Source organism: Olavius algarvensis spirochete endosymbiont, from assembly GCA_900608495.1.
Taxonomy (GTDB): Bacteria; Spirochaetota; Spirochaetia; order DSM-2461; family DSM-2461; genus UBA2779.
On the sequence record UWYT01000188.1, the window covers coordinates 1 to 56,924 of the forward strand.

Genomic DNA, 56,924 nt, shown 5'->3' on the forward strand with positions numbered 1-56,924 from the left:
TAGGTTATATTCTCCTAGGTACTGGGTTGATTTAATATCTCACAGCCCCGCGCGGCTTGCGCAAAGTTTTTTTAGCTGAAAAGCGAAGAACTTGCTTGACATATTGAGCGACTTGGAAAAATAATATGAGGTGACCTTCCAGGTTATATCCTATTCTATTCTAGGTTATATCCTCCTAGGTACTGGGTTGATTTACAGCCCCGCGCGGTTCGCGTGGGGCTGTTTTAGCTGAAAAGCGGGAAACTTGCTTGACATATTGAGCGACTTGGAAATAAGGTGGAGTATGAAAGCATTGTCGATGCTGCTGCTCCTGGCATCCTGCGTCTCAAAGCCTCTAGTGTCGACTGGGCCATCATTCGTACTTGAGTCCGCCGATTTGACAATCCGACTAGTTCCTCTTAGTCGCGAAGAACTAAAAGTGCACTACGGAACAAACACCGATAGCATAAGAAATCCATTTATCGACTTTCCCGCCCAGTTTCTAAAAAAACGCATTGTGGTTTTTCAAACCGAGATAAGCACTGTCGAGTCTGAGGTGTTATTTCAGTTAGATAAAATTCACCTGGAGATTGGAGGAACAAAGAATTCCGCCGCCAGTCTCGAACTCCTAATGAATTACTGGAGGGGTTATGCAAGCCAGGAAGAGGCGGTGCTCATGCAGTCCCTGATGCGTAAGACGATGCTGGACAGAAAATTCAACGTGACCCCCGATAAGCCTGCAAAGGGATATCTGGTGTTCGCCCATTCTTTCCCCAAGGAGGGAGGCGAGGCTGTGATTTCTTTCAATGTCAGCACGCCCGCTGGGGATCATGGTTTATTGGAGCAGGAGATGGAGTTCACTGAAACGGGAACTGAAGCGAAAAATACTGATAGAAGGGGTATATTTGACGAGGATTCCTAGTTCTTTTTTTCTCGCTTCCTCCAGTTCCTTCTGAAAGATCGACTCATTCGTCCGGAGCCCATCATTATGGCAATAGGGCGAAGGCTTTCAATGTGCGAAAGAGATATTTTTAACGTTACCGCCAGAGGGACAGCCAGGAACATCCCGGCAAACCCCCAAATCCATCCCCAAATAATCAGTGAAATCAATATCACCAGGGGGCTCAAATCCAATTGATGCCCCTGGAGTTGAGGATCGATTAATGAGCCTATCACAATTTGAATTGCCGGCATCGTAATCCACACAGCTATAATTCGATTCCAGTCCGGATAGAACTGCACAAAGCCCAGAGTCATGGTGATAACCAAAACAAAGAGGCTTCCCAAACTGGGGATGTAGTTTAGCAGGAAGGCCATCAAACCCCAAAATTGCGCCAAATCCTGTCCAATAATGCTAAGACTCAACCACACCAGCAGACCGGTAACCGCGCTTAGCATGGTTTTCAAAATGAGATATCGGGCCACCTGATTCGATGAATCCGAAACAGTCCTGGCGACTTTGACGTTCACATGATGCGGGAAGGCCCGTTTCAGTTTTCGCCATGAGAGAGGCGTCTCAATTTGCATGAGTAATATGAAGATGAGCGCCAGTCCCAGGGAAGTTCCGAAGTTGACGAAGGAGTCCGTTGTCTGAATTATGAGATCGAGTAGATTTCGCGTCCATCCCATTGTGGGGAAAAGCTCCTCGGGAATTTTGAAACGAGCCCATATCTCGCGAAGGATTTGAGAAAAACGAGACTGATAGGTTTCAAAAATGGATACAAAATCGTATAGGCTTGAATAGAATATTTTCCCGACCCCGTAGAGTACAATGAACACTACGGACATCACCAGGATAATCCCAATGAACCTTGGAACCTTCAGTTTTGTGAGTCGATTTACCAGTGGTGTTGACATCAGGGAAACAAGGGCGGCAAAGGCCAGAGGTATGAAGACTCTTTGCAGGAAATGCAGGACCGTACCCAGGGCAATCAGAGTGAGAATACCCAGAAAGCTTGTCTGTATATTGCGGGATTCCATACCTGTATTCTACAGCAAATTATGTGGGGGATATAGTTGCCTCAGGGCGACTTAACTGCATGAATAGATTAGGATACTCGTAAGATGTCGGCTAGCGCTCAGTTCTTGTGCTCATATTCAAGCTACGCGTCCCTGCCATTCGATGACGGCCTCGAAGTGGCCTTTGCCGGCCGGTCGAATGCGGGTAAATCCTCGGTTCTCAATGCTCTATGTGGCCGCAAAGCTCTCGCCAGGATATCCTCCGCTCCCGGCAAAACCAGGCATATCAATATTTTTGGAGTTGATAGACAAAGAAAACTGGTAGACTTACCTGGTTACGGATATGCGAAGGCGAGCGAGAGTGAGCAGCGGCGATGGAGAAGAGAAATCACCCGCTATGTTACAGAGCGGAAGTGCCTTCTGGGACTGGTTATTGTAATGGATGTCCGTCGTCCATTGAGGGAAACCGACAGGACAATGCTGGCTCTCTGCCGCGCTTCAAAACGAAGGGTGCACGTTTTGCTGAATAAGTCCGACAAACTCAATCCCAGCCAGCGATATGCGAGTCTGGAGAAGGCGAGAGAAAACCTCAGCTCCCTATATCCCGACGCCAGTTGCAATTACTTCTCGGCTCTCAAGAGAGAGGGCCTGGCGGAACTGCAGAGAGTGCTAAGTGCCTGGTTCAAAGTAAACAGTTCGGATTTCCGGGCTCTTCCGCCTCTTAAGTAAAAATTCTATCATGGCCCCATGAGGATGATTCTCATGGGAGGGATAAAACACTGTGGGAAAACAACTTTGGGAAGTATCATCGCAGCCAGGCTCAATTACGATTTTTTCGATCTCGATGAGCTTATAATGAAGGAGGGAATGGGCGTATGGGGCTCAGTTCGGGAAGCTATGCAAAATCTCGGTGGAGATGGATTTAGGAAGTTGGAAACAATGGCAATTGCGTTCTTCATCGAAGGAATCATTCCCGGCCTATTTGGGAGTGGAGTGGTTCTTTCCCTTGGCGGAGGCTTCATAGAGAATACAGAGGCAATGGCATACCTTGGCGATAGGGGAACGAGGATATATCTTCTGGCCGCTCGTGAATTGCTTTACCGGCGCATCGAGTTGTCGGGAAAACCCGCTTTCCTGTCGGAGGAAAACCCCTACGAAGATTTTATTGAGCTCTATGCTCGGCGAGATAGCCTATACAGGAAGTTTGCGGATTTGATACATGAAGTGGATGAATCGCCCGCAGAGCTTAACGCGCAACGATTGCTGCTTGCATTGGAGGGGCATTATGCCGGGAAATAGCCTTGGCCATTATCTTGTAATAAGTACTTTCGGCGAATCTCACGGTGTTGGCATCGGCGTTACGGTGGATGGACTTCCTCCAGGGCTGGAAATAAGTGAAAAAACTGTTCAAAAACAATTGGACCGCCGCAGGCCCGGACAGTCGGATATCACAACGCCGAGGAAGGAAGCTGACGAGGTAAGAATACTCTCCGGTGTTTTTGAGGGTAAGACCACCGGAACACCGCTGGCCATGCTGCTTCATAACAGTGATGCACGTTCGTCGGACTACGACAAAATTGTGAAAAAATTTCGCCCCGGTCATGCGGATTATACTTATTTCAAGAGATATGGTTTTAGAGACTGGCGCGGTAGCGGCAGGGCGTCCGGACGCGAAACCGCGGCTCGAGTAGCTGCCGGCGCTGTCGCACGGCGATGGCTGAGTGAACAAGGAGTCTCGATTTTAGGCTTTGTGAAAAGCGCTGCCGGCATTGATTGCGAGATATTTGACATGGATTATATCGAAAAAAACCCCATGAGGGCCCCCGATTATATCGCGGCCCAGAAAATGGAAGCAAGAATTAGGGAGCTAATTGAAATTGGCGACAGCGCCGGCGGTGTAATAGAATGCCGCATCAACGGTGTACCGCCTGGTTTGGGGAATCCCGTCTTCGATAAGCTGGAAGCCAATCTGGGCAAGGCCATACTTTCGATTGGCGCGGTGCGCGGTTTCGAAATTGGCGTTGGATTTCGCGCCGCCAATATGAGGGGCAGTGAGCACAACGATCAGATGGATTCCAACGGATTTAGAAGCAACAACGCCGGTGGAATAATTGGCGGCATAAGCACTGGTCAGGAAATAGTTTTTCGAGCCGCCGTTAAGCCCGCAAGCTCAATCAGCCTTCCTCAAACAACCAGGGATATGGACGGCGAAACCGTCGATATAAACATTGAAGGCCGCCATGATCCAACCATTTGTCCCAGAATAGTTCCGGTTATTGAAGCCATGGCAGCCATCACCCTTATGGATCAATGGCTGGGATACCGCGCTCTTCGCGGGCTGGACCCGCCAAAGCATCTCTGAAGGAGATTTTCGGGATTTTGCGGCAAGGAGTAAGGATCGCCTGGGCGACCCCCCACATGCCTAAGCCGACTCTTCCATTTCCGAAAATTCAGATTTTTCCGCGCCACAAAGAGGACAAACCCAATCTTCCGGCAAATCTTCAAAAGCGGTTCCGGCGGGGACCTCGTTATCTTCATCGCCTTCGGCTGGATCGTAGATATAGCCACAAACATCACATACGTACTTTTTCATAAATCACCTCTGTTAGTGCTTACTGGAGCTAAGTATTCTACTCCCTTCTTCTGGAAGCTTCCTTATCCAATTGATATAGTCCCATTTCATAACCACCCACCATTTTCAGCTTGTCGATCATGCTTTGTGCGGACGTTTCCTCTTCAATTTGTTCTGTGACATACCAACTGAGAAAAATTTCCGTGGCGATATCATCTTCCTTGCGGGATTTGCGAACTAAATCGTGAATGCACTTGGTAATATACTTCTCGTGCGCTAAAGCAGCCATGAACGCCTCTAGCGGAGTTTCCCAAGCAGCCTGGGGCTCAGACAGCGCGGCGTAAAAAACACGCTCATCGTTTTCATCGAGATAGTGATGAATTTTTTGAGCATGAGTACGCTCCTCAGTGGCTTGCGCGGTCATCCAGTTTGCAAGGCCTGGGAGATTTTTCGAATAGAAATCGGCAGCCATGGATTCATATAGATATGCCGAGCCCAACTCCTCATTGAACTGCTTATTCAAGGCCTCTGCCATTGATTTTGAAATTGCCATTTATTCTCCTCTCCACAGGCCATGGATGTTGCAGTATTCGCGGGCCGCTACTTTTTTGGGGTTTTCGATCGAGCAGGAGAAATATGCCTTTGGTTCATCGCTGCTTCCTAACTCCCGAAGCATTCTCTGGCCGTCTACCACTAGCTCAATCCACTGAATCCAGTGATTCTCCAGCATGGGATGAGGAATACTGCCCACCTTAACTTCGAAGCCACCGTCTATCTTTTTTATAATTGGAACATGCTTTTCCTTCGATGAATCTGCCGTCTGCTCCGGCATGTGAATCATATTTTTTCCACAGCAGAGCAAATCTTCGCTGCCAGCATCCATCAGCATCACGATGCAGGCACAATCCTCACATTTATATACCTCGTATTTTTTGGCCATATACACTCCTTAGATTAAATTTCATTTCATAGAATAGTTGGCGAAGCCTAACAAATCAAGACCGTCTGGCCTAGTGGACATGTTCGATATCCATACGGATATTCTACCAGTTTTCTCCAAGTATTTCAAAATATGCCCGAGGATGCGCACATGCGGGACATTTTGCAGGTGGTTCCAAGCCCTCATAGAGGTAGCCACAGTTGATGCAGCGCCAAACAACTTTCGTATTCCTTTTGAAAACCATCCCGGTATCCACATTCTTCTTCAATGCGAGATATCTTTTTTCGTGTTGTTTCTCCGCAACAGCGATGGCTTCGAAAATATAGGCGATTTCACTAAATCCCTCTTCCCGGGCGATTTGTGCAAATCCGGGATACATGGTGGTCCATTCGTAATTCTCTCCATTGGCACCACTCTGCAAATTTTCGCTCGTGGAACCGATTACGCCAAAGGGGAATTCGGCGTCAGCATTAATAAACGAAGACCCTCCACTCATATACCGAAAAATGCGTTTCCCATGTTCTCTTTCCTGATTTGAGGTTTCTTCAAAAATCAGGGCAATTTGAATTAAACCCTCTTCTCGGGCCTTCCCGGCCGCGTATGTGTATCGATTACGAGCCTGCGATTCGCCAGCAAATGCAGTCATCAAATTTTTCTGTGTCTTAGTACCTTCAAGTCCTTTCATGCTATTCACCCCTTGTATCGAAGTTTATCTGGAGGTAACCCCCCCGTATATTATAAGGGGGGCCCCAAGATTTTTCAAGGGAAGTTTGCAAGTAAACACTGATAATACAAAGAATTAGTTTCCCTTCACTAACTTAAGAGGGTTTGTTTTAGTTAGATGCCTTTAGTATACGTAGTTGTCTTTAAGTAGTTGTAAGACGGTCAATCCGCCAAGATTGCAAATCTAGAGCTCAATAAGGGAGCTATTTCTGATATAAGGGCCTTGGCTGATATCTGGTGTGCAGCAAATCGTAGCTTCTGCGCGATAGCGGCTCGCCCAGGAAATCCTTGTAAATTCGTATGATGTCAGGATTTTGATGAGAGCAACGCACCACGCTTTTTTCATCATCACTATAAATCCCCGTGATTCGTTTCTGACGTACTTCCTCATCCGTGTTGTAAGGCTGACCACCGCCGCCGATGCAACCACCCTTGCACGCCATCACTTCGATGAAGTGATATGGGGATTCTCGGCCTTCCATGCGGGCCAGGCGAACCTCGGACATTATTTGACGAACTTTGGACATGCCATGGGCAACGGCGACTTTCAGTTTTGCATCGCCAAGGAGTATTTCGCCCACTCGAACGCCTTCCATTCCTCGTACTGCCTGAATGTTGACGTTATCAAGATTTTTACCTGTTATCAGATGGTGAGCCGTCCTGAGAGCGGCTTCCATTACACCTCCCGTAACGCCGAAAATAGTGCCGGCGCCTGAGTAGTCCCCGATGGGACTGTCGACAATCCCATCCTTGATGTTCAGGAAGTCGATACCGGCGCGCTTTATAAGTCTGGCAAGTTCGCGGGTTGTAAGCACCAGGTCGACATCGTTGTAACCGGAAGCATGCATGTTGTCATCGCGGTTTATCTCATATTTCTTCGTGGTGCAGGGCATGATTGCAACCGAGTAGATATTCTTGGGGGCTAGCTTAACCCTCTTGGCGTAATATGTTTTTGTGACCGCGCCTTGCATCATCATAGGGCTCTTCGCCGTAGAGAAATGTGGAATCATATCGTCGAAATACTTTTCCATATAATCGGTCCAGGCAGGGCAACAGGAAGTTATCTGCGGTAGATTGTCACCCCTGGTAAGCCGATTAACGAATTCCAAACTCTCTTCCATTATTGTTAAATCGGCTGCAAAATTAGTATTGAACACAGCATCGGCGCCAAGCATCCGAAGAGCTGTATAGATTTGCTGAGACATGAGGGTGCCTGGTTCCAGGCCAAAGGCTTCGCCGATAGCCACTCGAATGGCCGGTGCCACCTGAACTGCTACATGCTTTGTCTCATCGCGGACGGCCGACAGGAACTTGTCGGTTTCATCCTTCTCATAGATGGCACCTACAGGGCAGTGAGCCGAACACTGACCACACTTTATGCATGGGCTTTCGTTTAGCAGAACACCGCCTGCAGGTTGGATTACCGTATCATATCCACGGTTGATAAACTCCAGTGCCCAAACATCCTGCAATTGCTGACACACCAGAGCGCATCTCCCGCAATTGATACACTTGCGAGGATCCAGTACGATCGATGGGGTGGAATCATCCTTGGGAAGGTCTTTCAATTGCCTGGTAAACGGCGCTTCGCGTATACAGAAATCCTCGGAAATATCCTGGAATTCGCATGAGCCATTGCGAGCGCAGATGAGGCACTCATTTGGGTGATTGGACTGCATCAGCTCAATTACCGTTTTTCTCACTTCCATTAGTTCAGGGTCGTGAGTTATGTAATTCTGACCTTCCACGACCGCAGTAGTACAAGAGCGCACCATTTTTGGCGAGTTTTCCACTTTGACAACACAGAGTCCACAAGCGGCCCAGGGCTCTATATCCGGATGATAACAAAGGGTAGGGATATTAATCTGGAGGGATTTCGCCGCCTTGAGAATGGTGGTTCCGGGCTCAGCTTCGTGAGGTTGACCGTTTATTTTGAACTTTAACATATTGCCTCTCTCCTGAATCAGGCCACAATTACAGCGTCAAATTTGCAGACATCATGACAGATTCCGCATTTGATGCATCTATTTTGATCGATTACATGCAGCTTCTTGCGTTCACCGGTTATGCATGGCACCGGGCACTGCTTTGCGCAGAGCATACAACCAACACATTTCTCAGCATCAATCGTGTAGCTTACCAAGTTCTTACACCTGGCGGCCCTGCACTTACCCTCGTTTATATGTTCCAGATACTCTTTTTCGAAATATCGCAATGTTGACAGAACGGGGTTTGCTGATGTCTGACCCAAGCCACAAAGCGATGCCATCTTAGTGGCATGTCCAATATTCTGCAGTTTCTGGACATCGTCTGGAATCCCATTGCCTTTGGTAATTTGGTCCAGTATTTGATGCATTCGCTTTGTGCCGATACGGCATGGGGAACATTTACCACAGGATTCGTCTACGCAGAATTCCATATAGAATTTAGTTACATCTACGATGCAATCGCCCTCATCCATAACAATCATTCCACCAGAACCCATCATCGATCCAATGGCTGTCAGTGAATCGAAATCTATGGGAGTATCCAGAAAATCTTTGGTTATTACACCCCCGGAAGGGCCCCCGGTTTGGACGGCTTTGAATTCTTTTCCATCACGAATTCCACCGCCTATATCGTAGATTATTTCCCTTAGAGTGGTTCCCATCGGCACTTCCACCAGGCCGGAATTCTCAATTCGGCCTGTTAATGCGAAAACCTTTGTGCCCGGGGATTTTTCTGTGCCTATGGATTTAAACCAGGCACCGCCTTTTTCGATAATGCATGGAATATTTGCCAGGGTTTCGACATTGTTGATAACTGTCGGCTTGTCAAAAAGCCCATGTGTTGCCGGAAATGGCGGTTTGGGTGTTGGCATGCCCCGATTTCCCTCAGTTGAAGCTAAAAGTGCTGTTTCTTCTCCACAGACAAACGCGCCGGCCCCAAGTCGAATCTCAATATCGAAATCAAACCCGCTCTCCAAGATATCCTTTCCCAGAAGTCCCATTTCCCGCGCCTGACTCAGTGCAATTCCCAGCCTTTCAATGGCAAGCGGGTATTCTGCTCGAACATAAATTACGCCCTGATTCGAAGCGACGGTTTTTGCGGCAATAGCCATTGCCTCGATGATGGAATGAGGATCTCCCTCCAGAGCAGATCTATCCATATACGCACCCGGATCGCCCTCGTCTCCATTGCAAATAACATATTTTTCATCGCCTTCAGCATCTGCCGATAATTTCCACTTCAGCCAAATTGGAAATCCGGCACCTCCTCTGCCTCTTAGGCCGGAAATTTTGAGTTCCTCCAGCACCTCTTCCGGGCGCATTTCAAATAACACCTTTTTCAAGGCGACATAGCCTTGCCGGGCAATGTATTCCTTGATATCCTCGGGATTGATTACGCCACAGTTACGCAGTACCACGCGAAATTGCTTCAACTTAGCTTCGTTTAAATAGTCCTCCCCTTCGCAGAGGATGTCCTTGGCGGGATAGTCATATACGTGATTGCCTACCAGTCTGTGCCCAATCAGGTGCTCTTCGACTATTTTCTTGGCGATAGGGATATCCACCCTGCCGTAGAGGGTGTTTGGCATATCTTTCATTCGAATCTCGACAGTTGGTTCTGCATAGCAGAGACCCATACATCCAGTCTGTTTAATCGCGACGTTGGGCAACTTCAGCATATGGATTTCATCAAGAAACGTTTTGAGAATTCTTTTTGCGCCTGCAGCAATACCGCAGGTTCCCATGCTGACAACTACATGTATACCCTTGGATTCGCGGCGTCCTATTGCCTGTTCCGAGCGTAATTTCTGGAATGCGTCCAAGGTTATTTTTGCCATTTTCTACTCCTCAACAACGCCAATCCAGGCGCGCTTAACTCCAAAGATTGCGTGTATCAGCAATGCAGGCAGCTTATTCATGTGTAGTGAGATATCACTCCCTGCAGCTTCTCCGTTGTCAGTTTCCCATAAACCTCATCTTCGGCCATGAGCACCGGTGCAAGTCCACAGCAGCCAACACAACGGACGGTTTCAATCGAAAACTTGCCATCCGCGGTTGTTCCACCGGCACGAACATCCAAAAGGTTTTCCAGCTTACTGATAAGTTCGTTGGCACCTTTCATATAGCAAGCGGTTCCAGTGCAGACATGGAGATTGATTTCCCCCGGTTTCTCCAGCTTGAAGAAGTGATAAAAGGTTATTATTCCGTAAATTTTTGCAAGTGGAATATCGAGAACTCTGGCCACTTCAAAGGCAACCTCGCGAGGGACGTACCGATACTCCTGCTGAACCCTGTGAAGAATCATAATCAGATTGCCAGGGCGCTCTTGCCACTTCTCGATGAACGCTTTTAGATTGTCACTTAAAGCTACTTTCCTGGTAACTATCCCTTTGCCTGCAACCATACAACCTCCCAGCAATGCGATAAAATTTAAGTATGGAGGCAGTTTGCATATTTATCAACACCTTATCAGTAAATATAGCGGATTTTAAGTAAAAAATCGCCTATATTGACATTTATTATCCCACTTGGCACAATAAGTTGCTATGAATAAGAATTTCATCTTCCGGCTTATAAAATACAAGAGAGTTCTCAGCCAGCTTCGGACACTTGGACTCGAAAGGGTTTTCTCCAACAATCTTGGTGATGCAACAGGAGTCGCTGCAACGCTGGTCAGGAAGGACTTGGCCCGCATTGGAATGCATGGCAACCGGCGTGGGGGTTACAACATCGTGGTAATGCTGGAACTTGTAAATGCGAACTTAGGCGGAACAGAATCCCGGGAGGCAATAGTTGTTGGCTGTGGCAATCTGGGCCGCGCTTTGTTGAATAACGAATCATTTCACAGAGACGGGATTGAGCTTATTTCGGGATTTGATATAAATCCGCCCGCTGCCCATATCGGAGGCATTCCAGTTTATTCCATGGAAAAGCTTCATGAGATAATCCAAACTAAGCATGTCAAGATTGCGCTTCTAACTGTGCCCTCCAGCGCTGCTGCGGAAGTGCGTGACAGACTGCTGGCAAATGGCATTCGTGGGATATTGAACTTCACTTCCACGGAACTCTCCAGCACAGACAACTGCATAATCAAGAATGTGAATATCAGTTTGGAGCTGGAAAGTTTATTCTTCTCAGTTCATGTCCAGGCAGTGCAACATGGAATGGAATCGTCCCAGAAGCCAGATACGAGGATTCTACGTGAAGAGCCAAATCCCTAACCGGGCGGTCATCTATGCGTTCAGTCTCAGCACCGTTTACTGCTCTACTTCACCATCTGAACTACCAGATTATGCAAATTCCGGAAGAGCACAACGAAGACAAAGCACCTTGCTCGAATTATTTACCTGATAGTCCCTGCCCTATTTAGGATTCGACATCTCCTCAAATAGGTTAAGCTGGCGTATGAATCGGATGAGTCTCTGTGAGGATATGCAACTCAAATTGATAGACAATGCAGGAAAGAAATTGGATAATTGTATTTACTTCTGGTGTAGATGCTATACTGATGTTTGAAAATCGGCGCCTGAATGCGTCTTTTTAGGAGTGTATATGAAAGTTTTGATTCGATTCGGATTGCTGATGGCTATGATGGCTATGATGTCGTTGGGTTTCTCAAGTTGTGCATCCAAAGTGGACAAAACGTCCGAAGGTCCGGTTAAGAGCACCGATTATCCTGATTTCTTCTTGAATCCACCCACTCTGGAGGATCAGTTCGTAGGACTTGGCATGGCAAAGCTGGAGGACGAAAATTTATCTCGAACCACGGCGCTTGCTAGAGCGAGAGCGGATATTGCGACTCAGATTTCGGTTAGTGTCGAGACGATGCTCACGGATTATGCACAAGAAGCTGGCTCGGATGGCAACGTGCAAACCCTTTCGTTTGTTGAACGAGTATCAAAGGAAGTTGCCAGTATTGAGCTCAAAGAGTCAGTTACCAAGAGTAACTATCCTGCGAAGGATGGCACTTGGTTCGTGATGGTATACTATCCCAAGGCCGCGCTGTTGGAAACCGTTGGGGATATATTCGCTAGAAACGAGGATGCTGCCTTCGCTGAGTTTAAGGCGCAGCAGGCGCTTGATCGCCTAAATGCCGAGGTTGAGAATAACCCACCGGTATCGGCTGGCGCCAACTCACCTGTAAATCAATAACCCTCCATCCGGGTGACCGGGCAACGGTTTCCCGGAACTACAGCTACCCGGGTTCTGTTCGATAAGTAGCTTAGCTTCAGGTATCAGGCCGAAGATTTAGACTCCGATTGGCTAAGGAAAGTATGCTTGCCGGGTGTCCATGCTTTGGGAATACAGAATGTTAGACTGAAGGAACGTTTAACCCTATGAAATATCGAATAATGCTCTTGGTGTTGGTACTCGTAATTTCGCGTCTGTATGCTCAATCGGCAACGGGAACAATTAGCTATCTTGAGGGCGAAGTGGCAATTGCGCAAAATGGCACGTATTTAAGTCCTGAGGATGTGACTATCGGTTTGAAAGTGGGCGCCTTTGACACTGTTGAAACTGGTGCAGATGGGTATGTCGAACTTCAAATGAACACACCGGCTTCCGGTTCCCGAGTGAGAGTGAGACCATCCTCAACATTCTATTTCGAGAATACCCCAATAACACCCAGGGCCTCAAATATGATACTTCAACTACTGCGGGGTTCGTTAGTCCTAAAGGTAGGGAAGCTTTTAAGATTGGATTCCTACACCGTCCAAACCGACTATGCGGGCATGACGGTGAGGGGAACCGATTTCAGCGTGGATATATCGCAAGATAGATCGATACTCGTTTCGGTTTCAGAGGGTTCCATTAGGAGTGAGGTGTTCGGTAGATCCGTACTTGTTGAACCTGGTTTCGTCGCGCTTGTGGATCAGAACGCCAGGTTGTCCATTAAGGCCGTGGATAGCGACGATTTGGCATTGTATCGTCAATTCTGGTACAGAGAGAGATTGGAAGCTCTGAAAATTAATGCAAGTTTATCCATTCAGCACTATTCGAGTTTATGGGATCGGCAATTGCCTCGTTTGCGACGTGCAATGACAAGCCTTGAATCCAATATCGAAGTATTCCAACGCTGGGCGGATTTAGCCGATTCGCCGGAGGCGGTCCTGCCGCCTACATCCGAAATCATAAGGGATAAAATAGCCCTAAGTAAGGCAATGCTGGCCCTTGGAACCGTACTGCCAGTTGCCGAACGCGCCTACTATACTCTGTTGGGTCTCGAGGATATCTATGAACAGGGTTACGCACAGGGACAATTCAGTGCAGGACAATACCGTAACGCGGCGGATTTCTACGATTCTTTTCAGGAATATGAAGTGGAGATGCGAAGTATTCTAACTAGGGCTAGATGGATGAGAGAGATTTACGAAGTATTAAGCTCCGCAGAAACCGTTTTTTCAAATTCAAGTATACCCGGTGCCCACCCAACTCTCCAATGAATACTTTGGCCCAAGCGCCGCTTCCCAGCATATCAGCTGTAATTCCAGTTCGACCCGCTCCCTATTCGTCTCGTTCGCAACTAGGTGGTTCTTGAGTTTCCAATCCGATTCGAACCCCCCGAAACATTGAATCTAAAACGAATTATATCACCGTCTCGAACAGTATATTTCCTACCCTCCGTCCTAATACGACCGGCTGATTTCAAAGCTGCCTCGTTTCCGAAGTCAAACAGATCATCACAGTGGTACACGTTCGCCTTAATAAAACCTCTTTCAAAATCGCTGTGAACAAGTCCGGCGCACTGGAGAGCGGTTGCACCCCTTGGGAAAGTCCAAGCTCTGTTTTCTTTCCTGCTCAAGGTAAAAAAAGTGCAAAGATCGAGCGTCAGATATGCACTGCGTATTAACTGCGACAATCCGGATTCACTAAGGCCCAATTCGGATATGAATGCACTGCGCTCTTTGGCATTTTTCAAAGCGGCAATCTCGGATTCCAATTTGCCGCATAGGATAACAACTTCGGAACCTTCGGATTCAGCTATGGCACAAACCGGGTAAACCCAATCTGTTTTTCCCTCAACATCGTTCTCACCCACGTTACATATATAAATCTGCTTCTTCGCGGTGATCAAAAAAAGATCCTTGAGACGCACGATATCATCGGCATCAAGTTTCATCGATCGAACAGACTTCCCATCACCCAGGCGAAGAGCAATTTTTTTTAATAAATTTTGCATCGCGATCGCTTCGTCACGTACTCTGATGTTCATCGTTTTAACCAGGCGCGCATTTTTCTCCAGGCGTTTCTCAACACTTTGCAAATCCGCCAGGGCAAGTTCAGTGTTGATGGTTTCAATGTCCGATTTCGGATCGACTCCACCGGAAACATGCACCACATTGTCGTCTTTGAAGCAACGAACTACATGAGCAATTATTCCCACGTTGCGGATATATGACAGAAACTGATTTCCCAGGCCCTCACCTTTAGAGGCTCCCCTGACAAGCCCCGCAATATCCACAAATTCAGTAAATGCCGGAACCATCCTGTCAGCGGCAACAATCTGGTGAATCCTATCGAGCCTGATATCTGGCACCTGCACCATTCCCACATTCGGATTGATGGTGCAGAAAGGATAGTTGGTAGTTTCCGCGGGAACAGCCGTGAGAGCCGAGAAAATAGTTGATTTTCCCACATTGGGCAATCCGACAATTCCGCAATTCACGAACGGTATCATAACAATCTGATGGGTTGACGCCAAGCTACTACCCTCATACAGTTGCTCAATGTCCAGCCTTATCCAAACCATATCCGCGTTGTCAATCGCCATCCTGATTTTGAATCTTGGCTGTTGCAGACATCTGGACATGAAGCTCCTAACCGACCGCAAGGAACTGGCATTAGCCGTCGAAGCATATGATTTCGAAAACGATAGGGTTAGCATAACCCTGAGTTACACCGAAAACATAAGCGCCGAGAAAATCCAGTTTGAAAAACCCGATGTGGTTATCGGCAAAAATCTATCGTCGATGGATATTGTGAACCTTCTGCGTCGAATGAAAAATGCCTATCCGGTGTACGAAACTTTGCGAGGCCCCAGAGATAAAAAGGACAGAGAATACTTCATTCCCTTATCCTTTGAGCTCCCCTTAATCATGGGGAAGGTGGAGGCAATGTCAAAACTGCCCGATCCGGTTTTCGTCAAGGCCGATGAATTACGTGAAGCATCCCGAACCTTCTCCGTATTGAACCAAGATGGCCGACTTGTCCGTTTAGCGTTTTCGCCAAGCTGGAACCGGGATTTTTACCTGGATATTCTGGCGACAAAAAATTCCGAACCTTTCTCGGTCGACATGGAAAGCATAGACGAGGAATCAATGAACCAAACCATCACAGATATTCGCGATTGGATAATCGAAGAAATCGGGGGCATTGAATCCAACATGCAATTCAGCCAAAGATATCGCTATATCCCCGATGAGATTTTGATACTTAATGAACGCATACTATTTGCCCGCACAGATTTTGGATATTGGAATTCGTTGCCTGATGTAGTTACCCGGCAATTGGATGTTCGCTATTTTGGAGGCCCGCGATTGATACCGATAACATCCGTGGTACGAGCCGGTATTCCCAAACGGGCGAAGCTGGTAAAGGCCGCGGAGGATTTTATAGATTGGTTAATGCTTCCAGATACTCAGTCCAAGCTCATAAAGGATTGGGAAAATGCCGGCATCACAGTTTTTGGCTTCCTCGGCGGTCTTTCTTCCCTTCAAGAAGTTAATCAAACAGTTATAACTCAACATTTCCCACGCATAAAAACTCCTGAAAGCCGGTTTCTCCAAGCCCCTCAATACCTGCCGATAAGGTGGACCGGAATCCGCAGCTTGATTATTCCCTGGTTTGAAACAGCCATAGCGTCTCATCAAACTAATCATTCTTTCTTCGAGGTTTACCAGAAGTGGGAGTTATCATCATTTTCCGAATCTGAATGATATATGTTTGACAAGATGTAACATGTAAGCTATGCTATTATGTGTTATCAGGAACCGTGTCGAGGAGGTGGGCAAAGTGGCAAAAGTACTGCTGAAGGATATCATTAAAATCTATGATGGCGATGTTAAGGCAGTTGACAGGGCAAACATAGAAATTCAAGACAAGGAATTCATGGTTCTGGTTGGGCCATCGGGATGCGGGAAAACGACAGTACTCCGAATGATTGCCGGGTTGGAGGAGATTTCCAGCGGCGATCTTTTCATTGATAGCAAGCGAGTGAATGATGAAGCTCCCAAGGATAGAGATATAGCGATGGTTTTTCAGAACTATGCTCTTTATCCTCATATGAGTGTTTACGGGAATATGCAATTCGGACTTCGAATTCGAAATTTCCCTAAAGAAGAAATTCACGCTCGAGTAAAGGAGGCCGCACAAATACTCGATATTGAAGAGTTGCTGGATAGAAAACCCAAAGCCCTTTCCGGCGGTCAGCGGCAGCGAGTGGCTGTTGGACGTGCTATAGTTAGGAAACCAAAAGTATTCCTGTTTGACGAACCTCTCTCCAACTTGGATGCCAAGTTGCGAGTGCAAATGCGTGCCGAAATTTCTTCTTTGCATAGTCGTCTTCAGGCTACCATGATTTATGTCACTCACGATCAAACTGAGGCTATGACCATGGGCGATAGAATTGTTGTTATGAGAAGTGGGATAATCCAGCAAATAGGAACCCCATTGAAGCTGTATAACACCCCGATCAATCGCTTTGTAGCCGGTTTTATCGGCTCTCCACCTATGAATATTTCCCCCGCGGGGGTATCGGAACAAGATGGCAAAATAGTTGTAAAAGAAGAGGGAATGACAGTAGTCATACCAGAATCGCGGGAGGAAGTCTTACGGCCCTACTTAGGTGGAAAAGTGCTGATGGGTGTTCGGTCAGAGGACTTGAAATTCACCAATGAACCGAAGGAGAGCAATCTCAACGCGAAAGTAATCGTTGTTGAACCTCTTGGAAATGAAACACACCTGTATCTCGAAACCAAAGACTCTCAATTGATTGCGAGAACCGATTCCGAGCATGGATTTAGAGTTGGTGAGAGAGTCGATTTCACACCGGAGGTGAAGAAGATTCAGTTTTTCGATATCGAAACCGAGCGATCGCTGCTTTACAGCGAATAAGCAATGACTCAACTCTGTTGGGAATGGACGAAACAGAAGATAGACTGCTGAGAATTTTTCCGGTTTGACGTTCATGCAACTGCATGTTAAACTTTGAGCTTGTAGGAGGTTTGGATATGAGAAAATCCCACCAGATGGGCTTGTTGTTTGTGGCAACTTCAATCATAGCTTTGCTCGGCCTTGTCAGCTGCGAAACCCGCCCCCCGGAGCCGAAAGAGGAAGTGGTTGTCGAGGAACCGGCAGATGTTCAGGAACCGCAGGAACCGCAGGAACCGATAGAAGTCGTCGAAGAGCCTGTCAAACCCTTGTCAGATGAAGAAATTAAAGCCGCAATGGCCGCGGTTCAGCGGGCGAATTTAATTGGTGCCAGCAGATATCTTCCCACGGACTATCAAAGCCTGGTCGACAAACTCAATTCAACCATCAATCTCGGCGATTCCGATCCCGATACGGCTAGGATACAACTTCAGAACCTTATCGACGAGGCAGATTCCCTATACGATAGGACTATAATCGTAAGACGAGACGAATACGCCGCGAAGTATTTCCGAGCCGATGCCGCCCTTTTGAATATAGAAGCTGAGAAGTTTGCTCCGGCTGAATACTTGAATACCCAGAAACTGGCCTTGGAAACCACCGAACACTACAAGGCGGGGGATACCACTTCTGCGATAGCAAAGGCGGATGAAACCATTTCTGCGCAAGCCCGCCTATACTATAACCTGGCTGAAAACATTCGATACATTGATATCCTAAAACGGGATACGAAAAATTATTTAAGCGATGCGGAAGATAACGAAGCGTTCGTTTATGCCCCCGAGGAGTTGGATGAAGCCAATCGGCTCTATGAAAGGGGCCTGAATATGTACGACAATTACAGTATCGAGGCTTCGGCAGCTATTTTAACCGAAGCGAAACAGCAATCTGTAATCGCAGCACGAATTAGTGCAATAAAGAGGGAACAATCCGAAACTGATTCACTGTTAACCCTAGTGCAGGGACGCATTGAGACTGCCTCCACACGCAGTGCAATGGATTCCGAGGGCAATGTAATTGAACCTAGTCCCTGGGAAGGTAACGCTTACATAGACGCAAATCCTCTGGTAGACCTATCCCAAAATGTAGAACCGGTGGACATAGAAGAGGCAATGCTTCGCGATTTGGACGAACCTCTAAGGAACGAACTCGACGGTGTTCCGGAGGATATATTGATAGAAGAAGAAGGTACCCAGGTAAATGCCGATGAACAGACTGCGGATTATCTTGCATTGGCCAAAAAACTTTGGGAGCAGGGTGTAATAGCTAGAAACAAGGGCGAATTTGATATAGCCAAAGATTATTTCGAGCAGGCCAATGCGTATGTCAATATTTTCGAATCCAACCTGGTATCAAGAACTTATACAGTAGTTTATCGTGAAGTTGCTACTGATTGCCTCTGGAGAATTGCCGAGAGAGTTGAGATTTTCGATAATCCCTTTATGTGGCCAAAAATTTGGAGGGCTAATCGTAAAATTATTCAAAATCCAGATTTAGTATACCCGGGACAAGTTCTAATAATACCGCCGCGATAGAATCCGTCCCGACATCATTCCTGATGTCGGGGCTGTGGGAAGAACAATGCCCAACTCATTTCTCATAAGAACGATGATAAATAGGCCGAGAACTTCTTATTGAAATCAACTCGTATGAGTTCAATCATATCTCTATAAGCTCCAGATTCAGCAGCGGTAGCACTAATTCCCGAAGAACGATTCTGTTTTGATAGTGCAACAACGGAATAACCATCCATATCGATTAGGGCAATATTAATTGTCCAATTCAGGTTTACGTACTTGTTCTGAAGCTCTAGTGGCTCGATTTCCACGGCAGCCGCTAAGAACATATCCCCTGAACTGGAGCTTACAAACCCCCTTTCAGTGATCCAGTTTTCGAGAGCATTGGCAATCCTTCCATCAGTATCCCCGGCGACTTCCACAAGAATCTTCAATTCTATCGCCTGGTCTGCCCTAATCGCCTGGATCTCACTTCTGCTATATGGAGTTCCCAACATCTGAGCCATTGGCATGTTGATTATCTCCAGCTGTTCAAACAGTATTTGATTGACTCCCGCATACACTAGTGCAGAGTCCAGAAAAGCATACCTCCGCAATGGTTCGTGCTGGCCCTCGGCCCTGTCTAGGAGTTCGGCTATCCTATAGTTGTTTCTTTCGATTCGCTTTCGATACAGGTTTCCCGTTTCGAGTCTATTCAGATAGGCAATCGTATAGACACGCCCAGCTTGATCAATCCAGGATTCACCATATTTAAGATTTACAAAGGTTTCATCGGCTTCTTGTCCAATTTCCTGATCGAAATCAGTTTGGCTAAGCAATTCCAACAATTCCCCCTTATTTCCCGTAATTTCCGTGTAGCGTGTACGAATTACGTTGTCTACCTCCACCTTCAGGCGAAATATCTGCGCTATTGCTCCAGCGGCATTTGCCCTCGCTGCACTTAAGCTGTCTCCTTCACCAAGTTCCGCCAAGTACTTTTCTGCGGGATAAACCGCATCCTTATCGCTTAACCACAAGGGGGAGATATCTGTTCCAGATGCCGATGGACGTATCGCGCAAGTAATCAACAATGCAGAAAATCCACTTAGTACAGCCAACTCCTTTGCAACTCTTCCGCCACCTCTCATACATTCTCCTTCTTCATTGTAACCAATAGCTTTCGATGAAATTCAATTCATCCGAACGAAAATCTCGCACACCATGATTGATTTCTTTGAGCAAGCGGTTCGAATTCCAGTATTCAATGGTAACATGGTAGCTGCCTGGAGTAAGCATAAGCTCTGCAATGTGAGCCGAGGCCGGGAAAAACTGGGATACTCTCAAATCGGCATTTTCCGAAGCGTCAACCGCAATATCAGCAACCAGATTTATGAGGAAACCGGCAATTGAGCCGCCTGTGTTGTCTGTTTCGTTCAGTTCTCTATTTACCATCTCCTTGCCCATTTCTTTGGCAACCGTCTTCAGAGTAGCTCGAATGATAGTTTTACCAACTCTCAATGGTTGTTTAAGCCTAAATGTCTCTTCCGATAACTTCTCCATGCTTTCCAGCAGTTCGAGTTCTGCGTATTCAACTCCATCCAGTTTGACAATAATTCTGTCCACGGTAGAGGAACGTTTGCTTAGCCGTGGGAATTGGATTTTGAAGTGAATGCCTTCCTTTATTCCGGGTATGGCAAGGAAATTGAAACCAATCAATTCTGTCACATATTTTTCACTCTGACCGGTTATCGCCAAATAAACCATGTCTTTTCCGGTTCGGATACGCAGAGTGTCAGCCAGTTTCGCAGGGGATAATCCCGAAAACGAAAGAAAATTGACAATGGCCTTTTCCCCAACCGGTGATTCGATGGTTGGCAACGTGGGTTTTGGAAAGTCATATAACTGTTTTTGAGTTTCCCAAGCCTCATCTATAAATACTTTCTCTATCCTGGCATCGTCCAAAAAGCCTTCCGCGCGATACAGCAGCAGTCCTATATATCTTGCAAGAGCATCGTTGTGCAATCGAGATTTTCTGAATTCAATGCTACCTTTGGCATCTTCGGAATTATTGTACGCTTCGGTGGATTTCCTGTATTTATCTTCCAGGAGATTCAGTTTTATTTGGACTCTACGAATTTCAACCAACGCGGCTTCCGTAAGCCCCAGTGCAATATAATTCAAGGCCTTAAAAACGTTCAGGTAGATATCTTCATAATCTTCTCCGGGATAATCGAGCACATTGTCATTCAATAGCCCTGAGGCAATACCCTTTGATAGACTCACCGTATAAAGCTCTTCAATTGTGTCTTCGGCGTTTGTAAGCAATTCGTTGCTTAATTCATATTCGCCAGACCAATGATACAGCATGCCTAAGTCCAGATAGTAGAGAACTCTGTCTTTTTCCCGGTATGTGCTCTCTTTCGCTTCCTGTATTATCAGGCTGGCCTGTTTATATTTTCCACTACGAACCAGTGGAATCGATACTGCGTACTGCTTCTGTTGAGTTTTCAGGCTTGCACACGAAAGAATTGCCGTGGTACTAACCAGCACTACAGCCCCGATGATCTCCTTTCTCATCGACAATCCCTCTACCAACCCAACTTCTTCTGTTCAACAAGTTTTTTTATTTTTTTGGTTCCAAGCCAGGTTTTCTGATTGTTCTCTAGATTCACTAATTCCATATCCACCTTGTACAAAGTTGCACGCTTACCAGATATTGCATCAGTCTGAGTGACAATCACACCCTGCATGATAAAATCGGCGCCTGTTTCCGCCGCCAAGGCCGCGGCAGTTTCAGTTGTGGAGTGTGATTGCTGATCCTCCCGTTCTTCTCGAATTTCCTCCCTTGCTGTGCCTCCAGCTACAAATTCAACTTGTCCGCTGTTTATAAGTTCCCGTTCAATATCCTTGATAAAGGTGATAGAATCGATATGCTCAGAGGATCTGTTGGCTATTTTACCTACAATTATCACAGGGTTTCTCCCCCTCTCCGATTTGAAGTTTTCAAGCCAAACATGGGAGAGCATGCTGGAAACCATGGCTTCTGCAGTGAGTCTCGAATCAGTGTCATTCCAGCGTCCGCTCAAGTCTGTTATTTCATCCGACGACGTGCGAGTAACTTCAGTACCTGCACATCCAATAATCAGCAATTCCACTGCTACGAGAAATGGTTTAAATTTCATTTGTACGCCTCCACAGCTTACAATTCTATTCGAAAAGATTTAGTTTTTCTACTCTTTCCCCGACCATGTCGCTATTGTGGTTCGAGTAAGACTCTTGAACAAGATTTGCACATCATCCATCATTCTCGGAGTTTGTGGAGGATAGAATGAAAGCACCTTTTGGGGTTGCCATCGTCGGATGTGGCACGGTTGGAAACGCGGTAGCGAAGCTGTTGCTGTCTCAATCGAGTATGCTTTTTGAAAGAACGGGGCAACAAATTTCCCTAAGGGCCCTGGTTGATATCGATTTTGATAGAGCAAGAGCGGCGGGTTTGGACGAGGGCCTCTTCAGGGAAAATTTCACCGCTGTTCTTGCCGATGAAAGGATACATCTAATCATCGAAACTGTCGGTGGCCTTTCCATAGCCCGGACAATAATCGAGAAGTCACTCAAGGCTGGCAAACATGTTGTAAGCGCCAATAAGGCATTGTTGGCTAATTATGGCACCGAAATATTTGAACTAGCTAGAAAAAATGGAGTCTGCATCGGATTCGAGGCCAGTTGCGCCGGCGGTATTCCAATAGTGAGAGCATTGGTGGATGGATTGCTGGCAAATAGTAATGAAGCTATTTATGGAGTTGTAAATGGAACAGCCAATTTCATACTCACGGAGATGGTTCGGAATGCCAAATCTTATGGCGATGCCTTGAAACAGGCACAGGCAGATGGTATCGCCGAAGCCGATTCCAACCTTGACGTTAATGGCATGGATTCGGCTCATAAGCTTACGCTCCTTGGTTCACTTGCCTTTGGAGCGAGGATATCCCTTGATGAAATACCAGTAGAAGGTATAGATTCTTTGAATAGTTTCGATGTTTCGGCCGGGTTGGAATTAGGATATGTGCCTAAACTGCTTGCAATAGGTTGTCAAACAAAAAAGGGGCTGGAGTTAGCAGTTAGACCCGCATTTCTCGCCGAAACTCATCCGCTTGCCAGGGTTTCAGGCGTTTTCAACGCTATTAGCGTTTATGGCAGCGATGTTGGCCACACCATGTATTATGGGCGGGGCGCGGGAGGCAGGGCAACCGCATCAGCAGTGGTATCGGATGTTATATCGATTGCCTTGGGCACCTGGCAGGTACTTTTTTCAAAACTCAGTATTTGGCCCGATCGTGGCAGAAAAATCCAAATCGCGGATTTTGGAGAATCCACTCATAGGCAGTATCTGCGCTTCCTGGTAAAGGATAGGAGCGGTGTGGTGGCGAAAATAACTGCCGTCTTGGCAAGCAGGAATATCAGTATAAAGGTTTTTGTGCTGCGAGAGGATCGTCACCCCTCGAATCTTGTACCAATAGTAATCACCACTTACGAGGCTAGGGAAAAGGATATCAGCGAGGCCATGAAATCCATAATTGCCATGCCGCCGGTTGATAAGGATGCCGCTCGAATTCCAATTATTGACGAGCAAATGGAATCGAATTGATACTTGCCACTTCTTGAATTGGAGCAAGGATATGATGGATTTCAACAAGGATAAATTCAAAGAACGTGTGATGTATTGGATTGACAGGGGTACGGGCGATGGTATTGAAGGCGCCACTGATCGCCAAACTTATGAAGCCGTATCTCGAGCTCTGATGGATTTAATCTGGAACAATTGGCGAGATTGCGAAAGAGATATCAAAGCTGAGAAACTGAAGCGTGCCTACTATTTTTCTGTCGAGTATCTTATGGGCAGGGCCCTGGGAAATAACATAATGAATCTTGGATTACGTCCCCAGGTTTTCGAAGTGCTGGATAAAATGGGATTGAATCTAAACGCTGCCGAGGACACCGAGCCTGATGCCGCGCTTGGAAATGGCGGCTTGGGTAGACTGGCCGCTTGTTTCATCGAATCTCTTGCCACCTTGAATCTGCCGGCCCGAGGTTATGGCATACGTTATAGGTATGGTATGTTTCGCCAGAAAATTGTTAACGGCCAACAGGTGGAGGTGCCAGATGACTGGATTGCAAGCGGCGATCCCTGGTCGATTCGTCGTAATAATCGAACGGTTGTAGTTAAATTCGGGGGACGAGTAATAACCGAACAAGCGCCTGGGGGCAAACTCGTTTACAAGACTGTCGATACTGAAGAAATTCGTGCAGTTCCATTCGATATGCCGATTATTGGCTGGGATACCAATACAGTAAACACACTGAGGCTATGGGAAGCCGAGAGCGTTAATGGATTCAATCTCCAGTTTTTCAACAATATGGAGTATCTCCGTGCGGTAGAATCCCAAAACCGCGCTCATGACCTTTCACGCGTTCTTTATCCGAACGACAATGGTCCCTTTGGCAAAGCTCTTCGCCTTCGGCAGCAGTACTTTTTCAGCTCTGCATCCCTACAAGACATTATACGTGAGTATAAGCGAGTTAACGGTGGCAGTCTTTCCGATCTGCCGGAAATGGCGGTTATTCAACTTAACGATACCCACCCCGTCATTGCAATTCCCGAATTGATGCGAATTCTTATGGATGAGGAGAATTTGGGTTGGAATGAGTCGGCTGAAGTCACAAAGAAAACATTCGCATACACTAATCATACGGTTCTAACCGAGGCGCTGGAGAAATGGCCTATAGATCTTTTTCGCGCTGAATTTCCAAGACTCTTTCAAATCGTTGATGAAATAAATCGCAGATTCATGATAGAATTGTCCAAACGATTTCCCTTGGACAAGCAACGTCACCATAGGATGTCGATAATTGCCGATGGCATGATTAATATGGCCTGGCTGGCAATGGCGATGTCCTTTTCAGTGAACGGAGTTGCGTCTCTGCACACGGAATTACTGAAGAAAGATGTGCTGGGGGATTGGTATGCGATCTGGCCGCACAAATTCAACAATAAAACCAATGGTGTGACTCAAAGGCGTTGGTTAAGGAAGTCCAATCCAGCTCTTGCCAGCCTCCTCGACGAGGTTATTGGTTCCGAGTGGACTAAAAATCTATCATTGATAGTCGGCCTTAGAGATAGGGTTGACGACAAGAACTTACTGAACCGGATTGGCGAGATTAAGGCCGAAAACAAGAAAAACCTTGCAAACACAACCTTCAGATTAACTGGGATAGCAGTAGATCCGGATAGCTTGTTCGATATTCAAATAAAAAGGCTACATGAATATAAACGGCAAATACTGAATCTGATATCTGTTATTCACGATTGGCTAGCTGTTAAAAACAACCCCAACCTCGATTTCCCTCCTCGCACAATCTTCTTTGGCGCCAAAGCTGCCTCCGGATATCGCCGTGCAAAACAGATTATTCATTTAATCCATGCAGTGGCGGAGAAAATTAATCAAGATGGGGCGGGTAGTCTGAAAGTGGTTTTCATTCCGGATTACAAGGTTAGTGTAGCTGAAATACTATTCCCGGCCGCGGAGATATCTCAGCAGATTTCCACAGCTGGAAAAGAGGCTTCGGGTACCGGCAATATGAAGTTTATGATGAATGGGGCGATAACGCTCGGTACAATGGATGGGGCAAATATCGAGATAGTCGATGAAGCGGGTGTGGAGAATGCTTTCATTTTCGGCTTAAACTCTGAAGAGGTAAAGGAACTAAGAGATAACGGTTTGTATAACCCGGGGGCAATCCTCGATGATAATCCGGAGTTAAGGGAAACGCTCAATACCCTGGTAAATGGCACTTTTGGCTTCTCAGATGATTTCAAAGAGCTCTACAATTCACTGGTATATGGCGTGGAGGGCAAGGTGCCTGATGAATATTTTGTTATTCAAGACTTCAAGTCTTATTCTGAGGCAAGACAACTTGCGGGTGAAACTTGGAAGCACAAAGAACAGTGGAATCGAATTGCTTTGCTGAACATTGCTGGCAGCGGGAAGTTTAGCGCCGATAGAACAGTTCAAGAATATGCATCCGAAATTTGGCGAATCAGGCCACGATTCCAGAGTGCGAACAATCTGCGCAAGTCCGAAAAACTGTGTTCGATATAGAATCAGCAGGCAAAAACGAAGACTTTTTTTTACATTGTAGAATTTATGCATCAATAATATTCAATCGTTTGTCGATACACTCACTAAACAAATCACAGCGGAAAGAAGGAAGGCCCCCATGTTTCAAGCTGTTTCAACGAAACCGAAAGGTAAAATTTACTGTGCAAACTGTATTAATTGCAAATTGTTTCGTACTTTCACAGAAGAGGGTAAGTACGTTCTTCGAGTGAGGTGTGCAGCTGGCCACTGGCGTAAGAAGCTAGGCGGTGAAAAATTGTACAAGTATTTTACCGTAGCCAGACGTGCCCTGGATGAATGCAGTTCTTACTCCGAAATGGGTGAATCCAGGCCATTCATGAAAGACCTCCGAAGGAATTTGCCCGTCAAAGACGAAACCTTTGACGTATCCGACCAGATTGCTTGATTCATGTCCAACTAAAGGTTAGGATGTTTGCAGGAGATGTGTGATTGTCTAAATTACGCTGGTACCCGTTCATATGTATACTGGCGCTGTTCTCCTGCGCTGGCAGAATCAAGCAAATTGATCCTGAATGGACCGAGGAAATGTTCTTCAGACAAGCCCGGCTGGCAATGGATGAGTATCGTTATAAAAGGGCCCTGTATTACTACGGAGTTTTTCTTGTACGTTATCCTGAAAACTATCAGCTGGCGATTGTCGCCGAGTATGAGAGGGCGTTTATAAGTTACAAAATGGGTAACTACGCGATTGCCAGTGACCTTTATAATGAAATCATTCGGAAATACGATGAAAGCCCATACGCAATGCTCTATCATCCCAAATTCAGACGACTGTGTGAAATTGGGCTAAAGAACATCGAGAAAAAAAAGTTTGTAAATCTGCGCTTGTTCTGGAGAGCAAGAGAGAAAGCCTGGGCAGAACAGAATGGAGAAAGTATCACCGATACCGAAACTTGATGAGGTAAGCACCATCAATAGGTGATTGTGGACAGCCCGGATGGATTCGAATCCAGGGCAGAGTCTTCTCTGCCTGCAAGTCCTTAACCCTTAACCCCACCCTCGGATAATCCACCTGTCAGGTTTTTTTGTATGGCCATGAATAGAATAATCACGGGGGTAGCGGTGAGCATTGATCCAGCCATAATGCGATCCCAGATAGCATTTTTCGAATAAAAGAGAGCGCGAAGCCCCATGGGCAGTGTGTAAAGCTGATCGTAGCTCTTCAGAAATACAGATGCGAAAAGGTATTCGTTCCATGCTATCATAAAGGCGTAAATAAATACCGTAACAATGGCCGACCAGGAAAGAGGAATTACTATGCGCCAGATTATTTTGTGTCTAGCCAGCCCGTCAATGAGAGCTGCTTCCTCAATTGAATATGGTATGCTTCGAAAGAAATTTCCCAACAAGTAGAGAGAAACCGGGAGAGTTTGAACCAGGTAGATTATTAGAAGAGCCAGGAAGGTTCCCACCGGTGTTGCCAAGAGTCCCATTGCCACCGCAATACGATATAGAGGAATCAAAAGCAAAATGCCTCCAATCATATACACAAAAAGCACTCCCCTCTGGATAAGCCCACGCCCCCGATATCGAAGTCTACTGAAAGAATAGGCGCCCATTATGGCCAGAACAACCGATAGCAAGGCGCCTGTTGTGGAAAGCGCAAGAGAATTTCTGAAATATTTTAGAAAAGGGAAAACATCGCCCGTCTCCTTATATTTGGCTAGAATCTCATCACGCTGTGCCTTTGTAAGGTCTGATTCATCAAGCAGATTTTTTACGGATTCGGGAACACTTTTTTCTTCCTGCCCGATATTGAGCAGTTCTTTGTACGCTTCGAGATTAATCTGTGTTGGTATCAGGGAAGGATTGCCCCAATCCCATTGGTATTTCAAAGACGTCGACAGCGCCTGAATAAACGGAAAAACGCTGAAAAGTACAATAAGCAAAATGAGAAACGCAAATCCAATTTTTCGAGAGACTCCGCCAGACTTTACCATTTGAGAACCTTTTTCAGGTAAATCAAAATGAAAACCAACAACAAGGCGAATTGGATGATAACGAGCGCTGAACCCTGGCCCAAATCGATTATTCCCACGAAGGCCTTGAAGTAGGTATATATCGACAGCACCTTAAGATTGTCGGTGAGTAGATAGATGTCTTCGAATTTGTTGAAGTTCCAAATTACCCGAAGCAATACTATAGATCCGAGAATGAAATACAATTCCGGCAAGGTTATATACCGAAACTGCTGCCAGCGACTTGCACCGTCAACCTCTGCGGCTTCGTAGAGATTGTTGTCTATCGCCTGGAGTCTTGAAAGTATCATCAGGTAGGTGAAGGGAAAGTATTTCCAAATACTGAAAACAATGGCAATCCATAGCGCAGTATCCGGATTCCCGATGAGGTTGAATCGTTGGCTGAAAATGCCAAGCTTTTCAACGGTTAAATCCATGAAAATGCCGTTCACCGGATCGAAGATAAACTTCCAAGCATATACCACGGAAAAAACCGGAGCCACATACGGAAGGAGTATCAAGCTGCGTATAAATCCTCGAAGCGGGAATTGCCTGTTCATTGCCAGGGCAACTCCCAATCCAACCAAGGCTGTTCCCAACGTAGTTGCAACAACATAAACGAATGTGATGAGAGCTGCCTTCCAAAAATTGATATCGCTAACAACGTTTCGATAGTTCTCCAAGCCAATGAAAGTATCCTTCTCTACAAGTGACACCTTGAACAAACTCGAGATTACATTGGAAACTATCGGATAGAGAATCAGGCTGAGAATTATCACGGTGGAAGGGAGGATTAGCATCCATCCCAAAGTTGATTCACGCTGTTTAAGGCTTTTTCCCATTGCAATGGGGCCACCCTCCCGGGATGGCCCGTTTCCCCCCTTACATCAGTTTGCGTATTTCCGCTTCTGCCCTCTCAAGCGCTGAATCAATGCTTTCGCCTTCCTGGATGATTCGATACATCATCTGAGGGATTATCTGCTTGGAAAAGACAGTACTTGCCGCCTCAATTCTTTTGCCGTCGACAATGCTAAAGGTTTCAATGCTGTCTAGTCCCTCAATGATTTCCGCCATCTTGTCAGGGCCATATCTTTCGAAGATGTTACTGGGATCCTGCTGGAAATTTGGATTTGTCGAGATTTCTCTCAGCACAGGATTCTTACCCCCTGGCGCCATATGAAGAAAGCTGATATACGCATCAGGAGTGAATAAATACTCAGCAAAACGCATGGCAGCCGCTGTTCGTTCGTCGTCCTCAGTGTTCGGGAATAACAAGGATACTATTGTTCCGTATCCCGCATCCCTGGTCTTGGTAATAGCCGGTACCATCCCCGTGTTGCTTACAAGGTTTGGATCGAAGCTTGATCCTGCCAATTCCTCGAAATTCTCGCTGGTAAGAGAAGCAGCGGCGACCTCTGCCAGAGCTAAATCATCCATGATATAGGTTGAATAGAAGAACATTGCCAATTTGTTCTGGAAGTAGTAGTCCCGAGCGCGCCAATTCTGGGGGCCGGGGGGAGTGTATTTAGCCAATTCAGCATAGAATTCAATCGCTTCTCTCATTTCCGGGGAATTCAATGTAAGATTTCCATCTCCATCGAAAAGCCAGGCATCGTTGGATCGGGCAAACTGAGTAAACACTTGCTCAGTAAATGCTTCAGCAGAAGTACCTATCAGAATCCCATATTGGTTTTCCTCGGGTTTGTTGAAATACTTAGCTGCTTTCAGGATATCGTCCCATGTTTTGGGTGGATTCAATCCGGCCTCTTCGAACCAGTCGGCACGATACCAGATGCCCTGAACCCAACCATGAAAAGGTACGGCATAGTAGGCATCATCCGATGGCATTTGGTTCAGGCGGAGAACTCCGCTGTAAAACCTGTCTTTGCCAATATTGCTTATCATACTGGTGGCTGCTTCGGTATTCAGCAAACCTTGCGTACCGAAAGCCACCGCATTCTCTGTCGCCACCTGCACTAAATCCGGAAGAGTGTCAGACGCTGCGGCCGCATTGAATTGCGTAGCCAAATCATTTTCCTCAATCGCTATTACATTGATTTCGAATTTGAAGTCCGGATTGGTCGCCTTAAACGTATCGACCAGAAGATTTATTCTGGCTAGACGATCAGATTGCGTTTCCGTTGTCCAAAATTCCAACTCCTTTTCTCCATTGGCGAAGGCAACACCCATAATCGCCATCGTCATGAAAACTCCAATTAAAAACTGCTTCATGGAAGCACCTCCTTATTTTAGGGAAAGTGTAGCAGAGGGAAACCTGATTGTCTACCAAAGAAAGAAAAGGAATTTTTTCGAATTTCAGAGTCTCATTATCATGGTTTTGTGGGGAAATACGAGTTAAGCGATTGGAAATTATATAGCGTGTTGGGATATACTCAGAGTAATCACAGCTTAGATATAAAACAAGGCTGAACCCGACGATGCAAATCCGGATATAATGCGAAGTGAGGATATGAGAAATATCATTACAAGAACAATGAAAACCCCATACGGAGAACTGCTGGTAGGCAGCATTGATGAGAAAATCTGCCTTTGTGACTGGAGATATCGCAAAATGCGGCAAAGCATCGACAAGAGGATTCAAAGTGGATTTTCAGCCATCTACAAAGAGGGCGATTCACCTATACTTGACGAAGCAGAAGAGCAATTTACCGAATACTTCGATGAACAGAGGAAAGTGTTCGAACTCCCTCTAATTACCGCTGGAACAGATTTTCAGGAGAAGGTATGGAATGCCCTGAGGGAAATTCCTTATGGCAAGACGGAAACATATCTGGAACTCGCGGACAGAATTGGCCGTAAGGCCGCTGTTCGTGCTGTTGCCACAGCAAACGGCGCAAATGCCATAGCCATAATAATTCCCTGTCACCGAGTCATCGGAAGCAATAACAACCTTGGCGGATATGCGGGGGGGGCAAGCGTGAAAAAACGCCTTTTGCAGCTGGAATCAGATGGAGACATGGGGGCATCCACGCGGTGATAAGCAGGCTATGCTAATTGATGCAGAGGTGGCTTTTGATTAGGTTCAGGATGAAGGGAAATTCCCACAACAGCATCAATCCAATTCATTCTGCACTCAGGTGAATTCGACACTCATTCTTACAGTCTATCTCGGTTTTTTTGTATTGGACTTTCTGCTGGATTGGTTTCTGGACATATTGAACATCAATTTTGTCCTTAAAAATCGTGATTTGATGCCTGACAGTCTCGAAGCTCATATAGATAAGCCCACTTACGTGCGCAGCGTGAAGTATACTCTGCGAAAGGCTCGTTTTGGCCTTGTGCAATCGTTGGCGGGAAGGGCTTTCGTTCTCATCATCCTGTTCACGAGAATTTTTGGGACTTTGGATACCTTGCTGACCTCCATAAACCCAGGTACCTATTGGCAGGGGCTTATATTTCTTATTCTGGCCTCAATGATGTTTTGGATAGCCGCTCTGCCGGGCTCTCTGTACTCACAATTTGTTATAGAAGAAGAATTTGGTTTCAATACAACAAGCCTTCGCACTTTCTTCGGCGATATTGCCAAGCAGGTACCCATCGCCTTGTTGATCCTAATGGCACTCCTTGGCGGGCTTTACATTATCTTGGAGTTGGCAGGTGACTGGTGGTGGGTATGGGCCTGGAGTTTCTGGACGCTCTTTCAGCTATTGATGGCGGTTTTGTTTCCACTGATTATTGCACCTCTGTTCAATAAGTTCACCGCGCTTCCCGAGGGCACTTTGAAGAACCGGCTTCTGGCTCTCGCCGATCGTTGCAACTTCCTGAATCGAGGAATTTTCGTAATGGACGGGAGTCGTCGAAGCAGGCATTCAAACGCCTACTTCACCGGAATCGGGAAATCCCGTCGTATCGTATTGTTCGACACCTTGATAGAGTCGCTTCAGGAAGATGAGATTGAAGCCATATTAGCTCACGAGATTGGACATTGGGAATTCGGTCATATTTGCAAACGCTTAGCTGTTTCCGCGCTTGGCAGCCTCATACTCTTCGGCCTTGTTGGGTTAATGATGGATTGGAAAAGCTTTTTTTCAGCGTTTGGTTTTAGCTCGCCGTCTCTCCATGTCCTGCTTTTTTGCTTAGTCTTCTACTCGGGTCCATTACTATCGTTCTTTTCCCCAGTGTTCAATATCTGGTCGAGAAGACACGAGTATCAGGCGGATCAATTTGCTGTCAAACAAACAGGCGATTCAACTTCACTGAAGAGAGCACTTCTTAAGCTTGGGAAAAACAATCTTAGTAATCTCAGGCCACACCCCGCCTACAGTTTCTGGCACTATTCGCATCCTGCACTTCCCGAAAGACTTGCCGAACTTGAAACCAAAGCTTCGTCTTCCCTGGGTCGCTGGAGCTAGTCAACACTTGGAACTGCGGTGCGCCAAAATCGTCTCACCGAAAGCCTATTATCGCAATTACAAGTACGGCTGAAATTGCAATTGCCATCGTGCCAAAGAGGAAATCGCGTTTCCGATACCATATGAACGACAGGGCAAGCAGGGCTGGCAATGCCGCGCTAACCAGTATTGCAATCGCCGCCACATTCATGGAATACAAATCCTCGATATGAATCAACCACCCACTACCAAACTCAAGTCCCATTTCCTCAAGGTAGATCGGGGTCTCCTTACTCCAATTTTCAGCGATTGCCAATGGTTTTACCTTTGACCGAATCAGGCCCGAACTGTAGAGCAGGAAAAACGCAAGAGACAGGGAAATGCCAAGATATCCCACCCACCGAAACCAGAATATGGCTAGTTTTTTATCGGATTTCATTTCTCCTCATCATGCCAGTTTAAGCAATAAACTCAGTGCGGCAAATACCAGGATACCGAGAATGGAATATCGAACTATGGATCTCGAAATTCGAGGCAGTATTTTCGCGCCAATATGTGTTCCCAGCATCATGCCCGCCATCGAGGGTACTACAATGATTGGCACAATCGCACCTTGGTTTATGAAAACCCAGGAAGCAGTAGCAGTGGTTATAGTAATAATTAGAATACTCGTGGCAGCCGCAATCTTCAACGGCACTCCGAGGAGCAGGTTGAGAGTCGGCACATTGGCCCAGCCGGAACCTAGTCCAAAAACACCTCCCATAAGTCCAATAATGAAGAAGATTATCAGTCCCAGAGGCATACGGCGTATTCCCCATTCCATTGATTTACCTGTAATTTCATCAATGTAAATTCCGCCAATATTCATGCGCCTAGCTAATAGACTCCCTCCACGGAAAGGTGGGCAATCAATACTCTTTGTGGAAAGCATTAAAGCGATAATAGCAATTATCACTATCCCCAGGATAAATTCCACAATTCGTGACGGCAGAGCCATACCCACTGTTGCTCCTATAAATGCGCCGATGGAACTGAAAAAAGCTAGAGGAAGTGCAAGGCGCAGGGAAGCCATACCCTTTTCCAAAAGTCTTGGACTCGCCCCAATCGCGCCTGCCAGAGCCACCACAAGCCCAGATCCTTTCACAAAGTCAAGGTGAAAGGGAGATATTGCGGATATGATTGGTACGTACAAAATACCACCGCCCACACCAGTAATTATTGCAATGATACCCAGAAGTATGCAGAGGACAAAAAGCAACAAAGACCATAGCCACCAAGGTATGGAGGATTGCGTTTTGACATCTTCAGAATCCTCCAGGGCATGAATACTCGGGTTTAACAGCACTAGCAGCAATAACATCAAAACAACGACATTCGATATCTTTTTTCCTCGCGCGACGAAAACCTGGAGTTTCATTTGTTAATTGGCTTCGCCGGATTTACTGCGCTCGATTATTCGCATTCGTTTGGATATATCGTTCATTCGGTATTCAATTGAATTGAGTATCCAGAACTGAAAATGGTGCACCCTCTGCTGGGAATGAATCATGAATACTATCTTGACTGAAACAAGTAACACCCCAAGCTGAAGCGATATGAGTCTGGGAAGGTACTCAGTTGTCAACTCAAGAAGAAAAAGCGCAAGTATGAGGATGAAAAAACTCATATTGATCCAGTTGTCTTTCTTTGAGAAATTGCGCCCTCCGATTTTCCCCAGAACGTCCTTTAACTGATCGCGTTCCCGCTCGAATTCCCTTATTTCGTCGAGTAACTCTTCCCGCGTCTCACCTGTATGTGTGTTTCCATCTGTATTCATAAAACATATTATAGCTGATATCGGAACTCATAGTCTTCACGTATTGCAGGCGAAACCAGGCTTGCGAACCTGATTTCACCTTGGAACAAACAGTTGAAGTTGATAGTATTGGCAATAACGGATCCGAGTAGTTTCATTCGGATAATGCAGATATCATTTCAAGGAATGCAAAATGAGAGTTAGCACAGTTACCGACGGGATTTATCGCTTGTCGGCAAATATAGAAAACATTCTTTTCGAAAGCTTGTGGCGAATGCCCGATGGGATAGCAATGAATTCTTATATTGTCAAAGGTGAAAAAACCGCAATAGTTGATGGTGTATGTGGCTGGGATGGTGTGCCTGAAACGCTGTTTGAACAATTGAAAAAAATCAATGTGGCACCGGAGTCCATTGATTATGTGATTGTAAATCACATGGAACCCGATCATTCCGGTTGGATCGAAAGCTTCAGGAAGATTAAGTCGAACTTCACGATAGTAACCGGGAAAAGGGCTGTACCGTTGATGAAGGCTTTTTTTGATATCACAAACGATATAATGGTTGTTGGCGATGGTGATTCCCTCGATTTGGGCGACGGAAGGGTTCTTGCATTTATGGAAATCCCGAATGTTCATTGGCCTGAAACTATAGCCACCTTCGACACGAAATCCGGTACAGTTATGCCCTGCGACGCCTTTGGTTCATTCGGAACGCTTGACGAGGCCGTATACGACGACGAGTGCACGGAAGAGCAATTAGTTTTCTATGAGAGACAGGCCATCCGTTACTACGCCAACATCGTTGCCGTTTATTCGATTCCCGTTGTAAATGCAATAAAGAAAGCGTCTACGCTGCCAATTAAGATAATTGCACCTGGTCATGGTCTTGTTTGGCGCAAAAACCCGATGAAAATTGTAAATGATTTTCTTCGCTATGCGTCCTATCAGAAAGGACCCTGCGAAAACGAGATAACGATTATTTACGGCAGCATGTATGGAATGACTGAGCAGGGCGTGCAGCCAGCCCTGGAGGCTCTGGAAGCTGAAGGTATGATTGTGCACAAGCACAAGGTTCCGGAAGAGAATTTGGGTGATATTCTTATGTCGGTTTGGAGCTCCACGGGAGTTGTGTTGGCAATGCCAACTTATGAGTACAATATGTTCCCACCGATGTTCGCCGTTATTGATGAGCTAGGGAAGAAGAAGGTTCATAATCGCAAGGCCTTTCGTTTCGGTTCTTACGGTTGGTCTGGCGGGGCCCAGAAAGAGCTAAACGAACTTGTTCAAAAATACAAAATGAATTGGGATTTTGTTGAACCTTTGGAGTTCAAAGGGAAGCCTACAAAGAAGGATATTGCAACCATAGAGACAAGATGCAAGCAACTTGCCGCAAAAGTCAAAGAGGCTGTGGCGTCTAAGCCAGAGGATACTCCGGCGGCTCCCGAAAAACGTCACGGTACTACGGAAGCCAAGGAATAGTCCGGCTTGCCTTTTTGCTTATGCCATACACCGTAATTACACACGCGGGGAAGGCTCACATAGACGAAATTCTCGCCACTGCTGTCCTAGCTGCGCATAGAGGGGAATACCCACTCGAGATTCGGCGACTAGACCCTAAAATGGTCGAAAAAATGGTATTGAATGAAATGGTGTCGGAAAATTCCTGGGTTATCGACTGCGGGCTTGTATATCATCCGGAACGGCGGCTTTTCGATCATCACCAAGATGGAGCGTTGCCTAGTTCCGCGCTAATGGTGTTCGATCATTTATTCCCGGAACTTGAGAATACAACTCTGCATAGATATTTCAAGTTGGTTTCCAAGGTGGATACCCAGGGCATGTATAGTTTGGATGATTATGGCAGCGTGAGCGAAAGCAGAGATTATTGGGGGTTTTCGCAGGCAATACTCACCGGACTTTTCGAGGAAGACCCTTTTGCAGTTCTTGATATTTACGCTCGTGGGCTCAAAGACAGGATTAAACTGGAAGAAGTGAAAAGGGCCGCGGCAGAATGGGCGGCTTTCCCCGGGAACATAAGCGTAGAAGAAGTAATGGGGCTAACTGTTCTCAGCTACAACGAACGCCCGCCAATCGAGTTATTCGATGGCCTCCACGAGATTTACAGAGACAAGCAGTACGCTGTTGCAGCCGTTTATGGCCATGATAAAAACGATCCCTCGGTGCGAACCCTATATCGCACCGACTTCGGGCGCGATATTCTTGATTTTTCCAAGTCCACCCCTGGAAATGTACTATTCAATCATCAGGGTGGCTTCCTGGTGAAGTTCATACCAGCCGATAAAAGCGAGTGGAAACGGATACTCGTCAGTTCCAGAAGCTAAAAGAGAACGGGCCATCCTGGGGATGACCCAGCACAAGCCAGTTTAGAATATGTAGCCAATTCCTAGACTCATAACTACAACCTGCTTGTTTAATTCCTTATATAACTTTCCGTCTTTTTCGAAGTAAATGGGGTAAAGAAGGCCTAAATCAAGGTTTAAGTTATCGAAAATTTCCCAACCCATTCCGCCGCCAATGGTGATACTACTCAATTCCGGATCTAAGAAAGTATTATCCATTTCCTTCCTAGGTGTGTCGCTGGTTGCATAGGATCCGCCCAGGCTAAGTTCCAGCTGCTCCGAGAGCCAGTATCGAAATCCTACAGCCGCATCCATCGTATCTTTTTTGTCGTCGTCAACGGCCTTCCAGAAGGAATACTTAAAGGATACGGGAATCTCCAACTCAAAGGGGAATGTATAGGAGAAACCAGCTCTGATAACCCACGGCGTAGTGGCTTCATCGGGAGCGCTAGCTTCTAAAATACCTGAAGTTCCACTCGCTCCGCCGGATGACTTTTTCTCAAGCTTAATTTCCTTTGTGGACTCAACGGTCAGGCTAGCATTGATTTCCTTATTCGGTTGCACATGTATGCCCAGCGTTCCGCCGAATCCCATGCCAGACTTAGACATTTTTGCCATACCGCTTACAGCGGCACCACCCAAAGCTGTTGGAAAAGTGAAATCTGCCTCGTAATCTGCTGTAGCGAATGAGGTATCAAACCTGGCTCCTATGGCAATAATAGGGGAGAGTGTATGGGATGCTCCTACACTGAGCATATGAGTGCTTGATTCGCCTTCAAAGTCGCCATCTAAAAATCTACTCGCTGTTTTATTGAAGAATTTGATAGAATTCCATTTGAGGCTTCCGCCGCCCTGAGGAATACTGTAACCGGCAAAGACGGCCCAATTACCGCCGCTGTAGCCTGCATAAGCCGAAGGAATAAATGGCACCCAATTAATCATAGTGTGAGTTTTGGATGATAGCTCATGTGAGTAATCCAACCGAACCGCTTGACCGTTTAATTGGATATGGAAGCCTTTCTGTAAAAATGCCGTTCCCGCTGGGTTGAAGTATACGCTGTCGATTGAGTCGGTAGCCGCATTGCGGCTAAGTAATCGCACATATTTCGTACTTTGATTATCCCCAGCGCAAACAACACTGCTGATAATCGCTAGTAAAACAACTGATACTAGTAGTTTTTTCACATCTGTCTCCTGATTTAGTATTAATTCTTCTCAAACACATGCTAAGCGAACAATATGATATATGTCAAGTTTCGAAGTGACATTTGTAATTTTTATTCCATATAATGGCTATTCGTCTGCACTTGCTTCGCATTTTGAATAAGATGTGGTGTGTTAAAAAATGCGGCAGCCCCTTCCAATCGCGCAGTTGCTGGAAGGAGCTTGTATTTGCGCCTTGACGCAAAGTACAAAAAAGTCTTATTTTCACTTGGGTGCTGATCGGGAATTAAATCCTGGAGAGAGCGGGTGTTCTTGCATATTTGGCAACCCGAGTGAGCTGCATCAAGGAGATATCAAATGGCCAAGATTAAAGTGGCTTTCAACGGGATGGGACGTATCGGAAAAAATGTGATACGTGTAATTACTTCTTTATATAACGATGAGATTGAAATTGTTGCCGGGAACGATTTAGTTCCGGCAGCAGAAATCGCCGCGAGTCTGCCAAAGGATTCCATATATGGGCGCTTTCCCGTGGATGTGAGGCTTGCCGGCGACAATGTTATCCAAATTGGGAAGCACAGGGTTGCGATTTATGCCGAAAAAGATGCAAGCAAAATTCCCTGGGCTAAGTATGATGTGGATGTGGTTCTGGAATGTACCGGTTTTTACCTCAGCACCGAAGCTTCGCGGGCGCATATAAATGCGGGAGCAAAGAAGGTTATTATCTCCGCGCCTTGTAAGGATGATACGAAGACGGTTGTAGTCGGCGTAAATCACGATAGTCTAGAGGCAGGCGATACGATTATCTCCAATGCTTCCTGCACCACTAATTGTCTAGCTCCCCTTACCAAGGCGGTGGACGATGGCTTTGGAGTGATTAGTGGATTGATGTGCACGACACACGCGGCCACCTCAACACAGAGGGTGCAGGATTTCTTTGGAGGCGGTAAGAATCGTGCCACTCTGAACAATGTCATTCCGGCGTCCACCGGTGCTGCGATAGCTGCCGGCAAGGTGCTTCCGCACTTGAGCGGCAAATTAAACGGTACCGCACTCAGAGTGCCGACCGATACGGGCTCTGTTACCGAAGCCGTTTATCTGCTTGATGGCAAATTTACCAAGAATGAGATTAATTCCAAAGTAGCCGAGAACGCGAGAAGAATCAATGCAAGCAGCATAAGCGGGAAGATTTTGGAGACGAGCGACCACTATGAGTGCTCAAGGGACTGTGTGGGTGAATTATGGAGTTCCATGTTTATTCCGCGCAATACGCAAGTAGTGGAAGCCGGACCTTACACCCAGGTTAAAATGACCAGTTTTTATGATAACGAAATGGGTTATTCAGCACGTATGGCGGAGTTGACTCAAATCTTTGCTTCAATATAGCTAAATATCGATTCTTGTCTTGGCGAATCTCGTTGCATGATTCTTCTGTGAATCGTGCTAGACTGCAACGCATTGGTAGGGATATCATTCAGGGGTGCATTTCCTGCCGGTTTCACTCATTGCGGCCGCTGTGTCTATCGCTCTTGGGCAGGGTTGGAAGTTTATAAGACCCTTGTTCGAAGGGGAGGCTCCTGCGTTGCGTGATATACTGAAATCAGGCGGTATGCCCAGTTCTCACACAGCCGCTGTTGCCTCAATGACTCTGCTGGGAGGTCTGAGGGAGGGTTTCGACACTTCTCTTTTCGCACTGTCGGCTGTTTTCACCGCGATTATCGCCCACGATGCGATAAAGGTGAGGGGATCTATCAGCACGATTATCAAACTGCTTAGAAGAACCATTCCGCCGGATATCCTGGAGATGGAAGATGGTTTGCCATCCACGGTTGGACATACTTTTGGGGAGGTATTTGTGGGTTTGGTTCTGGCGGTGGCGGTTGCATTTTTATGCCATTGGATACTTCCTTAAAAGATCAATGGACTATTCCTGGCGGACTATGATGAGTTCACTAAATCTCCTCGACTACTAAGTCGCCTACCTCGCAGGTTGAATATCCCATTTTACCTGCTTCAAGGCTCTTTATTTTTGTGCTTGTTACAACTATCACTGCCTTTTCAATGGCCTCGGCGGCTTTGTATTCACCGAGAGTATCAAGCATCATAGAACCGGCCGCAATTGAAGCCAATGGATTAATAATTCCCATCCCCGTGTATTTCGGGGCCGATCCCCCAATCGGTTCAAACATGGATACACCCTTGGGGCTGATATTTCCTCCCGCCGCAATTCCCATGCCGCCCTGGGCCATGGCTCCAAGATCGGTAATGATATCTCCAAACATATTGCAGGTTACCAGAACATCAAACCATTCCGGATTTTTTACCATCCACATGCAAGCGGCATCCACGTGGTAATATTCGCGTTTGATATCAAGATAATCCGACTCTCCAAGCTCATGGAAAACCCTTTCCCAGAGATCGAAAACATGAGTTAGCACATTAGTTTTTCCCACTAGGCCAAGTGTGTTGGCAGTTCCCCTGCCGCATGCCTTCTTACCATGACGTCGTGTGTAGTCGAAGGCGTATCTGAGACAGCGTTCGACTTGGAATCGATTGTATACCATGCTCTGTACAGCAGTTTCATGCTCCGTTCCTTTCATGGAGATACCACCCACTCCTGTGTAAATGCCGCCTGTGTTTTCTCTAACGACAACAAAATCTATCTCGTTGGGTCCCTTATTTTTTAGAGGTGTTTCAACGCCTGGGTAAAGTCGAATCGGACGAAGGTTTATATATTGGTCCAGTTCAAAGCGAAGGCGGAGAAGTATGCCTTTCTCCAGAATACCCGGTTTAACATCTGGATGACCGATTGCCCCAAGATAAATGGCATCGAATGTCTTCAGCTCATTCACAGCTGAATCCGGCAAAATTTCACCCGTTCTTAGATACCTGTCACCTCCAAAATCAAATTCAACCAGATCCAGCCCGAATCCGAACTTGGATGCTGTTGCTTCCAGAACTTTCTTACCTTCATTTAGTACTTCCGCACCCGTTCCGTCGCCTGGTATGGCGGCTATCTTGTAAGTTCTCGACATATATTCCCCTATTGTTTTGCTGGAAGATACTTCGATATCAAGTTCTAAGTAAATTACCTCATAATAACTTTTTTGCTTCATCAGCACCGGAGGCGAGTCTGGGTATCAGCAACACCTATGTGGTTTGGTCAATCTGCTGGCAAATAGCTTGCACATCTCTATTTCGGGCTGCATACTCACGCAATATGGATTCGTTCGAGCAAAAGCACCCATCCATATCCGAAATCAGATTCTGTTCATAACCATCAAGATGGCCGGATCAAATTTTTCAGCTTGCTTTCTTTCACATTTCCATTCGACTAGGGTGAGCCCAGAGCCCAAGGGCCGGGTCGTCCACATAATAGAATTCCTCGTCATCCAGTCGATTCCATCCAGTTCTCAACTTCGAGGGATTGTATTTTTCCAGCATAGCTTCAAGCTCGGTATATCCAAATCCAACCGATTCACATTCCTCGCGACTAAGAAAACCGGGCGCGTAAGTTATCTTGAAGCGATCCTCAGAAGATCCATGAATCAAGTGGGCCGCGACACCCAGATTTATCCTTAGATTCTTCACATGCCGAAGTTCCTGAAGAGTCTTCTCAGTTCCAAAATATCCGAATCTTCTTATGAGAGAATCTATTTCCTTATCTTCACTGAATACTTTGACACCGGGGGCGAGAATAATGAGTTCGCCACCATCGGCGATGGCCATGCGAGTGCGGTAAATCGCTTTGTTGCCCAGCCAGGTGCTGTGGAATTTTTCCGGATTGAGGTATGTCACGCACTTCTTGATTGGCTTCTCAACCATCGTGATATTTACCTCGGCTGACAGTTTCGAAGCCTTCTCAAAGCATTCGCGGTCGTCGCCGATGAAAAACCCTCGTACTACCGATTTTCCTAGCTCATCGCTTTCCAGTACGGTAAGGGCGTATAGAATCGGCAACTCGGCGGCAAACTCCCTCGCCGCATAATCAATAATCGCGCGTACCGGATTGTCGATACGGCCCATTATACGTTCTATGCCATATACTGCGCTGAGAAAATGACTTCTGTGTATTCCCTCGTTGCCGCCTTCTCCGATAAATATGTTCTTCGCGTGATTGGCCATACCAGTCACCTCATGCGGCACTACCTGACCAGGTGAAACAATCAAATCATGGCCACCTTTGCACAGCAGTCGATTCACCTGTGCCGGCCAATCATATTCAAAGTCAGTTCCAATCAGCTCCGAAATAAAAGCGTGCGGTACCTTCCCGAGAGTTACAGTATCACTGCGCCATCTATGCTCGCGGAAAAGCTCCAGAGGCAAGCCAGGGAACATAGTTTTAATCTCGCCTTTGTTCATCGGCCTGTGAGTACCCAGTGCCGGCATGATGTCGACCAGCGCGGTGCCGTAATACTCCCATAGGTATTTTGTAATTATGCCCCCGTGTGAATGGAAACGAGTGAAGTCCGGAGGAATCACGCAAACCTTACGCCTGGGCCCAATCTTTCCCAAGGCTTCATTTAAACCCGCGCACAGCTCCTTATTGTCTATCGTCTCATCTGTTCCACCGCGCTGGTAATAGATCATCAGTGCACCCTAACTACCATGGTGTATTTTCAGGGAGTGCGGCATCGAAATCCGCTAGGAGGTTATCAGAAAAATTCCCCGAGAACTTCCCGGTGAAAAAGCGCTCCAACCCCTCGTCTGAAAAGCGTTTCCAGCTTTTCTCTTCGGCTCCCGGAATTATCGGGTAAAACAGCACGCCGTTGGCTTGCGCTGCAGCAAGATCGCCGGGGGCGTCTCCAATCATCAGAATCTTGTTCTTATCGTACTTCCCCACGCTTGCGAATCTCAGTTGCTCCGACTTCGTTCCACGTTCCTGACCGGCTATCAAGCGAACATATTTCACAATATCATATTCCACCCACTCGCGCTTAAGATCGGCTCCGGGAGTTTGGCTAACTACCATCAAATCAGCTTTCCCGGAGGCCCTGTTGAGTATTTCCGGTACTATAGGATAGGGAGGAATATTGCGTACAATTTTTCTTATCGCTATGCTAACTTCTCTCGACCAACTAAGTGCCTGTCGCAGGTGAGGGTGTGAATTCCTCCGCACTTCCAAACTGAGTGAAGCCTCGCTCAGTTTCGTCTCCCGTTCAATCCAGGCCCTTAGTTCGTTCGTATCCGGGCAAAGCAGATGTCTTTCATTCAGTTCCTTTCTAGACTTAAGAAGGTCTGTCGCCCGTAAGACTGCCTGAAAGCGATTTATCCCGCGCGATTTGGAATACAGATTCACGAAATTCCAAACTTCGCGCGCTATTTTTGCCACGCCTTGTAGATTGTAAATATTGATAAAGGCAGGGCAAAAGCACTCCTGATGCTTAATTTCCATGCTGTCAAATACGGATCCATCAGAATCAAAGCCGATGAAATACTCCTTTTTGGGCTCTAAGCTCTTAGATTCCTCTGCCTGTTGAATCATTTAGTCTCCCCAAGAATCCAGTTCGTTTCCTCATAATGGACAGTTCCTATCTCCACCGCTTGATCACTTTCGAAGGTGCAACTCTATTTCCGACAAGATGAAATCCGATATCACTGAAATGACTCCTCAATCGCAGACCAGCTCCCAGCCATCAATTTGCGAGGAGCGAAATCTATTTCCTTCCTTCGGAACTGGGAAAACGCGGCTGGCGGCAGCATTGGATGTCATGGACGATATGCAATCCCTTTGGTTTTTTTGTCACTTATTATGCGCAAATCGCTTTGCACCATTTTCTTGACGAGATCCGTAAAATTGGTTTTGTGCTTCCAGCCAAGCAGTTTATGTGCTTTTGAACTGTCACCCAATAGCGCGTCTACTTCAGTGGGTCTGAAATATTTTGGGTTGACTTCCACAATGATATTGCCAGTATTCGTATCAACGGCTTTTTCCTCAATTCCTTTTCCACGCCATTCAATATCGACGCCAACTTCCTTGAAGGCCAGGTTTATAAATTCCCTCACCGAGTGGGTCTCTCCAGTAGCCAGGACGAAGTCGTCAGCTTCTCGGTGCTGGAGAATGCGCCACATGCCTTCAACATAATCCTTAGCGTACCCCCAATCACGCTTGGCGTCCAGATTGCCGATACAGAGCGTAGTCTCAATACCCAACTTAATCTGAGCAACGCCACGAGTTATCTTACGGGTTACGAAAGTTTCTCCTCTTATTGGACTTTCATGGTTGAAGAGAATTCCATTGCAAGCAAATATTCCGTAGGCTTCACGGTAGTTTCGGACGATCCAGTAAGCATAGAGCTTAGCGGCTGAATAAGGGCTGCGGGGATAAAAGGGCGTGTTTTCGTTTTGGGGTGTCTCTTGAGCCTTTCCGTACAGCTCGGAGGTAGAAGCCTGGTAGAATTTACAACTTTTTCCCACACCCAGAATGCGAATTGCTTCCAGTAAACGCAAAGTCCCAAGAGCATCAACATTGGCAGTATACTCAGGCGTTTCAAAGCTTACCTGAACATGACTTTGCGCGGCCAGATTATAGATTTCGTCTGGTTGGATTTTTTGCACGAGATGGATGAGGTTGGTTGCATCTGTAACATCCCCATAATGTAGGAAAAAACGCGCGTTCGTTGCCCCTTCGTGTTCATAGATGTGGTCGATACGCTGTGTGTTCAATAACGACGAGCGTCGTTTAACCCCATGTACTTCATATTGTTTAGATAGAAGCAGTTCAGCCAGATAAGCTCCATCCTGCCCGGTAATGCCGGTAATTAACGCAACTTTCTTATCTGTCACTTCATCATGCCCTCCAGATACCATTGATAATAAAGCTTTAATCCAGATTCCAAATCTATCCTATGCCGCCAGCCAAGTGCGTGTATTTTTGAAACATCAAGTCTTTTCCTGAATGTACCATCTGGTCGAGATGTATCAAATTCAATATCTCCACTGAACCCGACAGTAGTCTTGATCAATTTTGCGAAGTCTCCAATCGAAATATCTTCACCCGTACCTATGTTCAGGGCGGGAGCATCTGAATAGTTCTTAAGCAGGAAAACACATGCATCGGCTAAGTCATCCACATGCAAGAATTCTCTCAGTGGTTTTCCTGTGCCCCAGACAGTCACGGACTTCTGTTCTTTCTTACATGCGTCATGAAATCGAGAAAGCAAGGCTGCAGGGACATGACTATCTTCGGGATGAAAACTATCCATCGGCCCATAAAGATTAGTCGGCATGGCAGAAATGAAGTCACACTCGTATTGTTTTCGATAGGCTTGACACAGTTTGATTCCTGCAATTTTCGCTATAGCATACCACTCATTGGTTGGCTCCAGGGGGCCGTTGAGAAGATATTCCTCTTTTATGGGTTGGGAACAGTTTTTGGGGTAGCTACAGCTTGATCCCAGAAACAACAATTTTTTCACACCATGCTTTTTCGCACGTACGATTACATTATTTTGTATCTGTAAATTATCTCCAATGAAATCGGCAGGATAAGTGTTGTTGGCGTGAATACCGCCAACTTTGGCCGCTGCCAGTATTACAAGATCTGGTCGAGCGTTTTTGTAAAACAAATTGACTTCATTCGTATCTCTTAAATCCAAGTCATTCCTGGTAGTTGCCAAAACTTCTACATTTTCTTTCTTCAAGCGCCGCAATAATGCGGACCCCACCATACCATTAGCACCAGGCACCCAAATTTTCGCGTTGTCAATGCTGAACTGCATGCACAACACCTCAATGTGTTTTCAATGTCGATCTCTTCCTGATAATCTCCGCTGAGCGAAGCTGAGTGCTATCACAATTTTGCATACATCTTACGCAAATTCTCTGGAAGCGACAAGTAACACAACAGGTGTACCAGCCAAAATTTTCCAATCCCAAACCCGTATCAATCTGCTTTGTGCTATTTATACCTGCAGCTTCGAACATCACTTCGCCGCCTTTAGTATTTGCGCTGGGATGTGGTCTGCCAAATTCAATTGATGCTGGACAAGTTGGCTCTCTTGCTTGAGAGCCTGGTGTGTTTTCGGTTAGACTATCATTCAAGATGGAAGTAACCGCAACACGAAAGAGACCGAGAAATCTTTCGGAATTACTTGGCCAGAAGTTCGTAGTGGCGACACTCGGGAATGCAATCTCCAAGAGTATGACGGCCCACGCTTATTTATTTTCCGGTCCTCGGGGCACGGGAAAAACTTCAGCGGCTCGCGTCTTTGCAAAATCACTTAACTGTCAGAATGGCCCAACACTTAATCCATGTGATATCTGCGGACCCTGCGTGGGAATTGCCAAGGGCACTTCTCCGGATGTTATAGAGATAGACGGCGCATCAAACACAGGCGTTAACGATGTAAGAGAAATAAAAGACGAGGTTCTTTATGCGCCTCAAGGTTCACATAAAAAAATATACATCATCGATGAAGTCCATATGCTATCCAACAGCGCTTTCAATGCACTGCTGAAGACGATTGAGGAACCGCCGCCATATATCATTTTCATCTTTGCAACTACCGAATTGCACAAGGTACCCGCTACAGTTCGGTCGCGCTGCCAGCAGTTCCGATTTCGCCTTTTTGCACCGGAGTTGATTCGGGACAAATTGGTTGAGGCGGCTGCCGAGGTTAATCGGGAGTTCGAGAGTGATGCACTTTACTGGATTGCTCGTGAGTCGGGCGGTTCGATGAGAGACGCTTATACACTTTTCGATCAGATACTCTCGTTTTCGGGTGAAGAAATCAATCTTGCAAGCATTTACGAAAAAATGGGCCTGGTTGGAATTGAGCATATGACTAGCTTAGTGGAAGCTGCGGCTGCAGGCGATAGAGCTGGAGCGATTAAACTGCTTGATGATATCTTAGGCGCTGGATCTGCCGTGGAACAAGTTTTACTTGAATTAGTGAGCTATCTGCGAGATCTAATTCTACTGGCTTATGGCATAGAGAGAAAATCGCTATTGGGTATCAGCGCAGAGAAGTTTTCACCTAAACCTCGAGAGAGGTGGAATATAAGGCGCCTGGAAGAGGCAATTGAAGAAGCATTTTCACTCTATAGAGATTTACGATATTCGCTCAACCCTAGATTCGAACTTGAGCTTTTTGTGGGGCGCCTATGTAGTCTTTCGGAAAGGTTGAACGCAGATGAAGTGTTGATTCGCATTGAATCGCTGCGAGAGGAGTTGAACAGAGAGGAAGGGATTGCGCGCGAAGGTGGTAAAAGGAACCCCGATCCTGAAATCGACTATATTGACCATGGAGTTAAGCGAGAAGAGGGTCTGAAAGACGTGTATGAACCCCCCCCCGCTGTCTCCGGCTCTGAAGCCAGGCTAAATGGACCAAAATCCACAGAAGGCATACAGAATGATGGAGTCGATGGAGGAATGAGGCAGGATAGGCAGAAGACTATTTTAGACAAGGTAAGCGGTGAGATGCCCTTACTGGGAGACGCATTAGATAAGGCAGCAAGCTGGGAATGGAAAGGAGATGTGCTGGATATAGGCTTCAAGACTTCTTACGAAGTTGAGTTTGTAAGAGGAAAGGTTGAAAAGCTGATGCAGGCAGCTATTGCAGCGGGTGTGAATATATCCGACATATGCATCAACCTGGCAGGAAGTGAAATTGAAGAAGCTAATGGAACTCCGCAGTCTGAATTAGTTCGCAAGGTATTTCAGGGCACTATTGTAAAAAATAACGATGCCAGCTCAGTTGCTGGCGGGAGTAGTCGCGATCGGCAGTAATTGTAATTGAGGATAAATATATGAATCCGCTGGAGTTGATTAAGAATCTGAAAGAACTGCAACTAACAATGGGCGAAGCTCAGGCAAAAATGAAAGCACTCCGGGCCAGTGGAGCCTCCGGCGGTGACTTGGTGACGGTTATGATTGATGGAACCATGGAAGTGATTTCGATGCATATAGATCCCATCGCGGTAGATCCCCGCGATGTCAAAATGCTCGAAGAACTAGTCGCTGCCGCATTCACAGATGCGGCGAGGAAGATGAAAAAAACACTTCAGAGCGAGATGTCTCAGCTTGCAGGTGGACTTGGCATCTCACCGGACTTTCTAAGCGGTCTCTAAAAATGCAGCGTATTGAGCAACTTATAGTGCAACTCTCACGCCTTCCCGGAATCGGAAAAAAGAGTGCTTCCCGCATTAGCTATTGGCTTCTGGAAACAGATAGAGAGTTTGTGAGCAACTTATCCGCTCAGCTCGGGGAACTTCGACAGAACATTGTGCGTTGCAGAGAGTGTAGAAATTACGCCGAAACCGAGCTATGCTCAATCTGCGATTCCTTCCAGCGTGAACGGGATTTGATGTGCATAGTCGAGCATCCCCGTGATATTGCGACAATAGAATCAACCGGCGAGTTTCGAGGATTTTATTATGTGCTTCATGGCGTGCTATCGCCCCTTGACGGTGTCGGACCTGAAGAACTTGGTCTTGCGAAGCTGTACGATCGAATTAAAAAACAGGATATCAAAGAAGTGATTATAGCCACAAATCCAACACTGGAAGGAGACACAACGGCCCTATACATCACAAAACAACTTGCTGACGAAGGACTTCGAGTAAGCAGAATCGCGACAGGCATCCCGGTGGGGGGAGATATGGAATATGCAGACAGGCTCAGCGTCGCGCGTGCATTGAAGGGGCGTCAGGTAATAGAGGGGTTGACCTCATAATGACAACAGTTTTTCCGCCACATTGCTACTTGTCGAAACAATCGGCGGGCGCCTCTAGAGCTTGTCGATTAGCATCGAGCACTTACCTGAGGGGATAGGAAGCGTTTTCTTCTTTCCCTTATCCAGAAGGTGAATAGAGAAATAATAGAGTTTTTCAGATTCGAGACGAATCTCCCAGCCCCTCTTGGTTTTGTTGCTAACAATTGTGATGAGGTTTCTTTTAAGCGGCAATTCCTCAATGCCCATCAGTTCCAAAGTGGGAACAAACCAATCCACCGTTTTCCGGGGCAGGCTCATGTAAAGCCCCACAATGTTCTCGATCATCAGGGCAATAGTGGAGAGTCCCACGCATGCAAGGTCTAAGGGCCGGTTCCAGTTGCTGTTTTCCATCCACTGGGCGGGGCCTTCTTTAAATGGTTTATAGGCATACCATAGCGTTCCTTTCCCGGATTCATCGGGGTGAAAAGCATCCAGGACAAAATACAGGTGCCGGATTGAGGCTTCTCGAGCGAATCCGTATTTCTGATATTTCTCCAGGCCCTTAATCACCATATAAGTATAAAATGGAATAACTGAACCTCGAAATCCTCTCCCATTTTCATCGAACATGTCTTCATCGGCGGCTAAGGTGGGGAAGGGATTTTCAGTTCCGAAAACCTTAGGATTTTGTAAGTGTTCAACGAGTTTCTCAGCCCTATCTTCATTGGGTATTTCGGCGAGCAGGGGCCAGAAAGCAGCTACTGTTTTAACCTTTATGCGCTCGTTATTCTCGTCCAGATCGTAGTAGAATTTCTCCACGGGATCCCACATCAGTGTATTGATGCGGATTTTCAGGGAAAAATATTGGCGCTTAAATCGAAATCCCAGCTCCTTGTCATTGAGGATATCAGCAAGGGCGGACATATAAAGGGCATTGATGGCCATCTGCGCATTGAAGTCTAGAGGGTATTTTGTCCCTTCCCGCGGTGAATTCTCCGTAAGCGTGGCTTTGAGGGGCGGAGCGTAAAGACCGTTTTCATCTTTGAACGTCTTTTCAATCCAGCCGTGATACGCGATGAGGGATGATATCACTTCTCTAACTCGCTTTTTAACTCCTACTTTGTGATAGAGATTGAATTCTGTCCATGCAAGCAATGGTGGCGCGAGGCCCTCAGAATTCTTCTCGTGAATAATGGGCTTACCGGACTCCAGGTCGTACCGATCTCTTATTGCGCCGGAATCTTCTTGAAAGGAATAGAAGTTATCAAGCATGAGGTGTACAGGATATTTTTTGTTAAAATAAACTAGGAAAAAAGACGCCATACAGCTTTCGTACAGGCTTAAGTAACGCTCTTCTTTGTAGGCATAAAAAGGGTTATTGATACCCGCGGAAGGTTTGGCATCTCGCCAGAAATCATTCATCCATGCCCATGAGCGATCATAAACATCTACGAAGTCTTGATCGTAATAAAAAACCTGAGGGAATTCTTTTTTATGCACCGCATCTCCCGCATCGATAGCTAGATTTTGATAAGCCTATGAAGACACAATAGGTTAATCGATAAAATAGTGAAAAACAACGAGAAGTCCAGATATTTCCGTGATTAGTTTGTTCTCTGCTTACGAGATTAGCTAACTATTGCGTCGAAAAAGTATAAAATTACTTGTTTGGAGGATTGTATGGGCCGTTGTGTCGTTGCTGCCGCAGAAGAGATTTTGGATAAGGAAGTTCGGGTGTTGGATTGTGGTTTTGTCAGACTTGTTGATTATATGGGCGACGATAAGCGGATTGTTCAGGCAGCGAGAGTGTCCTATGGCGGTGGCACGAAGTCTATGCGCCAGGATGCGGGTTTGATTGATTATCTACTTAGGAACGAGCACACCTCGCCGTTTGAGCAAGTTGTTTTGACTTTTCATGCGAAGATGCCCATTTTTGTTGCGCGGCAATGGGTGCGGCATCGAACTGCTCGTTTGAATGAAATTTCGGGTAGATACAGCGTAATGTCCGATGAATTTTATTTTCCGGCTCCTGAGGATATTGCGGAACAGAGCGAAGACAATAAACAGGGACGTTCGAATGAATCAATGGAACCCGTACGGGCAAATGCAGTGCGCGATGTTATTCGCAGGGTGAATGAATTTAGCTATAATGGGTATGAAAAACTCTTGGACGTCAAAACGGCTCGCGAGCTGGCTCGGATTGTGTTGCCAGTTAGCCTGTATACCGAGTGGTACTGGCAAATTGATCTTCACAATCTTTTTCATTTCTTGAAATTACGACTGAATGAACATGCGCAGAGGGAAATTCGGGCATATGCGAAGGTGATTCGGGAAATGGGTGCCAAGGTGTGTCCGTTAGCTTTTAAATCCTTTGATAAGCATATTTTGAGTGCTCTTCGGTTTTCTAAGAACGAGGTTGAGGGACTTAAGAGAATGTTAAGAGGAGATCAACATGAACTTAAGGGAAAGGAGAGAGAACGATTTGAAGCTAAAATCGGGGAGATGTAAGTCGAATTGCTGGAAGGCCTTGAGAAGATGCTTCAGCGGCTTACTGGAGTAGGCTGTTTTTGTCGAAACTTGTGTGCCCGTGCTGGAATGGACGAAGGACTGCACTTCATTTAGGGAGATATTTCGATCCACTTCGTGGATGGATTGAGTTTTAGGCGGGAGGTAAGCTTGATTTATTTCCGAGTTTGGCAGAAAGACATTCGAATTCGATGAAAAACGCCTTCATCTGCAACAGTTTCCTTAAGTGCATCAGGATTCCAAGCAATTGGCCATCATGATTCCGCTTACCTCCTTGGAGATAGGGGCGGATTTAGTTCATATTCAACTTCCAAAATAGAAAGTACCGGCGAAATATCCGCATCAAGGTCTGGTTCCAATGTATAACCAACCGTGAAGTAACGACCAGTAATTGTCTGATTTACCTCCCAACTGTGCCAGTTTCCCAAGGTGAACTGGGTATTCTCCTCTGTGTCCAGTTTTATTTCGATCCAGTTGGGATTGTCCGGAGTCGGGAACTCAATATCCCAAGTTTCATCCAGTTTGTTCATGGCGCGGAGAAAAAAGCGAATTTGTGACTTGTCTGGGGAATGATAATTGGCCCGAAGAGCGGTGATTTTCGATCCCAGATATCCAGAATCAATTACATCGGTATACCCGGTTCCGAAGCTTACCGAATCCGAATTAGAGAAATTTCTCGGGACTGGATTCGTTTCAAATATTGAAGAGAGGTGGAACTCGTCTATGTAACCATTGAAATCGGGTGCAAGAAACAGTGGTTTCTTGCTGAGGGAACCGATTTTAGGGGTAAAAGTTTCGAAGCTTTCAACACCAATCGGCGTGGTATGTATGCTGTCGGCGGGTATGCCGTCAACTAGATATTCGAGAAAGCCGGGAGATGCGCCGGAACGTCCGGGATTACTATCATCACTTTTATACCGAATACGATGGTGTCGCCATTCTCCGGGAACAAGGGGCGTACTTCGAAGTTGTATTACTAAAGAGCGATCTGCACCATGACGGAAGAAGCTCTCGAAGTTCCAGATGAGTCTTCGGTTCTCCACCTGGACGCTGAGTCGTTGTGGCTTCCCATGTGCTGTCCGCCCTTTCCATAGGAACAGAAGTTCGCCGTCATTCAAATTCGTGGGGTTCAACCAGAAATCGAGGGTGAAATCTCCCCATTCCCGGCCAGCGGTCCACATTGCTTCCGGAGTTGGAAACAGTTTAATTCCGCTGGGTACGAGCCTGATAGATGTTTCGCCACGGATGCTGATTTGATGCGAAATCTCGTATTCGCCTTCAATTCTGTAAAGTCCGGGGAGATCCTCGATGCTGACGGGCCCGGCGAACAAAAAAATATCGATGAGGCTGAGCTTGTGATTGCTCAATGAGGTGGTGGAAGTGTTGTGACTGAGCGGAGAGAGTACAAGTGCATCGGTATCGCGCCAGGCTATGGTTTTGCGAAGCCCTTGTGTTTTCACCTGATTCCATCCCTCTTCCCCCCCGAAGCGAAGGATTTCAGCTTCAGCTAGCCATGGGAGCGTCAGTATGGAAAGCAGAACAACAATTCTATACCTATATGTCCTCATGAGGTTCGTTTTATAGTATCGGAATAAAACAATGTCTGATGAATTAAAGGAAAAGGCGCATCAACTTCCGGAAGAATCCGGTGTATATGCTATGCGGGACAAAAAGGGAACAGCAATTTACATTGGCAAGGCCAAGAGCCTCAGGGCCAGGGTCTCCTCGTATTTCACCGGTGAAAAGGATATGAAGACACGTTTTCTGGTTGAAAAAACTGTTGATTTTGACGTGATCGTTACCAGGACTGAGTTCGAAGCTCTAGTTCTGGAAAACAGTCTGATTAAGAAACATTTACCCAAGTACAATATCGATTTAAAGGATGGGAAAAGTTATCCAGTTATCCGAATCACCTCGGAACGCTTCCCACGTGTTTTTAGAACTCGGAGGATAGTCCGCGACGGATCGATTTATTTTGGCCCCTACCCGAATGCCAAGTCTATAGACGTATATATAGACATGATTTACAAACTTTACCAGCTCAGGCGTTGCAAGGTGTTTAGAAGAAGGGATAAACCCTGTCTCTATCATCATATCGGGCGCTGCTCGGCACCATGCGTAAACAAGATTAGTGAGGAAGAATATGGAAAGATAATACGCAAAATAAAAGTGATGTTATCGGGTAAGACGATTGGGATTAAGAAAGAGCTGGAAAAACAAATGCGAGAGGCCGCTGCGCAATTAGCCTTTGAACGGGCCGGCGAATTCAGGGATGCTCTTAAATCCCTCGAATTTCTTGAGGCGGAGCAAAGTATTGTGGACTTCAAGGATGAGACGAAGGATTATATCGACTACGTCGCTTCGGGTCGATATGCGGTGTTTGCAATGATTAAGATGAGGGGAGGACAAATTGTCGATCGTGAACTCTATGTAAATGAATACGCCGGCTTGGCGGCTGAGGCTCTTCCTGAATTTCTTATTCAGTATTATGGTCAAACTGGAAGGGAAATTCCAAGTAGGATTTATTTGCCCGAGCGTCCCGACAGACTTGTGGAGAGATTTTTTGCCGAAAATGGGAATTCAGCCCCGAAATTGTCGATTCCCGATAAGAAGAAAGACCTTGTTATTCAAGAGATGGCTCGACAAAACGCTGGAGCGGAATTGGATTTTTTAGTGTATAAGGAAGGGGATCGACCTGCCTTGGCAATGCTGCAGCAGGTTCTTTCCCTTCCAAGCATTCCGAGGAGGATCGAGGGCTTTGATATCGCTCAGCTTGGTGGAAGGCATACGGTTGCGTCTATGATTTCATTTGTGGATGGACGGCCAGATAGAGCAGCTTATCGACATTACAAAATACTTGGCACAGGTGGTGAAGTTAATGATTTCAAGGCAATTGCCGAGGTGGTGGCAAGACGTTATCAACGGCTTCTCAATGAGGAGAAGCCCCTGCCGAATTTAATCCTTGTCGACGGAGGTAGGGGACAGGTATCGGCTGCTTGGGGAGTATTGGAAGCGTTGAATCTCAACGACAAAATTTCTCTTGTGGGTTTAGCCAAGAAAAATGAAGAGCTCTGGCAACCCGATTCTTCGAAAGCGGTGAAATTGCCCGAGGGCGATCCCGGACTTCGGGTTTTGCAGTACGTTCGGGATGAGGCACATAGATTCGCGACTTCCCGCAACCAACGTTTGCGTGCAAAAGATGTTAAATTAACAACGCTTGAGGGGGTTCCGGGTATTGGACCTGCCAGAAGCGCGAAGTTGCTTGGGCAGTACAAATCCCTTGAGGGTATATATGATCGGACTTTGAATGAAATCGCGAAAACAGCGGGTGTTGGAATGGAGGTGGCAGAGACGCTAAGAAACTTTCTTGGGTGTGCGCTGGAGGTGAAAAAGATTGACAAAACCCAGTAGACTTAGCGATTCCTTTCGACTGGATTTGGGTGAGATTTACGAGAGCTTATTTGAACAACTATAAATACCAATAGAAGTATAGCATAAAGTATCCACGACCAGTTATCTGAATTAGAGGGGAAAAAGTGAATGGTGGAATGGTAGATTAGGTAGGTTCCGACTACTGAAGTGAAGACAAGAATTAGACTTCTGTACAACAATACTGTAAGTATTCCGCCGACGAGGCTAGATGCCAACTGCAAGATAAGTTTCCCAGTGGCCTCCAGGTCCCATCCAGCTTGTTCGATAATAGGGAAGCTAAGTACTAATCCTCCTACCATGCCGAGCACAAAGAAGCTGAGTCTGACCAGAAAATGCGATACAAGTCCAAGGATCGCTCCGATTATTAAGCCCAATATCAGATACAACTGGCTGTTTTCGCTTTTGGAACCAACCCATACACCGAGCGCGAGTCCTGCTAACAGCGCGACTAAAAAGAGCGATATCCGATAAGCTCGATAACCGAGCAAACCCAAGAACAATCCAATTGGAACAAATATCCAACCATATCCGCTAAAAATTTGAGTTAGATCCACTATAATCTCCACAAAGTACTAATTAGGTTTTTACTGAAAACGCTCTCACTTCAGGTGTCAGCTCATATCCGGTGTCAATCGGTGAGGAAAAATTCCTTTCGCATACGACGTTTGATTTATATACTAAGACTGAGTTTCAATGCAAGCGTTGATGTTGAGTTTCAGGGATTAGAATTCTTGTTGATTGAGGTAGTGGATTTGGAGATTGCGAGCAATTGCAGTGGAATGGCTAGCGAAACTTGATGGATATCCAAAATTCAATTGTGGGTATGAATCAGGCATCTCATACAGGGGGTGTATTTGAGGAATTAGACGAAAAAGTATAATTTTCCGTCTAGTATCAAGAATTGATATGGTAGTTTTGGAAAAAATTTTTAGAGATGAAGGTCCGCGCTTACTCAAATGGATTCGAATTCGCCTGAAGGTGAACGAGGATGCGGAGGATATATTGCAGGATATTTTTGCCGGGGCTGCGAGTGCTTTGACAACTCTTCATAATGCCAACAATCTAGTTTCCTGGCTTTATGTAAGTGCAAGAAATGCAGTGATTGACACTTGGAGAGGCAGGGACAAGCAACATTTCGAATTGAATTCGGAAGCGCTAGCCGAAACTTCCATAGAATTTTTTGATGAAACTGCTGTTCTTGATCCAGAGGAGATATTTCGAAGGGCGCAGACCTATGAGGCCCTGGAAGAGGCCATCGAAATGTTGCCTGAGAGTCAGAGAGAGGTTTTTCTCCTTCAAACGGTTTACGGTTATACTTTTCGCGAGACGGCGGAATTATTGAATATTTCGATTAATACAGCTATGTCGAGGAAACGTTATGCCATTATCCGGCTTAGAGAATACCTCGACGATTACAAGAATATCGTAATGCTACAGGAGGTAGGATGATGAATAAGAAGTGGATTGGTTGGAAAATCCTGGGAGGCGTGATAATTATCCCGGGTTTGCTGTTCCTTGCTGCTTGGGTTTTCATGCTGATTTGGAACGTGTTGATGACTGAGATTTTCGGTTTGCCAGTAATTTCGTTTTGGCAAGGGGTGGGCCTGATTGTTCTAGCCCAGTTCCTTTTTGGCAACATCTGTGGAAAACGGTGTAAGTGCAAGTGCAAAAAAGGCCGCGGTGGGAAGAAGTGGAAGAAAGAGATGAAGGAACATTTCAATAAGCACTGTGCTGAGACTAATGGGGAAGCGAGCGCCGAAACCACTAGTGTTGGACCATCCAGGGAAACTTAATCCTTATGTGGGCTTGTGAGAGATTTCACATGCCCACTTTTTTAAACGCCAATAGGCTAAATAGCCTAATCTATTTTCAAGTCAGGCATCAATTGTTCTTCCCACCGGCGTCGCATGTGCTATACTCATCTACGTGAGAAGATTAACCCTTCTGAGGCATGCAAAGAGTTCCTGGAAAAACACCGAACTCGCCGATATAGATAGGCCGCTGAATAGCCGTGGCCGTTCGGATGCAAAAATCATTGGTGCTGCCTGTGCCGGACGTATGCCTCTACCGGAGATAGCTCTCGTTTCTCCGGCAAGAAGGGTGAGTGAAACCATCGAACTTTTTTTTGAAGCCTGGACAACGGCCACGCCGAAGATTGTCAGGGTGAACGAACTTTACCGAGCGGACATGGCCGATTGGATAAACGCTGTCAAAACTTACAGGGATGATGCCAGCCACCTCCTGGCCTGTGGGCATCAGCCTGAACTTGGTGAATTCGCCGCTTGGTTTTGCAAAGAAACCATCGGAGAATTGCCAACCGCAACAGCAATATCGATTCTATTTCCTGGTGAGCAATTGGATGAGAACATCGGCAACTTGGATTTTGTTTTAAGACCAAGAGAAATTGCTGGATTGGGTTACTGAGTAAGTTCCGTAACCGATCGGTGAATCTACCAACACCTCACTATATGCATGCCTATCTTGCAATTCCGATACACGTAATGAGATGATGTCTGGATGAAAATAGGAGTGTTGTTGTCCGGGGGTGTGGATAGCTCAACAGCCTTACTATCTATAAAAAAGAATTATCCTGAGGCAACGATCCACGCATACTATCTAAAAATATGGCTCGAAGATGAACTCACCTCTCTGGGGACTTGCCCTTGGGAGGAAGATTT

Annotated in this window: 57 protein-coding genes (1 of these 57 running past the window's edge); 30 read left to right on the forward strand and 27 right to left on the reverse strand. The window is 46.2% G+C overall.

Annotated elements, in window-relative coordinates; all coding sequences use genetic code 11:
* Positions 1-283 precede the first annotated feature (283 nt).
* A complete protein-coding gene (locus tag S1OALGB6SA_RS04980; protein ID WP_037564961.1) occupies positions 284-901 on the forward strand; it encodes a hypothetical protein in 618 nt (205 codons plus the stop codon).
* Here the strand turns inward: S1OALGB6SA_RS04980 and S1OALGB6SA_RS04985 are convergent.
* Positions 898-1,959, reverse strand: coding sequence for an AI-2E family transporter (locus S1OALGB6SA_RS04985; protein WP_037564959.1), 1,062 nt, complete (start codon positions 1,957-1,959; stop codon positions 898-900). The two genes, S1OALGB6SA_RS04980 and S1OALGB6SA_RS04985, sit on opposite strands and share 4 nt — an antisense overlap.
* Before the next feature lie 84 nt (positions 1,960-2,043).
* Between S1OALGB6SA_RS04985 and yihA the strand changes: the two genes are divergently transcribed.
* The 3 genes from yihA to aroC are packed head-to-tail and all read left to right on the forward strand — an operon-like array spanning position 2,044 to position 4,300.
* Positions 2,044-2,667 carry a ribosome biogenesis GTP-binding protein YihA/YsxC gene (yihA, locus tag S1OALGB6SA_RS04990; RefSeq protein WP_052080350.1) on the forward strand — a complete coding sequence of 208 codons (624 nt, stop codon included), beginning with the start codon at positions 2,044-2,046 and terminating at the stop codon, positions 2,665-2,667.
* Positions 2,668-2,700: 33 nt separating this feature from the next.
* A complete protein-coding gene (locus S1OALGB6SA_RS04995) occupies positions 2,701-3,237 on the forward strand; it encodes a shikimate kinase (protein ID WP_037564957.1) in 537 nt (178 codons plus the stop codon).
* Complete coding sequence (gene aroC, locus S1OALGB6SA_RS05000; RefSeq protein ID WP_037564955.1) at positions 3,224-4,300, forward strand: chorismate synthase; 1,077 nt, start codon at positions 3,224-3,226, stop codon at positions 4,298-4,300. Before S1OALGB6SA_RS04995 ends, aroC begins: the two co-directional genes overlap by 14 nt.
* Positions 4,301-4,360: 60 nt before the next feature.
* Here aroC and rd read toward each other — a convergent pair whose 3' ends face one another.
* From rd to S1OALGB6SA_RS05035, 7 genes are all read right to left on the reverse strand, one after another.
* Positions 4,361-4,531 carry a rubredoxin gene (gene rd / locus S1OALGB6SA_RS05005; RefSeq protein ID WP_077067656.1) on the reverse strand — a complete coding sequence of 57 codons (171 nt, stop codon included), beginning with the start codon at positions 4,529-4,531 and terminating at the stop codon, positions 4,361-4,363.
* 37 nt (positions 4,532-4,568) lie between these two features.
* Positions 4,569-5,063: a ferritin gene (locus S1OALGB6SA_RS05010; protein ID WP_037564953.1), complete on the reverse strand. Its 495-nt coding sequence runs from the start codon at positions 5,061-5,063 to the stop codon at positions 4,569-4,571.
* Positions 5,064-5,450, reverse strand: coding sequence for a desulfoferrodoxin (locus tag S1OALGB6SA_RS05015; RefSeq protein ID WP_037564951.1), 387 nt, complete (start codon positions 5,448-5,450; stop codon positions 5,064-5,066).
* A gap of 103 nt (positions 5,451-5,553) precedes the next feature.
* On the reverse strand, positions 5,554-6,135 hold the full coding sequence (rbr, locus tag S1OALGB6SA_RS05020) for a rubrerythrin (RefSeq protein ID WP_037564949.1): 582 nt from the start codon (positions 6,133-6,135) through the stop codon (positions 5,554-5,556).
* A 241-nt stretch (positions 6,136-6,376) separates the two neighbouring features.
* Entirely contained in the window at positions 6,377-8,119 is a 1,743-nt protein-coding gene (locus S1OALGB6SA_RS05025; protein ID WP_037564947.1) for an NADH-dependent [FeFe] hydrogenase, group A6, read from the reverse strand.
* Between the two features lie 17 nt (positions 8,120-8,136).
* Positions 8,137-9,999 carry an NADH-quinone oxidoreductase subunit NuoF gene (locus tag S1OALGB6SA_RS05030; RefSeq protein WP_124032746.1) on the reverse strand — a complete coding sequence of 621 codons (1,863 nt, stop codon included), beginning with the start codon at positions 9,997-9,999 and terminating at the stop codon, positions 8,137-8,139.
* Positions 10,000-10,076: 77 nt separating this feature from the next.
* Positions 10,077-10,565: an NADH-quinone oxidoreductase subunit NuoE family protein gene (locus S1OALGB6SA_RS05035; RefSeq protein WP_052080349.1), complete on the reverse strand. Its 489-nt coding sequence runs from the start codon at positions 10,563-10,565 to the stop codon at positions 10,077-10,079.
* 142 nt (positions 10,566-10,707) lie between these two features.
* Here S1OALGB6SA_RS05035 and S1OALGB6SA_RS05040 point away from each other — a divergent pair, with 142 nt between their 5' ends.
* From S1OALGB6SA_RS05040 to S1OALGB6SA_RS05050, 3 genes are all read left to right on the forward strand, one after another.
* A complete protein-coding gene (locus S1OALGB6SA_RS05040; RefSeq protein ID WP_124032747.1) occupies positions 10,708-11,382 on the forward strand; it encodes a redox-sensing transcriptional repressor Rex in 675 nt (224 codons plus the stop codon).
* Positions 11,383-11,713: 331 nt separating this feature from the next.
* A complete protein-coding gene (locus S1OALGB6SA_RS05045; RefSeq protein WP_124032748.1) occupies positions 11,714-12,313 on the forward strand; it encodes a hypothetical protein in 600 nt (199 codons plus the stop codon).
* 185 nt (positions 12,314-12,498) lie between these two features.
* Positions 12,499-13,605, forward strand: coding sequence for a FecR family protein (locus S1OALGB6SA_RS05050; protein WP_124032749.1), 1,107 nt, complete (start codon positions 12,499-12,501; stop codon positions 13,603-13,605).
* A gap of 80 nt (positions 13,606-13,685) precedes the next feature.
* Here the strand turns inward: S1OALGB6SA_RS05050 and ychF are convergent, their stop codons facing one another.
* Positions 13,686-14,972: a redox-regulated ATPase YchF gene (gene ychF, locus S1OALGB6SA_RS05055; protein ID WP_503465873.1), complete on the reverse strand. Its 1,287-nt coding sequence runs from the start codon at positions 14,970-14,972 to the stop codon at positions 13,686-13,688.
* On the opposite strand from ychF, the gene S1OALGB6SA_RS05060 reads away from it, so the two are divergent.
* From S1OALGB6SA_RS05060 to S1OALGB6SA_RS10620, 3 genes are all read left to right on the forward strand, one after another.
* Positions 14,971-16,098: a hypothetical protein gene (locus S1OALGB6SA_RS05060; RefSeq protein ID WP_124032750.1), complete on the forward strand. Its 1,128-nt coding sequence runs from the start codon at positions 14,971-14,973 to the stop codon at positions 16,096-16,098. The two genes, ychF and S1OALGB6SA_RS05060, sit on opposite strands and share 2 nt — an antisense overlap.
* 76 nt (positions 16,099-16,174) lie before the next feature.
* Positions 16,175-17,275 carry an ABC transporter ATP-binding protein gene (locus S1OALGB6SA_RS05065; RefSeq protein WP_124032751.1) on the forward strand — a complete coding sequence of 367 codons (1,101 nt, stop codon included), beginning with the start codon at positions 16,175-16,177 and terminating at the stop codon, positions 17,273-17,275.
* Between the two features lie 116 nt (positions 17,276-17,391).
* Positions 17,392-18,846 carry a LysM peptidoglycan-binding domain-containing protein gene (locus S1OALGB6SA_RS10620; protein ID WP_230204428.1) on the forward strand — a complete coding sequence of 485 codons (1,455 nt, stop codon included), beginning with the start codon at positions 17,392-17,394 and terminating at the stop codon, positions 18,844-18,846.
* A 62-nt stretch (positions 18,847-18,908) separates the two neighbouring features.
* Here the strand turns inward: S1OALGB6SA_RS10620 and S1OALGB6SA_RS05075 are convergent, their stop codons facing one another.
* From S1OALGB6SA_RS05075 to S1OALGB6SA_RS05085, 3 genes are read right to left on the reverse strand one after another with little or no spacing between them, the layout of a single operon-like run.
* A complete protein-coding gene (locus S1OALGB6SA_RS05075; RefSeq protein WP_037564185.1) occupies positions 18,909-19,955 on the reverse strand; it encodes an LPP20 family lipoprotein in 1,047 nt (348 codons plus the stop codon).
* Between the two features lie 13 nt (positions 19,956-19,968).
* Positions 19,969-21,384 carry a COG3014 family protein gene (locus S1OALGB6SA_RS05080; protein WP_037564184.1) on the reverse strand — a complete coding sequence of 472 codons (1,416 nt, stop codon included), beginning with the start codon at positions 21,382-21,384 and terminating at the stop codon, positions 19,969-19,971.
* An 11-nt stretch (positions 21,385-21,395) separates the two neighbouring features.
* On the reverse strand, positions 21,396-21,989 hold the full coding sequence (locus S1OALGB6SA_RS05085; RefSeq protein ID WP_037564183.1) for a penicillin-binding protein activator LpoB: 594 nt from the start codon (positions 21,987-21,989) through the stop codon (positions 21,396-21,398).
* A gap of 146 nt (positions 21,990-22,135) precedes the next feature.
* Here S1OALGB6SA_RS05085 and S1OALGB6SA_RS05090 point away from each other — a divergent pair, with 146 nt between their 5' ends.
* The 4 genes from S1OALGB6SA_RS05090 to S1OALGB6SA_RS05105 all read left to right on the forward strand — a co-directional run bounded on the left by S1OALGB6SA_RS05090 (position 22,136) and on the right by S1OALGB6SA_RS05105 (position 26,900).
* Positions 22,136-23,452 (forward strand): homoserine dehydrogenase, encoded by a 1,317-nt coding sequence (locus S1OALGB6SA_RS05090; RefSeq protein WP_037564182.1) that lies wholly within the window; start codon positions 22,136-22,138, stop codon positions 23,450-23,452.
* Between the two features lie 31 nt (positions 23,453-23,483).
* Positions 23,484-25,964, forward strand: a complete 2,481-nt coding sequence (locus S1OALGB6SA_RS05095; RefSeq protein ID WP_230204429.1) for a glycogen/starch/alpha-glucan phosphorylase — start codon at positions 23,484-23,486, stop codon at positions 25,962-25,964.
* A 184-nt stretch (positions 25,965-26,148) separates the two neighbouring features.
* The gene (locus tag S1OALGB6SA_RS05100; protein WP_230204430.1) at positions 26,149-26,388 is read left to right on the forward strand and encodes a hypothetical protein; all 240 of its coding nucleotides are present in this window, start codon (positions 26,149-26,151) and stop codon (positions 26,386-26,388) included.
* Positions 26,389-26,432: 44 nt separating this feature from the next.
* Complete coding sequence (locus S1OALGB6SA_RS05105; protein WP_037564180.1) at positions 26,433-26,900, forward strand: outer membrane protein assembly factor BamD; 468 nt, start codon at positions 26,433-26,435, stop codon at positions 26,898-26,900.
* An 83-nt stretch (positions 26,901-26,983) separates the two neighbouring features.
* Here S1OALGB6SA_RS05105 and S1OALGB6SA_RS05110 read toward each other — a convergent pair whose 3' ends face one another.
* The 3 genes from S1OALGB6SA_RS05110 to S1OALGB6SA_RS05120 are packed head-to-tail and all read right to left on the reverse strand — an operon-like array spanning position 26,984 to position 30,193.
* Positions 26,984-27,943, reverse strand: a complete 960-nt coding sequence (locus S1OALGB6SA_RS05110; RefSeq protein ID WP_037564179.1) for a carbohydrate ABC transporter permease — start codon at positions 27,941-27,943, stop codon at positions 26,984-26,986.
* Positions 27,937-28,803: a carbohydrate ABC transporter permease gene (locus S1OALGB6SA_RS05115; protein WP_124032752.1), complete on the reverse strand. Its 867-nt coding sequence runs from the start codon at positions 28,801-28,803 to the stop codon at positions 27,937-27,939. Before S1OALGB6SA_RS05115 ends, S1OALGB6SA_RS05110 begins: the two co-directional genes overlap by 7 nt.
* Before the next feature lie 40 nt (positions 28,804-28,843).
* A complete protein-coding gene (locus tag S1OALGB6SA_RS05120) occupies positions 28,844-30,193 on the reverse strand; it encodes an ABC transporter substrate-binding protein (protein ID WP_037564177.1) in 1,350 nt (449 codons plus the stop codon).
* Positions 30,194-30,431: 238 nt separating this feature from the next.
* Between S1OALGB6SA_RS05120 and S1OALGB6SA_RS05125 the strand changes: the two genes are divergently transcribed.
* Together S1OALGB6SA_RS05125 and S1OALGB6SA_RS05130 are read left to right on the forward strand one after the other, a co-directional pair.
* Positions 30,432-30,959: a methylated-DNA--[protein]-cysteine S-methyltransferase gene (locus S1OALGB6SA_RS05125; RefSeq protein WP_124032753.1), complete on the forward strand. Its 528-nt coding sequence runs from the start codon at positions 30,432-30,434 to the stop codon at positions 30,957-30,959.
* A 100-nt stretch (positions 30,960-31,059) separates the two neighbouring features.
* Positions 31,060-32,334 (forward strand): M48 family metallopeptidase, encoded by a 1,275-nt coding sequence (locus S1OALGB6SA_RS05130; protein ID WP_124032754.1) that lies wholly within the window; start codon positions 31,060-31,062, stop codon positions 32,332-32,334.
* Between the two features lie 34 nt (positions 32,335-32,368).
* Here S1OALGB6SA_RS05130 and S1OALGB6SA_RS05135 read toward each other — a convergent pair whose 3' ends face one another.
* The 3 genes from S1OALGB6SA_RS05135 to S1OALGB6SA_RS05145 are packed head-to-tail and all read right to left on the reverse strand — an operon-like array spanning position 32,369 to position 34,129.
* Positions 32,369-32,752, reverse strand: coding sequence for a hypothetical protein (locus S1OALGB6SA_RS05135; RefSeq protein ID WP_124032755.1), 384 nt, complete (start codon positions 32,750-32,752; stop codon positions 32,369-32,371).
* Between the two features lie 9 nt (positions 32,753-32,761).
* A complete protein-coding gene (locus S1OALGB6SA_RS05140) occupies positions 32,762-33,730 on the reverse strand; it encodes a sulfite exporter TauE/SafE family protein (RefSeq protein ID WP_124032756.1) in 969 nt (322 codons plus the stop codon).
* A 3-nt stretch (positions 33,731-33,733) separates the two neighbouring features.
* Positions 33,734-34,129 carry a hypothetical protein gene (locus tag S1OALGB6SA_RS05145; protein ID WP_124032757.1) on the reverse strand — a complete coding sequence of 132 codons (396 nt, stop codon included), beginning with the start codon at positions 34,127-34,129 and terminating at the stop codon, positions 33,734-33,736.
* 172 nt (positions 34,130-34,301) lie between these two features.
* Here S1OALGB6SA_RS05145 and S1OALGB6SA_RS05150 point away from each other — a divergent pair, with 172 nt between their 5' ends.
* The gene (locus S1OALGB6SA_RS05150; protein ID WP_124032758.1) at positions 34,302-35,588 is read left to right on the forward strand and encodes an FprA family A-type flavoprotein; all 1,287 of its coding nucleotides are present in this window, start codon (positions 34,302-34,304) and stop codon (positions 35,586-35,588) included.
* Positions 35,589-35,608: 20 nt separating this feature from the next.
* Positions 35,609-36,451, forward strand: a complete 843-nt coding sequence (locus S1OALGB6SA_RS05155) for an MYG1 family protein (RefSeq protein ID WP_124032759.1) — start codon at positions 35,609-35,611, stop codon at positions 36,449-36,451.
* 42 nt (positions 36,452-36,493) lie between these two features.
* Here the strand turns inward: S1OALGB6SA_RS05155 and S1OALGB6SA_RS05160 are convergent, their stop codons facing one another.
* A complete protein-coding gene (locus S1OALGB6SA_RS05160; protein WP_195910314.1) occupies positions 36,494-37,654 on the reverse strand; it encodes an OmpP1/FadL family transporter in 1,161 nt (386 codons plus the stop codon).
* A 336-nt stretch (positions 37,655-37,990) separates the two neighbouring features.
* On the opposite strand from S1OALGB6SA_RS05160, the gene S1OALGB6SA_RS05165 reads away from it, so the two are divergent.
* Positions 37,991-39,019: a type I glyceraldehyde-3-phosphate dehydrogenase gene (locus tag S1OALGB6SA_RS05165; RefSeq protein WP_124032761.1), complete on the forward strand. Its 1,029-nt coding sequence runs from the start codon at positions 37,991-37,993 to the stop codon at positions 39,017-39,019.
* A gap of 94 nt (positions 39,020-39,113) precedes the next feature.
* Positions 39,114-39,545, forward strand: a complete 432-nt coding sequence (locus S1OALGB6SA_RS05170; RefSeq protein WP_124032762.1) for a divergent PAP2 family protein — start codon at positions 39,114-39,116, stop codon at positions 39,543-39,545.
* A gap of 40 nt (positions 39,546-39,585) precedes the next feature.
* Here S1OALGB6SA_RS05170 and S1OALGB6SA_RS05175 read toward each other — a convergent pair whose 3' ends face one another.
* From S1OALGB6SA_RS05175 to S1OALGB6SA_RS05195, 5 genes are all read right to left on the reverse strand, one after another.
* Positions 39,586-40,668, reverse strand: a complete 1,083-nt coding sequence (locus S1OALGB6SA_RS05175) for a 3-isopropylmalate dehydrogenase (RefSeq protein ID WP_124032763.1) — start codon at positions 40,666-40,668, stop codon at positions 39,586-39,588.
* Positions 40,669-40,951: 283 nt separating this feature from the next.
* Positions 40,952-42,223, reverse strand: coding sequence for a nickel-dependent putative hexonate epimerase (locus S1OALGB6SA_RS05180; protein WP_124032764.1), 1,272 nt, complete (start codon positions 42,221-42,223; stop codon positions 40,952-40,954).
* Between the two features lie 13 nt (positions 42,224-42,236).
* Positions 42,237-43,118, reverse strand: coding sequence for an HAD family hydrolase (locus S1OALGB6SA_RS05185; protein ID WP_124032765.1), 882 nt, complete (start codon positions 43,116-43,118; stop codon positions 42,237-42,239).
* 224 nt (positions 43,119-43,342) lie between these two features.
* Positions 43,343-44,419, reverse strand: coding sequence for a GDP-mannose 4,6-dehydratase (gene gmd / locus S1OALGB6SA_RS05190; RefSeq protein WP_230204431.1), 1,077 nt, complete (start codon positions 44,417-44,419; stop codon positions 43,343-43,345).
* Positions 44,416-45,354, reverse strand: a complete 939-nt coding sequence (locus tag S1OALGB6SA_RS05195) for a GDP-L-fucose synthase family protein (protein WP_124032767.1) — start codon at positions 45,352-45,354, stop codon at positions 44,416-44,418. The genes gmd and S1OALGB6SA_RS05195 overlap by 4 nt, the downstream gene beginning before the upstream one ends.
* A gap of 323 nt (positions 45,355-45,677) precedes the next feature.
* Between S1OALGB6SA_RS05195 and dnaX the strand changes: the two genes are divergently transcribed.
* Genes dnaX through recR form a run of 3 tightly spaced genes read left to right on the forward strand, consistent with a single transcriptional unit; the run spans position 45,678 to position 48,309 of the window.
* Positions 45,678-47,363: a DNA polymerase III subunit gamma/tau gene (gene dnaX, locus S1OALGB6SA_RS05200; RefSeq protein WP_124032817.1), complete on the forward strand. Its 1,686-nt coding sequence runs from the start codon at positions 45,678-45,680 to the stop codon at positions 47,361-47,363.
* A gap of 20 nt (positions 47,364-47,383) precedes the next feature.
* Entirely contained in the window at positions 47,384-47,704 is a 321-nt protein-coding gene (locus S1OALGB6SA_RS05205) for a YbaB/EbfC family nucleoid-associated protein (RefSeq protein ID WP_124032768.1), read from the forward strand.
* A 2-nt stretch (positions 47,705-47,706) separates the two neighbouring features.
* Complete coding sequence (gene recR, locus S1OALGB6SA_RS05210) at positions 47,707-48,309, forward strand: recombination mediator RecR (RefSeq protein ID WP_124032769.1); 603 nt, start codon at positions 47,707-47,709, stop codon at positions 48,307-48,309.
* Between the two features lie 54 nt (positions 48,310-48,363).
* Here the strand turns inward: recR and S1OALGB6SA_RS05215 are convergent, their stop codons facing one another.
* Positions 48,364-49,788: an MGH1-like glycoside hydrolase domain-containing protein gene (locus tag S1OALGB6SA_RS05215; RefSeq protein ID WP_124032770.1), complete on the reverse strand. Its 1,425-nt coding sequence runs from the start codon at positions 49,786-49,788 to the stop codon at positions 48,364-48,366.
* Between the two features lie 180 nt (positions 49,789-49,968).
* On the opposite strand from S1OALGB6SA_RS05215, the gene thyX reads away from it, so the two are divergent.
* A complete protein-coding gene (thyX, locus tag S1OALGB6SA_RS05220) occupies positions 49,969-50,796 on the forward strand; it encodes an FAD-dependent thymidylate synthase (RefSeq protein ID WP_124032771.1) in 828 nt (275 codons plus the stop codon).
* A gap of 284 nt (positions 50,797-51,080) precedes the next feature.
* On the opposite strand, the gene S1OALGB6SA_RS05225 is transcribed toward thyX, so the two are convergent.
* Positions 51,081-52,382: a LamG-like jellyroll fold domain-containing protein gene (locus S1OALGB6SA_RS05225; protein WP_124032772.1), complete on the reverse strand. Its 1,302-nt coding sequence runs from the start codon at positions 52,380-52,382 to the stop codon at positions 51,081-51,083.
* Between the two features lie 31 nt (positions 52,383-52,413).
* Between S1OALGB6SA_RS05225 and uvrC the strand changes: the two genes are divergently transcribed.
* Positions 52,414-54,225 carry an excinuclease ABC subunit UvrC gene (gene uvrC / locus S1OALGB6SA_RS05230; protein WP_124032773.1) on the forward strand — a complete coding sequence of 604 codons (1,812 nt, stop codon included), beginning with the start codon at positions 52,414-52,416 and terminating at the stop codon, positions 54,223-54,225.
* Positions 54,226-54,227: 2 nt separating this feature from the next.
* Here uvrC and S1OALGB6SA_RS05235 read toward each other — a convergent pair whose 3' ends face one another.
* The gene (locus tag S1OALGB6SA_RS05235) at positions 54,228-54,800 is read right to left on the reverse strand and encodes a TM7S3/TM198-like domain-containing protein (protein WP_195910315.1); all 573 of its coding nucleotides are present in this window, start codon (positions 54,798-54,800) and stop codon (positions 54,228-54,230) included.
* Positions 54,801-54,881: 81 nt separating this feature from the next.
* Here S1OALGB6SA_RS05235 and S1OALGB6SA_RS10195 point away from each other — a divergent pair, with 81 nt between their 5' ends.
* The 5 genes from S1OALGB6SA_RS10195 to mnmA form a co-directional block, all read left to right on the forward strand.
* Positions 54,882-55,043, forward strand: a complete 162-nt coding sequence (locus S1OALGB6SA_RS10195) for a hypothetical protein (protein ID WP_195910316.1) — start codon at positions 54,882-54,884, stop codon at positions 55,041-55,043.
* A gap of 109 nt (positions 55,044-55,152) precedes the next feature.
* Positions 55,153-55,695 (forward strand): RNA polymerase sigma factor, encoded by a 543-nt coding sequence (locus S1OALGB6SA_RS05240; RefSeq protein ID WP_124032775.1) that lies wholly within the window; start codon positions 55,153-55,155, stop codon positions 55,693-55,695.
* Entirely contained in the window at positions 55,692-56,039 is a 348-nt protein-coding gene (locus S1OALGB6SA_RS05245) for a hypothetical protein (protein WP_124032776.1), read from the forward strand. The genes S1OALGB6SA_RS05240 and S1OALGB6SA_RS05245 overlap by 4 nt, the downstream gene beginning before the upstream one ends.
* Positions 56,040-56,172: 133 nt before the next feature.
* The gene (locus S1OALGB6SA_RS05250) at positions 56,173-56,670 is read left to right on the forward strand and encodes a SixA phosphatase family protein (protein ID WP_195910317.1); all 498 of its coding nucleotides are present in this window, start codon (positions 56,173-56,175) and stop codon (positions 56,668-56,670) included.
* A 93-nt stretch (positions 56,671-56,763) separates the two neighbouring features.
* A protein-coding gene (mnmA, locus tag S1OALGB6SA_RS05255; RefSeq protein ID WP_124032778.1) for a tRNA 2-thiouridine(34) synthase MnmA crosses the window boundary here: on the forward strand, positions 56,764-56,924 show its beginning. The gene runs 916 nt beyond the window's last position; only the first 161 of its 1,077 coding nucleotides appear in the window; its start codon is at positions 56,764-56,766; its stop codon lies beyond the right edge, outside the window.

Excerpts from the sequence above, each read along its gene's own strand:
- S1OALGB6SA_RS05025 (WP_037564947.1), bottom strand. The coding sequence starts at position 8,119 with ATGTTAAAGTTCAAAATAAACGGTCAACCTCACGAAGCTGAGCCCGGA.
- S1OALGB6SA_RS05145 (WP_124032757.1), bottom strand. The coding sequence starts at position 34,129 with ATGAATACAGATGGAAACACACATACAGGTGAGACGCGGGAAGAGTTA.
- uvrC (WP_124032773.1), top strand. The coding sequence starts at position 52,414 with ATGTCTGATGAATTAAAGGAAAAGGCGCATCAACTTCCGGAAGAATCC.
- S1OALGB6SA_RS05095 (WP_230204429.1), top strand. The coding sequence starts at position 23,484 with ATGATGGATTTCAACAAGGATAAATTCAAAGAACGTGTGATGTATTGG.
- S1OALGB6SA_RS05240 (WP_124032775.1), top strand. The coding sequence starts at position 55,153 with ATGGTAGTTTTGGAAAAAATTTTTAGAGATGAAGGTCCGCGCTTACTC.
- aroC (WP_037564955.1), top strand. The coding sequence starts at position 3,224 with ATGCCGGGAAATAGCCTTGGCCATTATCTTGTAATAAGTACTTTCGGC.
- S1OALGB6SA_RS04985 (WP_037564959.1), bottom strand. The coding sequence starts at position 1,959 with ATGGAATCCCGCAATATACAGACAAGCTTTCTGGGTATTCTCACTCTG.
- yihA (WP_052080350.1), top strand. The coding sequence starts at position 2,044 with ATGTCGGCTAGCGCTCAGTTCTTGTGCTCATATTCAAGCTACGCGTCC.
- S1OALGB6SA_RS05225 (WP_124032772.1), bottom strand. The coding sequence starts at position 52,382 with ATGAGGACATATAGGTATAGAATTGTTGTTCTGCTTTCCATACTGACG.
- S1OALGB6SA_RS05180 (WP_124032764.1), bottom strand. The coding sequence starts at position 42,223 with ATGATCTATTACCAGCGCGGTGGAACAGATGAGACGATAGACAATAAG.
- ychF (WP_503465873.1), bottom strand. The coding sequence starts at position 14,972 with ATGTCCAGATGTCTGCAACAGCCAAGATTCAAAATCAGGATGGCGATT.
- rbr (WP_037564949.1), bottom strand. The coding sequence starts at position 6,135 with ATGAAAGGACTTGAAGGTACTAAGACACAGAAAAATTTGATGACTGCA.
- S1OALGB6SA_RS05120 (WP_037564177.1), bottom strand. The coding sequence starts at position 30,193 with ATGAAGCAGTTTTTAATTGGAGTTTTCATGACGATGGCGATTATGGGT.
- S1OALGB6SA_RS05185 (WP_124032765.1), bottom strand. The coding sequence starts at position 43,118 with ATGATTCAACAGGCAGAGGAATCTAAGAGCTTAGAGCCCAAAAAGGAG.
- S1OALGB6SA_RS05150 (WP_124032758.1), top strand. The coding sequence starts at position 34,302 with ATGAGAGTTAGCACAGTTACCGACGGGATTTATCGCTTGTCGGCAAAT.
- thyX (WP_124032771.1), top strand. The coding sequence starts at position 49,969 with ATGGGCCGTTGTGTCGTTGCTGCCGCAGAAGAGATTTTGGATAAGGAA.
- S1OALGB6SA_RS05010 (WP_037564953.1), bottom strand. The coding sequence starts at position 5,063 with ATGGCAATTTCAAAATCAATGGCAGAGGCCTTGAATAAGCAGTTCAAT.
- S1OALGB6SA_RS05030 (WP_124032746.1), bottom strand. The coding sequence starts at position 9,999 with ATGGCAAAAATAACCTTGGACGCATTCCAGAAATTACGCTCGGAACAG.
- S1OALGB6SA_RS05045 (WP_124032748.1), top strand. The coding sequence starts at position 11,714 with ATGAAAGTTTTGATTCGATTCGGATTGCTGATGGCTATGATGGCTATG.
- S1OALGB6SA_RS04980 (WP_037564961.1), top strand. The coding sequence starts at position 284 with ATGAAAGCATTGTCGATGCTGCTGCTCCTGGCATCCTGCGTCTCAAAG.
- S1OALGB6SA_RS05015 (WP_037564951.1), bottom strand. The coding sequence starts at position 5,450 with ATGGCCAAAAAATACGAGGTATATAAATGTGAGGATTGTGCCTGCATC.
- dnaX (WP_124032817.1), top strand. The coding sequence starts at position 45,678 with ATGGAAGTAACCGCAACACGAAAGAGACCGAGAAATCTTTCGGAATTA.
- S1OALGB6SA_RS05035 (WP_052080349.1), bottom strand. The coding sequence starts at position 10,565 with ATGGTTGCAGGCAAAGGGATAGTTACCAGGAAAGTAGCTTTAAGTGAC.
- S1OALGB6SA_RS04995 (WP_037564957.1), top strand. The coding sequence starts at position 2,701 with ATGGGAGGGATAAAACACTGTGGGAAAACAACTTTGGGAAGTATCATC.
- S1OALGB6SA_RS05195 (WP_124032767.1), bottom strand. The coding sequence starts at position 45,354 with ATGCAGTTCAGCATTGACAACGCGAAAATTTGGGTGCCTGGTGCTAAT.
- S1OALGB6SA_RS05165 (WP_124032761.1), top strand. The coding sequence starts at position 37,991 with ATGGCCAAGATTAAAGTGGCTTTCAACGGGATGGGACGTATCGGAAAA.
- S1OALGB6SA_RS05075 (WP_037564185.1), bottom strand. The coding sequence starts at position 19,955 with ATGAGAGGTGGCGGAAGAGTTGCAAAGGAGTTGGCTGTACTAAGTGGA.
- S1OALGB6SA_RS05205 (WP_124032768.1), top strand. The coding sequence starts at position 47,384 with ATGAATCCGCTGGAGTTGATTAAGAATCTGAAAGAACTGCAACTAACA.
- recR (WP_124032769.1), top strand. The coding sequence starts at position 47,707 with ATGCAGCGTATTGAGCAACTTATAGTGCAACTCTCACGCCTTCCCGGA.
- rd (WP_077067656.1), bottom strand. The coding sequence starts at position 4,531 with ATGAAAAAGTACGTATGTGATGTTTGTGGCTATATCTACGATCCAGCC.
- S1OALGB6SA_RS05090 (WP_037564182.1), top strand. The coding sequence starts at position 22,136 with ATGAAAGCACCTTTTGGGGTTGCCATCGTCGGATGTGGCACGGTTGGA.
- S1OALGB6SA_RS05110 (WP_037564179.1), bottom strand. The coding sequence starts at position 27,943 with ATGGTAAAGTCTGGCGGAGTCTCTCGAAAAATTGGATTTGCGTTTCTC.
- S1OALGB6SA_RS05155 (WP_124032759.1), top strand. The coding sequence starts at position 35,609 with ATGCCATACACCGTAATTACACACGCGGGGAAGGCTCACATAGACGAA.
- S1OALGB6SA_RS05175 (WP_124032763.1), bottom strand. The coding sequence starts at position 40,668 with ATGTCGAGAACTTACAAGATAGCCGCCATACCAGGCGACGGAACGGGT.
- S1OALGB6SA_RS05245 (WP_124032776.1), top strand. The coding sequence starts at position 55,692 with ATGATGAATAAGAAGTGGATTGGTTGGAAAATCCTGGGAGGCGTGATA.
- S1OALGB6SA_RS10620 (WP_230204428.1), top strand. The coding sequence starts at position 17,392 with ATGAGAAAATCCCACCAGATGGGCTTGTTGTTTGTGGCAACTTCAATC.
- S1OALGB6SA_RS05060 (WP_124032750.1), top strand. The coding sequence starts at position 14,971 with ATGAAGCTCCTAACCGACCGCAAGGAACTGGCATTAGCCGTCGAAGCA.
- S1OALGB6SA_RS05140 (WP_124032756.1), bottom strand. The coding sequence starts at position 33,730 with ATGAAACTCCAGGTTTTCGTCGCGCGAGGAAAAAAGATATCGAATGTC.
- S1OALGB6SA_RS05115 (WP_124032752.1), bottom strand. The coding sequence starts at position 28,803 with ATGGGAAAAAGCCTTAAACAGCGTGAATCAACTTTGGGATGGATGCTA.
- S1OALGB6SA_RS05085 (WP_037564183.1), bottom strand. The coding sequence starts at position 21,989 with ATGAAATTTAAACCATTTCTCGTAGCAGTGGAATTGCTGATTATTGGA.
- S1OALGB6SA_RS05125 (WP_124032753.1), top strand. The coding sequence starts at position 30,432 with ATGAGAAATATCATTACAAGAACAATGAAAACCCCATACGGAGAACTG.
- S1OALGB6SA_RS05135 (WP_124032755.1), bottom strand. The coding sequence starts at position 32,752 with ATGAAATCCGATAAAAAACTAGCCATATTCTGGTTTCGGTGGGTGGGA.
- S1OALGB6SA_RS05040 (WP_124032747.1), top strand. The coding sequence starts at position 10,708 with ATGAATAAGAATTTCATCTTCCGGCTTATAAAATACAAGAGAGTTCTC.
- S1OALGB6SA_RS05080 (WP_037564184.1), bottom strand. The coding sequence starts at position 21,384 with ATGAGAAAGGAGATCATCGGGGCTGTAGTGCTGGTTAGTACCACGGCA.
- S1OALGB6SA_RS05050 (WP_124032749.1), top strand. The coding sequence starts at position 12,499 with ATGAAATATCGAATAATGCTCTTGGTGTTGGTACTCGTAATTTCGCGT.